The following is a 43,645-nucleotide window of genomic DNA, read 5'->3' on the forward strand; positions in this document are numbered from 1 at the left end:
TTAGGCGAACGGAATCCCAAACGCATGGCGATCTCGGCACGTGTTGGTGGCATGCCCGTTTGCGCAATATGATCGCGAATCAGGTCGTAGACCTCTTGCTGTCTGGTAGTTAATGCTTTCATTCCGCCCCCTGTTTGTTTATACAGTCTTGCTGTGAGTATATACAGGTAAGCCGGGATTGGGAACCGAAGAATAAATAAAAATCAGGGATTAGCGAAGCAGTTCGCAACATTACGCCCCTTTTCAAGGTCAACTAAAATGCTGCCACAGCACTGAACCCCAGACGAACAGCGCCAGCATAATCGTCAATGAAACCGCCGCCGAGCCCATGTCTTTTGCCCGGCCAGACAATTCATGGTAATCCGTCCCCACGCGATCGACGATGGCCTCAATCGCGCTGTTGAGGATTTCGACAATCATCACCAGCAGTACAGAGCCAATCAATAAAATGCGCGCTATCGCACCCACATCCAGCCAAATCGCCAGTATGATAGCCACGATGACCGCGACCGATTCCTGACGGAATGCGGCTTCGTTCTGCCAGGCTGCGGTTAAGCCTTTATATGAATAGCCTACCGCCTTAATGATGCGTGTCAGGCCCGTTGCTTTATTTGCCATGTTAAGAGCACCTTTCTCTAAGGTGAGTCATAATTTACCTATGTGTTTCCAGAGCCGTTAACGGCCTTGGAATTCCCAACACCACAGATCTGCTACCTGGTTTCTGGTATGCTTGCGGCGCATTGCTAACAAGAGGCTTTATGTTGTTATGTTAGGTTGGCGTAAAATATATTATAAACTATTGAATTTACCACTGAAAATGTTGGTAAAAAGTAAGGTTATCCCTTCGGATCCGGTCACGGAGTTAGGGTTAGATCCCTCACGGCCAATTCTGTATGTTTTACCTTATAATTCCAAGGCAGATTTGCTCACCTTGCGCACCCAGTGCCTGGCGTTGGATCTGCCCGACCCCCTTAACTCGCTGGAGATCGACGGCGCCGTTCTGCCGAGCCACGTGTTTATCCATGAAGGCCCGCGCGTATTCCGCTATTACACGCCAAAAGAAGAATCGGTAAAACTGTTCCACGACTATCTGGATCTGCACCGCAGCAATCCGGATCTCGACATTCAGATGCTTCCGGTATCCGTGATGTTCGGCCGCTCACCGGGGCGTGAAGGGCACGGAACACCGCATCTGCGCCTGCTGAACGGCGTACAGAAATTCTTCGCCATACTGTGGTTAGGGCGTGACAGTTTTGTCCGCTTCTCCAATACCGTTTCTCTGCGGCGCATGGCCACCGAGCACGGTACTGACAAAACCATCGCGCAGAAACTGGCGCGTGTCGCGCGCATGCACTTCTCGCGTCAGCGCTTGGCCGCCGTTGGGCCAAGCCTGCCGGCCCGTCAGGATCTGTTCAACAAGTTGCTGGCTTCTAAAGCGATTGAAAAAGCGGTCGAAGACGAAGCGCGCAGCAAAAAGATCACTCACGAAAAAGCCCAGCAAAATGCCATTGCGCTGATGGAAGAGATTGCCGCCGATTTCTCTTATGAAGCCGTACGCCTTTCCGATCGCGTGTTGAGCTGGACCTGGAACCGGCTGTATCAGGGCATCAACGTCACCAAAGCCGAGCGCGTGCGCCAACTGGCGCAAGACGGCCACGAGATTGTCTATGTGCCCTGCCATCGCAGCCACATGGATTACCTGTTGCTGTCTTACGTGCTTTACCATCAGGGGCTGGTGCCGCCGCATATCGCCGCAGGCATCAACCTGAACTTCTGGCCAGCCGGGCCGATCTTCCGCCGTTTGGGGGCGTTCTTTATCCGCCGTACCTTCAAGGGCAACAAGCTCTATTCCACCGTGTTCCGTGAATACCTTGGTGAGCTGTTCACCCGGGGCTATTCGGTAGAATATTTTGTGGAAGGTGGCCGTTCCCGTACCGGACGTTTGCTGGAACCGAAAACCGGCACCCTGTCGATGACCATCCAGGCGATGCTGCGCGGTGGGACTCGCCCAATCACATTAGTGCCGGTTTACATCGGTTATGAGCATGTGATGGAGGTAGGGACCTACGCCAAAGAGCTGCGCGGTGCGACCAAAGAGAAAGAGAGCCTGTTGCAGATGCTGCGCGGCCTGCGCAAACTGCGCAACCTCGGCCAGGGCTACGTCAACTTTGGCGAGCCTCTGTCGTTGACCTCTTACCTCAATCACCATGTGCCACAGTGGCGCGAGTCTATTGATCCGATCGAAGCCCAGCGCCCAAGCTGGCTGACGCCAGCGGTCAACGATCTGGCTGCCCGGATCATGGTGCGTATCAACAATGCGGCGGCGGCCAACGCCATGAACCTGTGTGTTACCGCATTGTTGGCATCGCGCCAGCGGGCGCTGACTCGTGAACAGTTGATTGAGCAACTGGATTGTTACCTTCAGTTGATGCGTAATGCACCTTATGCGCCTGATGCCACCGTGCCAGCACAAACGCCGGAGCAGTTGCTGGATCACGCGTTGAACATGAACAAGTTCGAGGTGGAAAAAGACAGCATCGGTGACATCATCATCCTGCCGCGCGAGCAAGCGGTGCTGATGACCTATTACCGCAACAACATTCACCATATGCTGGTATTGCCTTCGCTGATTGCCACCATCGTGATGCATCACCGTCGCGTATCACGCGATGAGTTACTGCGCCAGGTCAGCCTGATCTATCCGATGCTGAAAGCCGAACTGTTCCTGCGCTATGAAAAAGAACAGCTGCCGGAGGTTCTGCAACCGCTGATCGACGAACTGGCCCGCCAACAGTTGATTTGCCACAAAGGTGACGAGCTGGTGCTGAACCCGGCGCGTATTCGCCCGCTGCAACTGCTGGCGGCCGGTGTGCGCGAAACCTTGCAGCGTTACGCGATTACCATGTCGATCCTCAGTGCCAACCCGAGCATCAACCGTGGCGCGCTGGAGAAAGAGAGCCGCATCATGGCTCAGCGCCTGTCGGTGCTGCACGGTATCAATGCGCCGGAGTTCTTCGACAAAGCGGTGTTCTCCACCCTGGTGGCGACGCTGCGTGAAGAAGGCTATATCAACGATATCGGCGATGCGATCCGTGAGCACACCATGGAGGTTTACACCATGCTGAGCGATCTGATCACGCCGGAAATCAAGCTGACCATCGAAAGCGTCAGCACGCCGGAAGAGACTAACGAGTTGCCGGAAACGGCAGACGTGGAAAAAACTGGCGAATAGCGTCGTGTTTCAACAGACTAAGGCACCCGAATTGGGTGCCTTTTCTTTGCCTGCAATCAGGCTCAGAGATAGCTCAGCGCAATGCCGATAAACAGCACTAAGCCAACGTAGTTGTTGTTCAGGAAGGCAGTGAAGCAGGCATCGCGATCGCGGTTGGCGATCTGTTTCTGCTGATGGATAAACAGCGCTCCGGCCAGCAGCAATGACCAATAATAGGCACCGCCAAGCTGTATCATATAGCCCACCCACAGCATCAACAGCAGGGTGGCAAACTGCAATAACCCGACGATCAGCTTGTCATGGCGGCCAAACAGCACGGCGGTGGACTTAATGCCGATTTTCACATCGTCATCACGATCCACCATGGCATACAACGTATCGTAAGCCACCGTCCAGCAGATATTCGCCAGGAACAGCAACCAGCAGCTCAGAGGCAATGATTCGCTGACGGCAGCATAAGCCATCGGGATCGACCAGCCGAATGCGGCCCCCAACACCACCTGCGGCAGGTTGGTCACCCGCTTCATAAACGGATAAACCCAAGCCAGGGCCAGTGCCGCCAGCGAGAGCCAGATGGTCATGGCGTTTAACGTCAGCACCAGGGCAAAGGAAATCAGCACCAGCGCGACAAACAGAATTTTGGCTTCTTTTTCACTGACCCGACCACTCGGCAACGGGCGACCAGCGGTGCGCTTCACATGCCCGTCAAAAGCGCGATCGGCATAATCATTGACCACACAGCCTGCTGCACGCATCAGGAATACGCCCAGCACGAACACCAGCAATACGGGCAGCGACGGCACCCCCTGCCCGGCCAGCCACAATGCCCAGAGCGTCGGCCACAGCAGCAACAGCGTGCCAATCGGTTTATCGATGCGCATCAGGTGGCTATAGGCCTGCCATTTGCTTTGAGTCACGCTTCCTTCCAAGATCCTTTTCTCCCCTTATTATGCCGGAATACCGTCCTACACCGCATACAGCGGAGAAGACGGTAAAAACAGTTCAGTCAGTAACAGTGGTTTATCCGCCAGGCGTAAGCGGGAACGTCGGGCCCACAATTCTCCCTGCTGGCCAACATGAATGTAATCGCGAGTTAACGTATTGCTGCTGAACAGATAGCGGCCCAGCGGCAAGGTGCCCAGATCGACCAGCGCCTGATCCGGGCCGGTCAGCGTTTCCTGTGGGATCACCGTTCGCCCCAACAGCCAGGGCTGGCCATCCCCCAACAATACAATCTCACGCAGCCAATAACGCTCGCTGTAAGGTAAATGTTCGGCTTCTTCGCCCAACTGCTCGCAGGTCACGAAACATTCGCGCTGGGGCTCGACCTGCACCAGGCCACAATGGCGCTCAAAACGGCGAGTCATGGAACCCAACTCCATCAGCCAATCGCTAATGGCGGCGGGTATCGGGGAGTTTTCAGGCAACCACGCAATGGGCGGCAGGATGGAATCCCTATTGCCAGACATGTTCTACTCCATGGCAGAAACCACGCCAGACGGGCGGTTCCTGACCCTACAAATCGTTAACAGATTGTCATTGTAACGCAGAAACCCGAAAGCGGCAGGTTGATTCGCAGTGAAATCAGTAGAGTTTTTAACAGGAAGGGAACGGGTAAAACGGAAGAACAGCCATTGGAAAAGCCCTTGCCACACAGGAAAAAAGGTGCGCTGGAGGCGCACCAATCATCAAGCCAGCATCAGCAGCGTGGGGATTACCCCTTGCCTTTCACACTGCCAATAAACGTTTCGCGTGCGGTGGTAGAACCCAGTTTTTCGGCCTCATTCATCAGTTTCAAGGCCTTATCGATATCGCCAGCCTTAACCGCCTGTTTGATACCTTTATTGAAGTAGGCTTCGGTGTCATTGAGCATCGGTTCTGCTGGAGCAGCAGGTGCCGGGGCGGCGACAGGTGCAGCAGGTGCTGGTGCCGTTGAACCCACCACCACCGGTGCAGGTGCTGAAGAGTTTGTCAGCGGTAAGCCAATCATGACGCTGCCCATATTTTGCTCTGAGCGCACTTTCAGGTTCAGCTCACCCGTTGGGCTGTGCCGGGCAATTGGGTCTGGAATATCCGGGACCGCATTCCCTACTCCCATAGCGTAGGCTTTGGCCGGGTCAAGGAGTTGGGTGGTAGCCGCTAAATCCTGGCGGGTGGTGTACACCAATACGTAGATCTGTTTCTGCCCCAGAGCGGGCGTCAGCTTCATCGTGCCTTCCAAACGATCGCCAGACATCACGCCCGCGCGTTCATACGGGAAATAACTGCTGGGATAAAACGCGGCGGGCCGCATTTGCTCATCCAGAACCAGCACGCTCGGTGCAAAGACGCTACGATCGTTCACCAGGCTACTGAGGGTAATTTCCAGCGAACCGCGATCCGCTGGCAACGTAAATGCGGCTACCTGCCCCTGAATATCGCCTTGGCTAACCTGCGGGTTGGCCTCGGTGATCTTAAAACTTTCGCTGGCTGGTGGTACTACCGGTTTCCAAGGCAGCTTTTGCAGCGTGTCATGGGCAATCGCCGGGGCAACCGAGACATCCGCCTGCGCGTTAAACGCTGTGGCGTGCGCCATCAGCGGCAGTGCGGAACCACAAATCAGTGACAGATAAAAAGCGAGTAGATTTTTTTTCATTGTGATGGCCCTTTCGAAAAGAGGCGAGGAAGCTGACGCGCAACTGGCAAGAAGAACGCGTCAGCCAAACAGATTAACGAAAAGTTGATGCAGCCGAACTTACGTTCGGCTGCGAGATTGCTTACCACCAGGCTTCGAATTGCGCACCGAAGGTCACTTCATTGTCGCTACCACGGCCGCCGTTATTGACCGCAGCTCCATTGTTGTCATAGCCCCACTTCTCATCCCAGTTGGCATAGGTGGCGAAAACGCGCAGTGCCGGGCGTGACCAGATGCTGTCGCCAGCCTGCCACTGTTGGGCCAAGGTCAGCTTGTACTGGCTGTTACGCTCATCGGTTCTCTGCGACTTGACGTTGTCATAGCCCGCTTCAAACAGGGTGCTCATGATCGGAGTCCATTTGTACATCGGGCGGATACCCACGGTGTACCAGGTGGTGCCGTTGTTGTTGTCCAGATTGATATTCTGGTACATACCAACGTACATCATTTCCCAATCGTCGCTCAGCTTCACCGCACCATGATCCAACAAGCGCAGCATATGGCCGTCGTTATTGACGCTGGCACCCTGGCTGTGGCCTGAGTTCCATGAGGTCATAGAGTCCGTGGCGTACTGTACAACAAACTTGTTAAAGCCACCGAGCATGCTCTGAGTGTGTTCCGCAGTGGCCATTACGCCGTTTTTCGAAGCGCCAGGTTGCAGTTCAACACCATCTTTAGTGTTGGCATTGCCATAATCAACGCCTAACTCCAGCGTACCGCCTGGGTTGGTTTCCATACCTGCCAAACGCACGTCATAGACATCGTTGTAAACATCGGCTGTATTTCTGACCTGGCGTGTCTGCAATCCTGAAACCGGATCAACAAACCACTCAGTTCTGGTATCACCAAAGGCAGCAGAACCACCCGCTTCGGTATTACGAGTCACAGCAAACGACAGCTTACCAAAGCCCAGATCGACGTTTTCCAGACCTGCACCTGGGCCAGAGATATCCCAGTAGTAGAAGTCGATCATATGAACGTCATGACGTTGATAAAAACGCTTACCTGCCCACATATTGGCACCAGGCAATGCGGCAATCAGGTTTTTACCCTGGACGTTCATCTCACGGAAGGCTGGACTGGTAGCTTCCCAATCATTGGCCTGATCGACACTGTAAGCAACGTTTGAGTCCAGGTAGAAGCTTTTATCACCGTCTTTCCACAGTTCCTGACCCAGCTTTATTTCCGCATAAGTCTCACATTCGTTACCAAGGCGATATTTGCTTTGGGCACCCGTAGCCTTGAAGCACTGTTGTGCACCGCCGCTGCCGGTCCAACCAATACCAGAACGTGCGTAACCATGAAAATCCACTGCCATTGCTTGCGTAGATAAAACTCCCGCGGCGACAGCCAGTGCCAAAGGAAGTTTGCGCAGAGTAGTCATCATTATTCTCCTGTTATAGTTGCCTGTCGGCATGCGTGCTTAAACGCCCGGTTCCTGATGCAGCCTGCGGCATGCCGTACCGTCCTCACGGAACAGATGGCAGCGGTGAGGCGGCAACCCGATAGCGAATGTTGCACCTTCTTCTACCAGCACTACGTCATTCTGGCGGTACACCAGGTTCTGACGAATTTCTGGAATTTGAATATGAATCTGGGTTTCGTTACCCAGTTGCTCTACGACCTGCACTTCGCCCATCAGCGCTACCGCAGATTCGGAGCTCGGTAACAGATGTTCAGGGCGAATGCCCAACGACAGGTTGGCCCCAACCACGACGCCCTCAGACTCAACCGGTAACCACACCAGTTGGCGATTAGGCATCGGCAGTTCAACCTGCACGTTATTGTGTTCAACGGCAGTCACTTTAACCGGCAGGAAGTTCATCTTCGGCGAGCCGATAAAACCGGCGACAAAACGGTTGGCCGGGTAGTGATACAGCTCCAGCGGCTTGCCGATCTGAGCGACACGCCCGGCATCCAGCACCACGATTTTGTCTGCCAGCGTCATTGCTTCGACCTGATCGTGGGTGACGTAAATCATGGTGCGCTGCAAGCGCTTGTGCAGGCGCGAGATCTCAATGCGCATCTGCACACGCAGGGCGGCATCCAGGTTAGAAAGCGGCTCATCGAGCAGGAACACATCCGGTTCAGCAACCAGAGTACGGCCGATCGCGACCCTCTGGCGCTGGCCGCCGGACAGGGCTTTTGGCCGCCGATCGAGCAAATGCGCCAGTTGCAGCACTTCAGAAACCTGGTTGACCCGCTGGGTAATTTCCGCTTTTTTCGCCCCAGCCAGTTTCAGACCGAACGACATGTTGTCGGCCACCGACAGGTGCGGATACAACGCATAGGACTGGAACACCATGCCGATACCGCGTTCGGCAGGCGGCACTTCGTTCATGCGTTTTTCACCAATGAACAGATCGCCGGAGGTAATATCCTCAAGCCCGGCAATCATGCGCAACAGCGTCGATTTACCGCAGCCCGATGGCCCGACAAACACCACAAATTCACCGTCATCGATGGTCAGATTAACGTCCCTGGAAATCACGGCCTCACCGAAGGCCTTATAAACGCTGCGCAGTGTGACGCTAGCCATGCGTTACTCCCCTGCTTTCGCAGTTAACATTTCGTGTAAAAATGGCAGATGCAAAACCCGCCAAAACCCATTGCTGATCCTCTTGCTGCGCACCGTGCTGCCAAGCCAAAGGAATAGTTGCCTCAGACGGCACGGCCGGCTGAGTATATGGCTGCAGGTTGATTAGCGCTTCAAGGCATTGATCCTGATGGGTAATGAGTAAACGAATTACGCCATCCTGCTGGCTGACCGAACTCAGTTCACCGTGCTGAATCACCGGCAACTGGCGCAAAGCCAACAAAGCCTGGCAGTAACGTAACGTTGAGTTGTTGTCATGCTGCTGGCGGCTGATCGCCAACGCACGATGTTCGATAGCCACCTGCTGATACCAGTGGATTTCACCGGCAGTTACCTGCTCCGGGGCCTCGTGCCAGGGCATTGGCGTTTGTGCGCCGTGCGGCTCTTGTAAACCGGCTGCGTGCGGCAGGCCAAGCTCTTCCCCCTGATACAGGCAGATAGGGGCTGGCAGCAACGCCAGCAACGTCAGAAAAGCCTGGGCGGAACGCAGGTCACCCTGCCCCCAGTGGCTGACCACGCGCGGCTGATCGGCTTCACCGGTACTCCAGACGTTTTCCGCCAGCCGGTGACGGTGGGTATTAAGGACCGCCACCAGTTTCTCAACGCTGAATGGCATCACCTCCAGCGCCAGCACACCACGGGCATAGTGCTGATCGGGTGCTGCGCTGCGGCAGATACGGTTTGGCCCTTCGCTGTGCCAGAGCGCCAACCCGTGCCCCGCCACTTCCGCACCGGCCTCTGGTGGCAACGCCTGCGGCAGCAACAAGCCATCCACGGCCAGCATCTTCAGATAGGGCAACGCCGCCATCATGCCGGGTACATCACCAACACCATCGCCGTTTCCATCGCGGAAACTGACCGGATGGATCCGGTACAACGTCGGGTGAGTGGCAGTACGCATTAACGACATAAGTCAGGGTTCCTGCTGTACATGGCGAAAAAATCAATGTTGCTGATAGTGAGGTAATGACAAGAAGGGGTAATCATCCGTAACAGGATTTTTCATGGGGGAGGAGATGGGAGGATGAGGGAACTACGGTTCCCGGTCGAAGTTCCCAGCATAGGGCAAATCTGTGATCTCCTTTGCAAAAATCGCCCCCCCTTTATGTGCCTGACACCACAGAATAGGGCGCAATGTTAGCTGGATCACACTACTCAGGCATGGGGCGTAGACGGGGGGAGGATGAGAAAGTATCCGGTTGTGACCCACTATGAGCGCGAAATTGCTCTCCTTACCGCAGTGCCTACATAAAGGATGGAATTATGAATCTCAGAATGAAAAAAAGCGCACGCATGCTGGCGCTTTCGGCCTTAACCACGCTGGTGCTGTCTTCTTCTGCCTTTGCCAAAATTGAAGAAGGCAAACTGGTTATCTGGATTAACGGCGATAAAGGCTATAACGGCCTGGCCGAAGTTGGCAAAAAGTTTGAGAAAGACACCGGCATTAAGGTGACTATTGAGCATCCGGACAAACTGGAAGAGAAATTCCCGCAGGTTGCCGCGACCGGTGACGGCCCGGACATCATCTTCTGGGCACACGACCGTTTTGGCGGTTACGCACAGTCTGGCCTGCTGGCAGAAATCCATCCTTCCAAAGCCTTCCAGGAAAAAATCTATCCTTTCACCTGGGATGCAGTTCGCTTTGACGGCAAGCTGATCGGTTACCCGATCGCGGTTGAAGCCCTGTCACTGATTTATAACAAAGATCTGGTCAAAGACGCACCGAAGACCTGGGAAGAGATCCCGGCACTGGATAAAGAGCTGCGCGCCAAAGGCAAGAGCGCCATCATGTGGAACCTGCAAGAACCCTACTTCACTTGGCCAATTATCTCGGCCAACGGCGGTTATGCCTTTAAATTTGAAAACGGCAAATACAATGTTAAAGACGTGGGCGTAGCCAACGCGGGCTCACAGGCCGGTTTGCAGTTCATCGTCGATCTGGTGAAGAATAAGCACATCAACGCCGATACCGATTACTCGATTGCTGAAGGCGCATTCAATAAAGGCCAGACCGCCATGACCATCAACGGCCCGTGGGCCTGGTCAAACATCGAACAGAGTAAAATCAATTATGGCGTGACTCTGCTGCCAACCTTCCAAGGCAAGCCGTCTAAACCGTTCGTCGGTGTACTGACCGCAGGCATCAACGCCGCCAGCCCGAACAAAGAACTGGCGACCGAATTCCTGGAAAACTATCTGATCACCGATCAGGGCCTGGCTGACGTCAACAAAGACAAGCCGCTGGGTGCCGTGGCGCTGAAATCGTTCCAAGAGCATCTGGCGAAAGATCCACGCATTGCTGCCACCATGAAGAACGCGCAAAACGGCGAAATCATGCCGAACATCCCACAGATGAGCACCTTCTGGTATGCGATGCGCAGTGCCGTGATCAACGCCATTACCGGGCGCCAGACGGTGAAAGCCGCACTGGAAGATGCACACGCCCGTATCATCAAGTAATACCCGGCAACCGGTGGGCTCTGTGCCCACCTTGCCCTTAAGCTGTGTGGGATGCGGTCAGCATCCCGCTGTAATACCCCAGAAAGGAATGCCCTATGCAATTAGCTCACGCCGGTTTGCCCGCGCGAAAAAAATCGAAGTGGTGGCAAAGTGACATTCTGAAATGGCTGTTCGTCGGCCTGTTCAGCTTGGTGACTTGCTATCTGATTGTGTTGATGTATGCACAGGGAGAATACCTGTTCGCGATTCTGACGCTGGTGCTGGTCAGTGCCGGGCTGTATGTGTTCGCCAATCGCCGTGCCTATGCCTGGCGCTATGTGTACCCAGGTGTCGCCGGGATGGGGCTGTTCGTCCTGTTCCCGCTGATTTGCACCATCGCCATCGCGTTTACCAACTACAGCAGTACCAACCAGTTAACCTTTGAGCGGGCTCAGTCGGTACTGATGCAACGCCAATTCCAGACCGGTAAAACTTTTACCTTCGAGCTTTATCCGACGGCAAACCAGCAGTGGCTGATGCAGTTAACCCACCCGGACAGCGGCCAATTACTGATTTCTGAGCCGTTCAGTCTCAATAGCAGTGAACCGCAGACGCTGAAACTGAGCGCTGAAAGTGCCTCCCCTGCCGGCGAGCGCGCTACGCTGCGGGTGATTACTCAAAACCGCCAGGCGTTGAGCCTGATGGTTGCAAAATTACCGGACGGCGGTGAGCTGCGCATGAGTTCTCTGCGCCAGTTCTCAGGCACCAGCCCTCTTTATACGCTGGGCAAAGACGGCAAAATACTGACCGACAATCAGACCCAGATCCAATATCGCCCTAATCCGCAGATCGGTTTCTATCAGGCGATTAATGCCGACGGCAGTTGGGCGAAAGATACCCTCAGCCCAGGCTATACCGTCACCACCGGCTGGAAAAACTTCCTGCGCGTGCTGAACGATGAAGGCATTCAGAAGCCTTTCGTCTCGATCTTCGTCTGGACCATTATTTTCTCGGTGCTGACCGTGATTTTCACCGTCGCAGTCGGTATGGTGCTGGCCTGCGTGGTGCAGTGGGAAGCACTGAAAGGCAAAGCGATCTACCGCGTGCTGCTGATCCTGCCCTATGCCGTACCGTCGTTTATTTCGATCCTGATCTTCAAAGGCCTGTTCAACCAGAGCTTCGGGGAGATCAACCTGATGCTCAGCGCGCTGTTTGGCATCAAACCAGCCTGGTTCACCGATCCGATCACCGCTAAGAGCATGATCCTGATCGTCAATACCTGGCTGGGTTATCCGTACATGATGATCCTGTGCATGGGGCTGCTGAAAGCCATTCCTGACGACTTGTACGAAGCCTCAGCGATGGACGGTGCCACTCCGATGCAGAACTTCTTCCGCATCACGCTCCCGTTGCTGATCAAACCGCTGACGCCACTGATGATCGCCAGCTTCGCCTTTAACTTTAACAACTTTGTCCTGATCCAACTGCTGACCCGTGGCGGGCCGGACATGATTGGCACCACCACGCCAGCCGGTTATACCGATCTGTTGGTGAGCTACACCTATCGCATCGCCTTTGAAGGCGGCGGCGGGCAGGACTTTGGCTTGGCAGCGGCCATTGCTACGTTGATCTTCCTGTTGGTAGGCGCACTGGCGATCTTGAACCTGAAAGCCAGCAAGATGAATTTTGACTAAGGGAGAACGATAATGGCTATGGTCCAACCCAAATCACAGCGCGTGCGTCTGTTGATCACCCATATTCTGATGCTGAGCTTTATTGCTTTAATTATGTTCCCATTACTGATGGTTATCGCGATATCGCTGCGTTCTGGGAACTTCGCCACCGGCAGCCTGATCCCGGATCAGATCTCCTGGGATCACTGGCGGTTGGCGCTCGGTATGAGCGTGACCCATGCTGACGGCACTGTCACTCCGCCACCTTTCCCGGTGCTGTTGTGGCTGTGGAACTCGGTTAAAGTGGCGGCGATCACCGCCGTGGGTATTGTGACGCTATCTACCACCTGCGCCTACGCCTTTGCCCGCATGCGCTTTCGCGGTAAAAGCACCCTGCTGAAAAGCATGCTGATTTTCCAGATGTTCCCGGCCGTTTTGTCCTTGGTGGCGTTGTATGCCTTGTTCGATCGCTTGGGCCAATACATTCCGTTTATCGGCCTGAATACCCATGGCGGCGTGATTTTTGCCTATATGGGCGGCATAGCGCTGCACGTCTGGACGATTAAGGGCTACTTCGAAACCATCGATAACTCGTTGGAAGAAGCGGCTGCGCTGGATGGGGCGACCCCGTGGCAGGCATTCCGCCTGGTGCTGCTGCCGCTTTCAGTGCCAATTCTGGCGGTGGTGTTTATTCTGTCATTTATTGCGGCGATCACCGAAGTTCCGGTCGCTTCTCTGTTGTTGCGTGATGTAAACAGCTACACGCTGGCCGTCGGTATGCAGCAATACCTGAACCCGCAAAACTACCTGTGGGGCGACTTTGCCGCCGCCGCCGTGCTGTCAGCCATTCCGATTACCGCCGTGTTCCTGTTGGCACAGCGCTGGTTGGTGGGTGGCCTGACTTCTGGCGGCGTGAAAGGCTGATAAATTACCAGGTTCGGTGATGCCGGGCCCGGTAAGTGTTAAATCCTGTGTTTTTGTCTACTGCAATACGTTTGATGTACTTTGCTTTAATCTGATCAATACCTGTGTCTTGGGCGGCCTGCGCTAGGCCGCCATTTTTATGTCTGTGATTTCAGGCTGAAGCCAGGGGACAGCAGAAGCAAAAAGAGTGAGTAGTGTGAGCGATGGGGGAGCAGAGAGATTTTGGGGGATTAAAAATCCCCCAAATTGAGCAGTGATAAACGATTAACGGAAGCGAACATCCCGATCGGACGTCAAACCATACAGTTGATATTTGCGGCCCAGCATTTGCCCACCATCGCGGGTAAGCGGGGTCCAACCGACCTGCATACGACTGCGGGAAGGCGAAGTGGTCATCAACTCCAGCGGGATGGAAATGTAGAAACCCTTGGTAAACGAACCCTCACCATACTCTTCCCGTGTCACATCGGTAAACGTAGCGTAAACACCCGCCACAACTCCGCTGTCGAAACGTTTAGACAGATCGACCGTCGCACCTTTGTCTTTAGCCAGATACTGGCCTACGCTCAAAGCCACCAACACGCCATCAGCAAAAGGCGGTTTCCAGTAACCGGTGACATGCCCGGTAACGGCATCATAATCAGCGAAACGCATCATATCCTCCCAGTCACGCTGTTTCACCCAGTTGGCATTAACACCGACCGCCCAATCAGTGTCTAACGGACGATACAGCATTTCCGCACCGACGCCGCCGAACATGCTTTCCAGATATCCGCCATACACCTGGCCATAGATACCATCACCAAAAGATTGGAAGTAGTTGGCCTGGAGATCGTTGAGATACACATCGTTGCCAACGTATTCACGAATATGCGTACGAACACGTGGCAATTGGGAGTCTGGAGGTGGCGCTGTATAGTTAAATCTATCGTAGTTGTTCGCCAGGTTAGCAAAAACACTGCCACTGGTTAATAAATGGTCTGTCACCCACCAGTTGGCGCTGCCCAACAGGCCAATCTGATACATATAAAATGTCTCTGCACCGCCAACAGACTGGGTTAACGTCGGTGAAAGGCTGAAACCAAACCTGTCATTTTCAATGTAATAACCTTGCTCGGTATTTTCTGGCAATAACGGTTCAAGACGTTTTTGCTGCAACGTTTGTTCATGCCCCAGTGGATATCCTTCTAACTGCGCACGTAAACTGTTGACATCGGTCTTGGTCGTCACCTGCGGTAAATTATAACGAGTTTCGGTCACCGCCAGCGTATCCACACCTTCTGGAAGATGATTCATCAGAATAATGTTGGCCCGCTCGACCCCATCTTCGCTATAGCGATACCTGGACTGGGTTCCGGTCATGTACAGCGTATTATCTTTCACCTGAATCTTAGGTGCAGAGAAACCCGCTTGATCTTCAAGCGCTGAAAGCTGGTTGGCGACCACATCCTGCTGCAACCCGCTGCCCTGAGGCTCAGGCTGATAAGCTGGCTTTGATTGATCAACATGAGAAGGTGTTAATTCATTAAAGTTAGTGCGTAAGGTAAACCCTGCCATAAAGGTATTACCGCGCTCATAACTCATATTGACGTCGGCCCAATTTGTTACGCGATAAACCGCGCCGAAGTTGAATTTACTGTCTTGCTTGAGTCTACCGGCAAAATCACCTTGATAATCGTTCCCTTCATATTCCAGCTTCAGGCGCAGTGGTTGCCAAGGGGTTTGATATTCCACACCGCCGAAGATCGCCGCAGGCCCGCGGAAAGATTCACTGAGGCTGACAGTTCCGCCAGTCGTCGTATGCACATTTTCACGCGTACAAAAGCGATCGCTGGCATCACAGAATGGGTTCCTGACATTACCACTGTTACCCAGATAGCCCCATCCCATACCCAAAGTAAAATCGAGAGGCCCCCACCCTTTACTGGCCACCAGATATTCACCATCGAACAACCCAGTACCGCCGATGTCACGCACCCCTACAGCCATCTCAGGCAGCCAATACCCTTCTTCCCAAAGACGTAATTTCACATCAAAAGATTTGTCTTTATAAGTTTGGTCACCGCTGAACGAAGGGTCATTACTGTATTTTCGCGTTCGCACGTCGGTATAACGGACAGTGGTTTCCAACCATGGCATCGGTTGAACAGAAATCGAGTAAAAGCGGTATTGATCATTATCACGGTAGTTGAAACTGAACTCGCCCTCTTTTGCCATACGCGCAGTCGGGGTTTGCAGCAAACCAGCGCCGCCGAAGTCAGTCTGAGAGGGCCCCAGAGGGGCAGGATATGAGGCCGCCTGACACGCGTTGGCGACAGACAGCGCAACCAAGCTAAATAAGTAACGTTTTTTCATCAGTCTGGCATCCGGTGCGTCAATAACGAAATAATTTGCTCGTTGATGTCTTTGAAATCGTCAGGCAATGCGGAAACGGCAAACCCCAGAAATAAAAGACTCCCTGGCGTCATTTCATTATGCCGCCGGTTCCAGTAAGCGATAGGGACAGGCTGCGCCTTACCCTGGGGAGTGATAATCCAGGCGGTATCATGTTCAGCCCCCTCAAGAGGCTGGAGCCCGGTAAGGTAGTCACTGACATCTTTTCCCGGTAAGAAATCACGTTTACCATGTGGTGCCAATGCGCCCAACAACTTGACGCTTTTCGGCTCTGGTGCGACATAGAGCTGATATTCGCCCTGCAGCCGACGATCAAGCACCGGATCTAAGCGGATCATGTCAGGATCAAGCGGAACAAACAGGCGACCGATGACGTTAAGTTCAGCAAGTTGCGAATGCACCGCGTCCACCGTTGCCGCCAAAGACATATCGTCATCCTGCCGCAAAACCGCGCTTAACGCCTTCAAGCGCGCTAAGAGTTGCTGTTGCTTCTGCTGCTGGAGTTGAGTCGCACCCTGCACGGCAATCGCCGCCCCTGACCACCAGATTTTGCCTTGCAAAGCCGGGTTATCCACCACCAGGTTCTCTAACGTGGGCACATTTTTAAGCGTGACTGACGCCTTGTCCGGATAAAACACGGTTACTCGACTTTCTGCGTGGGCAGAATTCAGCGAAAGGCACAGAAGCGTACTCAAAAGCAGATTAATTTTTTTCATTATGCCTCTGCTTCAATAATGTAATTTCAATCGGGAAATAGTCCGCGCCCATGAATTGCACTGATTTAACTACCGTGCCCGTTTGCGGATCCAACCAGAAGCGGTTCACCCAGCTTTTACCCAAGTCATCGACATTAACCGTCTCTTCAATAACCTGATAATTCTGGCTCTTACCGCCAATAACGAGAGGTTTATCTTCTAATCGATGGAATACGGATTCAGAGTAACCAGAACGAGCCTGGCCTTCTTCCGTCCAGGAGATCATCGATGACCAGCGTGCTCCATTGACCAATCGCCGTGGGTCTGACAAAGGATCCTGCTCAAGATTAGACACGCTGAGCAAATTATCCTTCCACCCCAGCGTTTTGACCACGCGCCCGTTTCTTAACGTCATCAGAGTACGGTCCTGACTCACCCATTTCTCTTCGCCGTTTTCAAACGCCCCGAGCACCATCACAATCTGTAGCTGATCGTCAATACGGACATACGCACTAGGCTTGGAGAGGCTCTGGACTTCTTGGTCTGTCAGTTCAACGTCCGACGACTCAAACACCAAATGATAAATTGCATCATTTACGTTTTTCTGGGCTGAGGTACAGGCCTGGAGGGATAAGCATATGATTAACAAAGGTAGATAGCGCAATTGAGCAATCCCGGCACGTAGATAAAAAAAAGAATAACCGCGTTTATGTCTTTGGTCCATGGAGTTGCGGCAGAAGAAGTGTTGACCCGACTAAACTCATCAGGCTCTGCTCACTACCTGCAACACCAAGCACTGTAGCTATATGCGGTTACTCTTTTACTGTTTATTTCGTTCTGGTAGTCGTCGTGGTAGTAGGGGTAATTGAGATGCCATCTTCCCCACCACCTTTGTTTTCCGCAACTAAACCGCACGCGGCAGCGACGGCAACAGCACTGGTCCCTACAGCGACCGCTTTACCTTTTGCCCCGAGAGCAACGAAAGGAGCTCCCCAGGAATTGGAAGCGCCGAACAAAGCAAGCGCGACTAATACCGGACACAATACCTTTTTCATACACAACCCTCTTAATAGTAGTAAATCAAGTGTTTAAAGAACACTTTCTTAAACTTATAGTACACCCTTCGAACTTGTAGCCGTAACGATCCCACCGAGGCTATGCCACCGATAGGTCGATTACAACTAACACCCTACAGCTTTAAAGGAAAAGGGTATAGTCAGTAAACTTAATTTTTATAACATAATAAATAATAAAAACAAACTTCGTACGAAATTTAGGAAAAAGCTCACCATTATAATAAATCTTATATTTCTAATGAAATAGGCTTATTAGGCATTAAATATATAAATCAACTATAGTCGGAGTATTTGATATCGCAACTACATGCTAACTGAACGAGCCCTCTATATCCGTCATCGTCAAGTTACATGGGCATTGACTTTGTCACTCAGGTTATCTGTAGCCTCGCTACGTCATCACCTTGCTACAGCTCGAATTGTTCAGAATATAGAATCCAGTCAAACTAGCGTTCAGAGTATCCCATTTGCCATAAATAAATTGTGCACTCTGCCAATTTACTTATGTTGGAAAGGATGAACCTCATTAGAGAGGCTCATCCTTTAGGCTAACGCACCAGCGCTTGCAGGCGGATTTCAAGCCACAGGCTTAACGCCACGCTTTGAAACGATTGATCAGGCCGTTGGTTGAACTGTCGTGGCTCGCCACGGCCTCTTTACCCGCCAGTTCTGGCAGAATGCGGTTTGCCAGTTGTTTACCTAACTCCACGCCCCATTGGTCGAAGGTGAAGATATTAAGGATGACACCTTGGGTAAAGATCTTGTGTTCATACAGGGCAATCAGGCTACCCAGGCTGAACGGCGTGATCTCTCGCAGCAGGATAGAGTTGGTCGGGCGGTTGCCTTCAAACACCTTGAATGGCGCGACGTGCTTGACCTCTTCCGGCGTTTTACCCTGTACCGCAAACTCTTCTTCTACCGCTGCCAGTGATTTGCCAAACGCCAGCGCTTCCGTTTGAGCAAAGAAGTTCGACAGCAACTTGGCGTGGTGATCGCTTAACGGATTATGGCTGATGGCCGGGGCGATAAAATCGCAAGGAACCAGTTTAGTCCCCTGATGAATCAACTGATAGAACGCATGCTGGCCGTTGGTACCTGGCTCGCCCCAGATGATTGGGCCAGTCTGGTAATCCACCGGATTGCCGTTGCGATCGACATATTTACCGTTGGATTCCATGTTGCCCTGCTGGAAATAAGCAGCAAAACGGTGCATGTATTGATCGTACGGCAGAATCGCTTCGGTTTCTGCGCCGAAGAAGTTGTTGTACCAGATGCCGATCAGCGCCAGCAGCACCGGCAGGTTGTTCTCAGCAGGCGTCTGCGCAAAATGCTTATCCATCTCGTGCGCACCGCTCAGCAGTTGCTCGAAGTTATCAAAGCCCAGCGACAGCGCAATCGACAGGCCGATAGCCGACCACAGGGAGTAACGGCCACCCACCCAGTCCCAGAACTCGAACATATTGTCGGTGTCGATACCAAACTCGGCCACCGCTTTACCATTAGTGGACAACGCAGCAAAGTGCTTCGCCACGTGTTTCTGATCACCGGCGGTTTTCAGGAACCAATCGCGCGCGCTGTGGGCGTTGGTCATGGTTTCCTGGGTAGTGAAGGTTTTAGAGGCGACCAGGAACAGCGTGGTGGCAGGATCCAGCGGCTTGAGCGTTTCAGCCATGTGGGTGCCATCCACGTTGGAAACGAAGTGCATATTCAGATGGTTTTTATACGGACGCAGCGCTTCGGTCGCCATATAAGGGCCGAGGTCAGAGCCACCGATCCCGATATTCACCACGTCGGTAATCGGCTTGCCGGTGTAGCCTTTCCAGTCACCGCCAATCACGCGGTCACAGAACTGTTTCATTTTTGCCAGCACCGCATTCACTTCCGGCATCACGTCTTTGCCGTCAACGAGGATTGGCGTGTTGCTGCGGTTGCGCAGCGCCACATGCAGTACGGCGCGATCTTCAGTGCGGTTGATCTTCTCACCGGCGAACATCGATTTGATTGCGCTCTGCAAGTCGGTCTCTTTGGCCAGCGCCTGAAGTTTTTCCAGGGTTTCTGCGGTGATGCGGTTTTTGGAGTAATCCACCAGCATCTGATCGTTAAACGTGGCAGAGAACTTGGAGAAACGCTCGCTATCCTGAGCAAACAAATCACCGATCTGTACGTCTTTCATCTGTTCAAAATGTTGCTGCAGGGCTTGCCAAGCAGTGGTTTGACTAGGATTGATATTTTTCATAGCAACGCTCTTATGCTTGAGAATGAAGGGAGGTGATTGGCCGATTGTAGCCTGTTCACCTGTGATTACGATCTCTTTTCTTGCGATAGGGATTAACTGTCAAACCGGAACGCTCTCTTTTTACCTTTACACAACAAACCCTCTGTCTTTCAGGTAACAACCCGTTATCACCGTGATAAAAACGGTGCCAAACCCTTGGGTTTTACCATCGTTCAACGCGCAAGAGGCACCGTACGCTGACAAGATGAAGCTCCCTCAACGTTTGCTCGTTGACAGTAGCCCGTAAACCCGTTATTTCTAACATCCTACTTGCGCACCCGGTGCGCAAGCCAGAAGAGGCGCGTCGCCCAGGTAGAATGTCAGAGGAGCCGTTATCCGATGACGACATTTGAGGGGGAGCGACGCCGAGGCGCGGTGAATGCGGCAATCATCACGTCGGCTACAGGGGCTGAATCCCCTGAGTTGTCACCATGGAACACCCTGCAAAGGGGTTCAGCAAGGTGGGGCGCTTCTGGGTGTACCGTAGTCTTAACCTCTACGCTTGCTCCCTGTTTACCGCTCTTCCCTTGTGCCAAGGCTATGGAAATCAATTGCCATCATGATATGGCATCCCTGACACGAGGTTTTACATGATTCAAGCAGCATTCCTGAACAATACCGTAGTGGCAAAATTCGGCGGTACCAGCGTGGCAGATTTCGACGCGATGAACCGCAGTGCCGATGTCGTGCTGTCCAATCCTAACGTGCGCCTGGTGGTCCTTTCCGCCTCTGCTGGCATCACCAACCTGCTGGTGGCCTTGGCTGAAGGTTGCAACACCGAAAAACGCACTTACCAGCTCGATGAAATTCGCCGTATTCAATATGCCATCCTCGAACGCCTCGATAATCCGGCGGTGATCCGTGATGAAATCGACCGCATGCTGGAAAATATCGCCATGCTGTCAGAAGCCGCTGCATTGGCCACCTCCCCTGCATTGACAGATGAACTGGTCAGCCATGGCGAACTGATGTCCACCCTGCTGTTTGTTGAGATCCTGCGCCAGCGCCGCGTACAGGCGGAGTGGTTCGACGTGCGTAAAGTGATGCGTACTGACGATCATTTCGGCCGTGCGGTACCAGACAATGCGGCATTAACGGAACTGGCCCAAACGCTGTTGAAACCGCGCCTGCAGGAAGCCCTGATCATTACTCAAGGCTTTATCGGCAGCGAAGCGAAAGGCCGCACTACCACGCTGGGCCGCGGCGGCAGCGACTACACTGCCGCCCTGCTGGGGGAAGCGCTGAACGTCAGCCGCGTGGATATCTGGACCGACGTACCGGGCATCTACACCACCGATCCGCGCGTGGTGCCTGCCGCCAAGCGCATCGATAAAATCGCCTTCGAAGAAGCGGCAGAAATGGCCACCTTTGGTGCGAAAGTGCTGCATCCGGCCACGCTGCTGCCCGCCGTGCGCAGTGATATCCCGGTGTTTGTCGGATCGAGCAAAGATCCCGCCGCAGGTGGCACGCTGGTGTGCAACACCACCGAAAACCCACCGCTGTTCCGTGCGCTGGCACTGCGCCGCAAGCAAACGCTGCTGACGTTGCACAGCCTGAACATGCTGCACGCACGCGGTTTCTTGGCGGAAGTGTTTAACATTCTGGCGCGCCACAATATTTCCGTCGATCTGATCACCACTTCCGAAGTCAGCATTGCGCTGACCATGGATACCACCGGCCCTACCTCAACCGGCGGCAGTCTGCTGACCACTTCCCTGCTCACCGATCTATCTTCGCTGTGCCGGGTTGAGGTGGAAGAGAATCTGGCGTTGGTTGCCTTAATCGGTAACAAGCTTTCGCAGGCTTGCGGCGTGGGCAAAGAGGTGTTCGGCGTGCTGGATCCGTTCAATATCCGCATGATCTGCTACGGGGCCAGCAGCTATAATCTGTGCTTCCTGGTACCGGGTGACGATGCAGAGCAAGTGGTACGAACGCTGCACCGCAACCTGTTTGAATAACGCTAAATGCCTTGTGAAGGGAAACACTATCAATGCTGGCAAAAATAACCCGTTTGTTCCCGCTGTGGGCCGTGCTGCTTTCCGTCGCGGCTTACTATACCCCTGCCACCTTCACAGGCATCAGCCCCTATATCAGCCCGCTGCTGATGCTGGTTATGTTTGCCATGGGCGTGACGCTGCGTCTGGGTGATTTCAAACGCGTGCTGTCGCGCCCCGGCCCGGTAGCCGCCGGGATCTTCCTGCATTACCTGATCATGCCGCTAGCGGCGTGGATCCTGGCGATACTGTTCCGCATGCCGCCAGATCTCTCTGCTGGTATGGTGCTGGTGGGCAGCGTCGCCAGCGGCACGGCTTCCAACGTGATCATCTATCTGGCGAAAGGCGATGTGGCCTTGTCGGTGACCATTTCGGCGATTTCTACGCTGGTTGGCGTGTTTGCCACTCCGTTGCTGACGCGCCTGTACGTCGATGCCAAAATCAGCGTCGATATTATGGGGATGTTATTGAGTATCCTGCAGATCGTGGTGATCCCAATCGGTCTTGGCCTGATCATCCACCATACCTTTACCAAAACGGTGAAGCGCATCGAACCTTTCCTGCCTGCGCTGTCGATGATCTGTATCGTGACCATCATCAGCGCGGTAGTGGCGGGCAGCCAGAGCCATATCGCTTCGGTCGGGCTGGTGGTGATTATCGCGGTGATCCTGCACAACGGCATCGGGTTACTGAGTGGTTACTGGGGCGGCAAACTGTTCGGCTTCGATGAATCCACCTGCCGCACGTTGGCGATTGAAGTCGGCATGCAGAACTCTGGGCTGGCGGCCACGCTGGGCAAGATTTATTTCTCACCGCTGGCGGCATTGCCCGGCGCACTATTCTCGGTGTGGCATAACCTTTCCGGCTCCCTGCTGGCCGGTTACTGGTCTGGCCGCCCCACCAAGAAGGAGTAACTCTCGCCAAGGGGCCGTCTCCGGCCCTTTTCACCTTGTCTTGGGCGTCTCTTCCCAATCGCGATCGTCGTCTTTTTCATCTTGCTCAAGCACGTTATAGGCTACCGAGCAAAACAGCGAGTTAAGCCGTTTCATATCTCCCAGCAGGCCCAGATGTAGCGCACTGTTGGCTATGCTTTGTACGTTTTGCTGATGCAGACGTTCAACATGAGCATGCGCGTAGCGACGATCCAGAATACGGAAACGGTGTTTGGAGCGACGCAAGCGCTTGGCGCTGGTGATGTCCCCGGCGAGAAACACCGACATGCTCAGCCGCAGGTTGCCGGTCAACCTTTCGTGTAACGTATCCAACTCTGCCAGGCCTTCTGCGGAGAACGAATTTCGTGAACCGTGAGATTTATCCGCCACATCATTGGCCATACGCTCGATAATATCGCCCGCCTGTTCCAGGTTGAGCGCCATTTCGATAATCTCCGCCCAACGGCGCGAATCCGCCTCGCCCAAATCCTCTTTCTGAATCTGTGCCAGATAGAGTTTTATCGCGGTGTACAACACGTGCACATCATCATCCAGGCGGCGAACTTCCTTATTCTGGCCAAGCTTACCGTGCAGCACCTCGCCATGCAGAATCATCATATGCTCGATCACATCCCCCATGCGCAGGGTTTCCCGCGCCGCATTAACCAGCGCCAGAGAGGGAGTATCCAGCGCACTGGCGTCGAGATGGCGTGGCCGCAAGCGGGGGTCCACCTCGGGCACATCAGCAATCAACAGCTCACACAGACGCGCCATCGGCCCTGATAGCGGCACCTGCAACAGGCAGCGAATCAGGTTGTAGAACATGTGGAAATAGATCACCAATTCTTCCGCAGCGCCCGGCAGTCCTTCGATCCCCTTTGCCAGAACAGAGACAAACGGCAGTACCAATGCGCAGCCCAGCAGCTTGAACAACAGGCTGCCGAGTGCCACTCGGCGCGCAGCGGCATTTTGCCCACCGGTGTTGAGGGTGACCAACAGGCCACTGCCCAGGTTGGCCCCAATCACCAGGCAGAGCGCAACCTGTAGGGAAATCACGCCGGACGCGGTCAGAGTAGCAGTCAGCAGTACCGCCGCCAGGCTGGAATAACTGACGACGGCAAACAGAGCGCCAATCAGCGCATCGAGCATCACATCACCGGTCAGCGATGAGAACAGCACCTTCACGCCATGGCCTTGGGTAATCGGCGTAGCAGCGGCCACAATCAGCTCCAGTGCCAGCACGATCAGGCCAAGACCGATGGCCACACGCCCCATCTGCCCAGCACGGGTCTGCTTGCGGCTGAGAAAGACAATTACGCCGACAAAAATCAGCAACGGCGAAAGCCAGGAAAGATTGAACGTCAGCACACGCGCCATGATTGCGGTACCAACATCGGCACCGAGCATGATCACCAGCGCAGGCCCCAGGCCTACCAGCCCTTGGGCGACAAAAGAGGTGACCAGCAACGCTGTGGCATTGCTGCTCTGCACTAGCGCGGTGACACCGATCCCGGCCACAAAAGCCAGCGGCTTTTTCTCTACGCTGTGGCCCAGCACCTGACGCAGGTTAGCGCCATAAACCCGCATAATCCCGGTACGTACGATGTGGGTACCCCACACCAGCATGGCGATGGCGGAAAGCAGGTGAAGAAGGGTTAACACAGATGGAGTACTCCATTAACGCCCGGCAAGTCACAGGCCTAAATTCATTGTTGTTGTAGCAGTGATTTCCCACCGATAGGCGCGACGATAGAATGCAGTTCGCCGAAAAGAAGCATCACGCTGCGATGGGTTATCATCCTGTTTTTATCGTTGAAGATCGCGACAAAATCATGCAACTTCGCGTAATGTTACAGTTTCTAATTGTAACCCAATTTCACTGCCATTGGCGCGCAAATCGGCAACGGAACGATTGAGCACGTCCACCCACAGCTCAACGCCGTGGGCCTGAACGCGATAACGCACCACATTGCCCAACAGGCTGTGGTGGAGAACGACGGCGGCAATCCCTTGCCCAGCGGGCAATAACTGGATCGATTCCGGGCGGATCGCCACTTGCCCACGGTAGGTTCGCCCGGTCAGAGCCTGCGCCTGTTCAGCACTCAACAGGTTGTAACTGCCAATAAACCCGGCGGCAAAGGCATTGGCCGGTTGGGTATACAGCGTTTCTGCGTTGCCGCTTTGCACAATCTCCCCTTTGTTCATCAACACGATACGATCGGAAAGCGTTAACGCTTCTTCCTGATCGTGGGTGACGAAAATCGCCGTCAGGTTCAGTTCCCGCTGGATCCGGCGGATTTGCTCACGCAGATGTTTACGAATGCGGGCGTCCAATGCCGATAGCGGCTCATCCAGCAACAACAGGCGTGGCCGCGTTACCAGCGAGCGCGCCAGCGCCACGCGTTGGCACTGGCCACCAGAGAGCTGATGCGGATAACGCTTAACCAGTTCGGTTAACTCCACCAGTGCCAGCACCTCCTGTACCCGCTGGCGGATCTGCTCGGCGGGCAGCTTCTGCATCTTCAGACCAAAGGCCACGTTACCTTCCACGGTCATATTGGGGAACAGCGCATAGCTCTGGAATACCATGCCGATACCGCGCTTTTGCGGCGGCAAAGGCACCAGATCCTGTCCTTGCAGCAGGATCTGCCCACTGTCCACCGGGGTCAGCCCTGCCAGGCAACGTAACAATGTTGATTTGCCGCAGCCGCTTGGCCCCAGCAGGGTGACAAACTCACCCTCTTCGGCGCTAAAATCGATATCGTGAAATACCTGGGTCTGGCCATAGTGTTTGTTAAGGCGAGTGACGTTGAGATAAGCCATATGATTAACCCCTGGTTTTATTCAGCAGATTTGCCAGCCAGGTGACGAGCAGCACCACGGCAAAATAAGAGATGACCAACGCGCTGGTGAAGTGGCCGCTGCCATTACGCATATTGAACAGGTAAACCTGCAGCGTTTCATACTGGCTGCCGACCAGCAGGTTAGCGAATACAAACTCACCAATCAGAAATGAGAACGACAGCAACACCGCGATCATCCCACCTTTGCGCAAGTTTGGCAGCACCACCAGCAACGCCGCCTGCCAGGTACTGGCCCCCAATAGATGGGCTGCATCCATCAGATCGCGCAGATTGATCGCCTGCATATTGTTGCTGATGGCGCGGTAGATAAACGGCAGAGCGATAGTGAAATAGCAGCCAATCAGGATCCAGGGTGTGCCCAGCAGCGGCAGCGGATCGGCAGCGAACAGTTGCATCAGGCCCACAGAGGACACTACCGGCGGCACGGCAAACGGCAGCAGGATCAGTACGTTCATCACCGCATCAAGCTTAGGAAAATAGTAAGCAATCACAAACATCAGCGGCAGGATCACCACCACCGCCAGCACCAGCGTGCCGAAACAGATCAGCAATGAGTGCCACAGCGCCTGTAGAAAGCGCGGATCGCTCCATAGCGCCACCAGCCACTTCAGGGTAAAACCTTGCGGCAAAATGGTCGCGCCCCACTGCGTCGCTAAGGCATACACCAGCGTCGCCACCAAGGGCAGCAGCAGGATCAGAAATAACAGGGTCACCACCACCCGGTGATAAACCGTTTCAAAACGCCGCATAGACATCCCCTGCTAACTCACGAGCGTGCATTAAGGTAACTCCTGCGCAGGAGCCATTGATGCACCACCGTGATCAATCCCATCATCACCACCAGCATCATGGCCAGCGCGCTGGCCAGGTTCGGATCGAGAGAAATATCCCCGGCCACCAGCGCTGAAATACGGATCGGGATCACGTTGAAATTACCGGTGGTCAACGCATACACCGTGGCGTAAGCCCCCAGCGCGTTAGCCAGCAGAATGACAAAAGTGCCCATCAGCGCCGGAGCCAATACCGGCAGGCCGATATAGCGCCAAAAGTGCCATGGCCCTGCCCCCAGCAACGCCGCAGACTCGCGCCAGTCCTCACGCAGCGCATCAAACGCCGGGTACAGCAGCAACACGCCGAGCGGGATCTGGAAGTAGGTGTAAAGCACAATCAGCCCGCTTTTCGAATAGAGGTTAAAACTGTCCATCAGGCCGCACTTGTGCAGCAATAGGGTCAGGCAACCATTCAGCCCCAGCAGAATGACAAACGCGAACGCCAGCGGCACTCCGGCAAAGTTGCTGGTCATATTGGCAAATGACATCACAAAATCATGCAGCCGGGTTGGGCCAAGCTGGCGAAGTGAGTAACTGCCTACTAACGCAATCAGCAAACCGTAAACGCTTGACCACCATGAGATCTCCAGCGAGAACTGGAATGCCTGTAGGTAAAACGGCGAGGTCAGCACATCAACATAGTTACCCCAGCCCCAGCCGCTGCTTTCACTGAAAAAGCTGCTGACCGCAATCCATATCAGCGGGGCAATCTGAAACGCGCCAAACAGCGCGATAAACGGCAGCAGGCACAGCGCAGCAATCCATTTGGCTTTCATCTCTTCACCTTCATGCCAGCAACGCCCGGCAGCGAGGCTTGTCGTGTACCACCTGCAACAGTTCACACAGGGTGCCACACAGCTCGGTCTGTTGCGGATTGGCATCGTTCTGGCTGAATGCCTCACCAAACACAAACAGCGGTACCTGCCGCTCTTCCGGCAATACCCCGCCGTGGCTATGATCGTCATTCATGCCGTGATCGGCGGTGATCATCACCTGATAACCCGCAGCCAGCCAATCCGCCAGATAGCGTGCCAACAAGCCGTCGGCATTGCGGGCCGCATTGCGATATTGTGGGGAAGACAGCCCATAGCGATGCCCGGCATCATCAATATTCATCGGATGGATCAACAGAAAATCAGGATGGTAACGACGGCGCAGATTTTCCGCATCGTCAAACAGATGTGAATCCGGGTAGCGGTCGTCGTAATAGAAATGACCATGCTGGATCGGCAATGCCGGATCATCGGTATGGCGATCGCGGGCGGCATCGAATGGCGTGCGGTTATACAGTTCGCTGAACCAGTGATAGGCCGCTGCCGCAGTGGTCAACCCGGCGGCACGCGCATAGTGAAATACGCTTTTCTCCCGCGACAGCCGCGATACCTGATTGTGTACCACTCCGCTTTCCACCGGCGTTACGCCGGTGAGAATGCATTCATACAACGGCCGGGAGAGCGAGGGCAACTCGCTCTCCATCAGATACAACCGCCCACGCCCTGCCACACATTCCGCCTGCAAGTAGCCCATAGCATCATGGGCTACCTGATAGTTGAGGCCGTCCAGTAGGACGAGGATCGTTTTCATCGTGCGTTAACTCACTGCTGCATCAGCATAATGACGTTTTCCTGCCACAGGCGTGGCAGCTGTTTGGCGCTCTTTTCCCAAGCGGCCGGATCGGCAATCGGGTGGGCGTTTTTATACTGTTCCGCCGGTAGCAGCTTGGCCTTTACGTCGTCCGGCAGCGTAATATGTTCAGCACGGATCGGGCGGGCATAGCCGCGCGCCAGGTTGATCTGGCCTGCATCAGAGAAGATGTATTCGCGCGCCAATTTGGCGGCATTCGGGTGTTTAGCGTATTTATTGATAACGGTGGTATAGCCGGAGGTGATGGAGCCGTCAGACGGGATCAGCACTTCGAAACGGGTTTTATCGATCTGATCGCGGTAGTTCAGGCCGTTAAAGTCCCACACCACGCCCACCTGCACTTCACCTTTTTCCAATGACGCAATCACCGGGTTGGTCATGCTCAGCCGCCCGGCTTTAGCCAGCTTGCCGAAGAACTCCAGCCCCGGCTTGAGGTTTTTCTCATCGCCACCCATGGCATAGGTTGCCGCCAAGACGCCGCTGGCGGCCTGCGATGCAGTACCCACATCGCCGATAGTGACCTGGTAGTTACCTTTCAACAGATCGGCCCAGCTGCGCGGAATATCCGGCACCTGCTGTTTGTTGACGATAAAGGCGATAGTGCCGGTATAGGCCAACGCCCAATGACCATCTTGGTCTTTCGCCCAATCAGGTACCTGTTCCCAAGTGGTGGGTTTATACGGCTGGGTTACGCCTTTTTGCACCGCGATCGGGCCGAAAGCCGCCCCCACATCGCCAATATCCGCCGTAGCATTGCCTTTTTCGGCATCAAACTTGGCGATCTCCTGCGCCGAACTCATATCGGTATCCATATGCTTCAGGCCATACTGGCTCTGCAGATCGGCCCAGGTTCCTTTCCAGTTAGCCCAACTGTCCGGCATGCCAACGCTATTCACTTCCCCTTCCTTCTTGGCCGCCTGAATCAGCGCGGCCAGATCGCTGTCAGCGGCCCAGCTCATCTGGCTGGTCAGTGCAATGGCACTGGTTAACACGCAAGCGCACAAACGTTTCATAACTGATGCTCCAGGTGGTGTGATGGTGTGAGATGAACTGGATGATTCCAGCAAGAACCTATACCCCAAGCTGCAACTGCGGGTAAGAAGGGTATAGCGGACAATTGTGATAATTATATGTCAGTATAAAAAAACAGCGGCTTTATTACATTTCAGCTCTGACAATGAACACAGCTCTGCTTTACCTTTAGAAACGATCGCCAACCCACCGGCCTCAATCGCGCAGAAACTGTGCAGAATCAATAAAGTCATGGCGGCAGGTGTTATTCTGACGAGCTTATTCGCTAAATTCGGGAGCAAGCGACGTCGGTGTCATCAGGAGAGGCAAATTTAGAAGTCATTTTCGTCGGCGGTGGTTTCCTCCGCGCACCGTATTGGCCTGAGACAATGGCTGAAAGATACTGTCAATGGAATGCGTAGTTTATGAATAAACCCGATCAGGGTCACAATCACTATCGGGTGGATAATACCCGACCGCATATTATTCTGGCTGGTGCACACGATCGTAAAATGCTGATGCGTTTGGTGATTGCCTGCCCGGCCGGGCTGTTCCAGCTTCAACCGGATGGCAACCTGTTCTTCGATGTGCAGGGTTGCCTGGAATGTGGCACCTGCCGCCTGCTGTGCGGGGAAGAGACCATTGCCCGCTGGTGCTATCCCGATGTGGGCTACGGCATTGAGTTCCGCTTTGGCTGAAGAACGTTGGCCAATTCATTCATCACCACTGGCAGGATACGCTGCCCGCCGCTGAGGCCTATCACAACATGTGATGATGCATGCCGGTCAGTTAATGACAACCCCCTTTCCCAAAGGAAAAGGGGCTTTTGCCTTAAGCGATCTGAGCCCTGTTAATCCGCGTCGTATCCTAGGTTAGGAGCCAGCCAGCGCTCAACTTCGCTGACTTTCATCCCTTTACGCGCCGCGTAATCTTCTACCTGATCGCGCTGGATTTGCGCCACGGCAAAATATTTGCTCTGCGGATGGCTGAAATACCAACCGGAAACCGCCGCTCCCGGCCACATGGCGAAGGATTCGGTCAGTTGCATACCGGTATGGCGGTTAACGTCCAGCAACTGCCAAATCTCGGCCTTCTCAGTATGCTCTGGGCAGGCCGGATAGCCGGGCGCCGGGCGAATGCCTTGATAATTTTCCCGGATCAGCTCTTCGTTGCTCAGGTTTTCATCCGTCGCAAAGCCCCAATGCAGCTTACGCACCTGCTCATGCAGGTATTCGGCAAAGGCTTCCGCCAAGCGATCCGACAACGCTTTTACCATGATCTTGTTGTAATCATCATGTTTAGCGTCGTAGGCAGCCGCCAGCGTATCCTCTTCCAGCCCGCCAGTGACAGCGAACGCACCAAAGTAATCGGCCTTGCCGCTGCTTTTCGGTGCTACGAAATCCGCCAGACAGTAGTTCGGAAAATCGGTTTTTTCGGTCTGCTGGCGCAGGTGACGGCTCACCACCAGCACCTCGTCGCGGTTTTCATCGCGGTAAACTTCCACGTCATCGCCCACACTGTTGGCCGGGAACAGGCCATAAACACCGCGTGGATTGAGGCTACCGCTTTCCGCCAACATATCCAGCATCTGGTTAGCATCCTGGAGCAGGCGTTTGGCTTCTTCACCCACCACTTCATCTTCCAGAATGCGTGGGTATTTACCCGCCAGCGACCAGGTCATAAAGAACGGCGTCCAGTCGATATAGTGGCGCAACTGGTTAATGCTCGCCGTCACCGGGAATACGCCCAGCTTGTTTGGCACCGGCGGTTGGTAGTTCTCCCAATCCAGCACCATGGCGTTATCCCGCGCCTGCTGCAAACTAACCGGTGGAGTACGCGGTTTTTTGCGCCCATGCTGAATACGCACGGTTTCATACTCTTTGCGCGTGCGGGCGACAAACTCGTCACGCTGGGTATCTGACAGCAGCGCCGACACCACGCCGACGGTGCGCGAGGCGTTTTGCACATAGGTGGTCGAGCCGCTGTAGTTCTGCTCGATTTTCACCGCAGTATGCGCTTTCGAGGTGGTCGCACCGCCGATCAACAGCGGCAAGGTAAAGCCCTGGCGCTCCATCTCTTTCGCCACGTTGACCATCTCATCCAGCGACGGGGTGATCAGGCCCGACAGGCCGATAATATCCACTTTCTGCTCGCGCGCAGTCTTGAGGATTTTGTCCGTCGGCACCATCACGCCCAGATCGATAATTTCGTAGTTATTGCATTGCAGCACCACGCCGACGATATTCTTGCCGATGTCATGCACGTCGCCCTTCACCGTCGCCAGCAGGATCTTACCTGCGGTGGTGCCTTTCTGCTTGCTGGCCTCAATGTAGGGTTCAAGGTAAGCCACCGCCTGCTTCATCACGCGGGCAGACTTCACCACCTGCGGCAGGAACATTTTCCCTTCACCAAACAGATCGCCTACTACGTTCATCCCAGACATCAGCGGGCCTTCGATCACTTCGATCGGGCGATCCGCTTGCTGACGCGCCTCTTCGGTGTCGAGCTCAATAAATTCGGTGATACCCTTAACCAGGGAATATTCCAGGCGTTTGGCCACTGGCCAGCCGCGCCATTCCGCCTGCTGCACCGCCACTTCGTTATCTTTGCTGCCCCGGTATTTTTCCGCCAGATCCAGCAAGCGCTCGGTGCCATCCGGGCGGCGGTTGAGCACCACGTCTTCTACGGCTTCACGCAGTTCGGTACTCAGATCGTCGTAGATCGCCAGTTGCCCGGCGTTGACGATCCCCATATCCATACCGTTACGGATGGCGTGATACAGGAACACCGCGTGGATCGCCTCACGCACCGGATCGTTACCACGGAACGAGAATGATACGTTGGAGACACCACCGGAGATCATCGCGTGTGGCAGATGAGTTTTGATGTCGCCGCAGGCTTCGATAAAGTCGACAGCATAGTTGTTATGCTCTTCTATCCCGGTCGCGACGGCAAAAATGTTCGGGTCAAAAATGATATCTTCTGGCGGGAAGCCAACGCGTTCGGTAAGGATCTTATAGGCTCGGCGGCAAATCTCGAACTTGCGCTCGCGGGTATCGGCCTGGCCGACTTCGTCAAACGCCATCACCACTACCGCCGCACCATAGCGGCGCACCAGTTTGGCATGATGGATAAAGGCTTCTTCGCCCTCTTTCATCGAGATCGAGTTCACGATGCCTTTGCCCTGAATGCATTTCAGGCCTTTTTCGATCACGCTCCATTTGGAGGAGTCGATCATGATCGGCACGCGGGCAATATCCGGTTCACCGGCAATCAGGCTGAGAAAGCGCACCATCGCCGCTTCGGCGTCGAGCATGCCCTCATCCATGTTGATGTCGATGATTTGGGCACCGCTTTCCACCTGCTGGCGCGCCACCGCCAGCGCTTCACTGTATTTCTCTTCTTTGATCAAGCGTTTGAAACGTGCCGAACCGGTAACGTTGGTACGCTCACCCACGTTGACGAATAGCGATTTGGCATCAATATTCAGCGGTTCCAGGCCGGACAACCGGCAGGCCACCGGCAGTTCTGGCAGCTTGCGCGGCGGCACGCCGGCTACCGCTTTCGCCATCGCGGCGATATGGGCCGGGGTGGTACCACAGCAACCGCCGATGATATTCAGGAAACCGGCTTGCGCCCATTCGCCAACCTGTTTGGCCATCTCTTCGGCATCCAGATCGTATTCACCAAAGGCGTTGGGCAAACCGGCGTTGGGGTGCGCGGTCACGTAGCTTTCAGAAATGCGCGCAAGTTCCGCCACGTATTGGCGCAGCTCATCCGGGCCGAGCGCACAGTTCAGGCCAAAGGTCAGCGGTTTAACGTGGCGCAGCGAGTTGTAGAAGGCTTCGGTGGTCTGGCCCGACAGGGTACGGCCAGAAGCATCGGTAATGGTGCCAGAAATCATGATCGGCAACGCCACACCCAAGGCTTCAAATTCGGTTTCTACCGCAAAGGCCGCGGCTTTGGCATTCAAGGTATCGAAGATGGTTTCGATCATGATCAGATCGACGCCGCCCGCCACCAGCGCACGGGTCGATTCACGGTAGGCGTCCACCAACTGATCGAAAGAGACATTACGGAATGCCGGATCGTTTACATCGGGTGAGATCGAAGCGGTACGGTTGGTCGGGCCCAGCACCCCGGCGACGTAACGCGGTTGTTCCGGAGTACGTGCGGTCCATTCATCGGCACAGGCGCGGGCCAGCAACGCGGCCTGATAGTTAATCTCGGCAGACAGCGACTCCATATGGTAGTCGGCCATGGCAATCGGCGTGGAGTTGAAGGTGTTGGTTTCCAGAATGTCGGCACCGGCCTCCAGATAGCCGTTGTGGATCGCCGTGATCACCTCCGGTTTGGTCAGCACCAGCAGATCGTTGTTGCCCTTCAGATCGCTTTGCCAGTCCGCAAAGCGTTCACCGCGGTAATCCTGCTCCTCCAGCCGATAGCTCTGGATCATGGTGCCCATACCGCCGTCCAACACTAAAATACGCTGCGCTAACTGCTGACGCAGTTGTTCTACTCGATTCGTCACTGTCACCCCTTATACCCGCCGACGTTCAAATTGCTTTCAACATCTACCGGATATAGATAATCGCCATCGCCCAAATGCCATATAAACAAACGAGTCATCCTAGCACAGGTTATGTCGGCAAAGGTGTGGGCACTCATTGAGAGTTTTTCATGCTCGTCATAATTCAAGTTGCATGTGCGTTGGCTGCGCTTACTCGCCCCAGTCACATAGTTATCTATGCTCCTGGGGACTCACAAGCTTGCCGCCTTCCTGCAACTCGAATTATTTAGAGCACAGGTTGATTAGCCAACAGATCCGATGAGCAAAGATGCGCCTTGCAATTCATACTCAAAAAACGAAAATGAATTCCACCATACGGAAAATAGAAGGTGAATCATGGCCACACCCGTACCCGCCAAGCGAGGCAAGAAGCCGCGCACCGCAGCACCCGCCGCCAGTGCCGCCACCGGCCAGGTCCAGTCACTGACCCGTGGCCTGAAATTACTGGAATATATTGCTGAAGCGCACGGTAATGTGGCGCTGACCGACCTGGCCCAGCAAGCCGGGCTGCCTAATTCCACCACCCACCGCCTGCTCACCACCATGCAACAGCAAGGTTTTGTCCGCCAGGTGGGCGATCTTGGCCTGTGGACCATGGGTGCACATGCGTTTGTGGTTGGCAGCAGCTTCCTACAGAGCCGCAATCTGCTGGCGATGGTGCACCCGACGCTGCGCCGCCTGATGGAGGAATCGGGCGAAACGGTTAACCTGGCGGTACTGGATACCAGCGAATATCAGGCGGTGATTATCGATCAGGTGCAGTGCACCGCGCTGATGCGCATGTCGGCCCCGATTGGCGGCAAGCTGCCGATGCACGCTTCTGGCGCAGGCAAAGCGTTTCTAGCCACGCTTTCAGACGCTCAGGTCACCAAGCTGCTGCATAAAAAAGGCATGCACACCTATACTGCGCGCACCCTGACACCGCATAACCTGAAAGAAGGGCTGGCGCTGATCCGCAAACAGGGCTTCTCGTTTGACGACGAAGAACATGCGCTCGGCCTGCGCTGCGTGGCGGCCTGTATCTTCGATGAACACCGCGAGGCTTTTGCCGCGATCTCCATCTCCGGCCCGGTTTCACGCATCACCGACGATCGCGTAACGGAACTCGGGGCGCTGGTGATACACGCCGCCAAAGAGATCAGCCTCGAATATGGTGGCGTGCGTTAACGTTCTCCCCTGCCTGCCATCTTGGTCAACCGGCTGAGGTGGGGGCAAGTCTCCTCTGTTGTATTTCTGTGACTGCCTGTAGAGATCTTGTTTCCCTGCTCGCTAGAAGCATGAAGCCGATCACAGTTAGCGATCCTGCCTGCTGAAGCCGATTGCCACTGAGAACATTTCCCTCGATATTGTTACCGATAACATGTTACCGGTAACTTTAATTAGCAGTAACAACATAACCGGCCCTCAGCAATTGCGTAGCAGGGCTGCCATGTGAGGACGGAATGATTAACCACAGCCTATCGCGCGTAACACAGCGCATCATCGAACGTTCAAAACAGAGCCGCTCTGCCTATCTGGCGCGCATCGCCGAGGCCCGATCGCAGACCGTACACCGCTCGCAGTTAGCCTGCGGTAATCTGGCGCACGGCTTTGCCGCCTGTCAGCCCAGCGATAAAGCCGCGCTGAAAAATATGGTGCGTAGCGATATCGCCATCATCACTGCCTATAACGATATGCTTTCCGCCCATCAGCCTTACGAAAATTACCCGCAGCGGCTGAAACAGGCGCTGCACAGCGTGGGGGCGGTCGGCCAGGTGGCGGGTGGCGTACCCGCAATGTGCGATGGCGTGACTCAGGGGCAGGATGGCATGGAGCTTTCGCTGATGAGCCGTGATGTGATCGCCATGTCCGCCGCCATCGGGCTGGCGCACAACATGTTCGATGGCGCGCTGTTCCTGGGGATCTGCGACAAGATCGTGCCGGGGCTGGTGATGTCAGCGCTGTCGTTCGGCCATCTGCCCGCGGTGTTTGTGCCTGCCGGGCCGATGAGCAGTGGCCTGCCGAACAAAGAGAAAGTGCGGGTGCGCCAGCTCTATGCCGAAGGCAAGGCCGACCGTCACGCGCTGTTGGAAGCCGAAGCGGCGTCTTATCACGGAATCGGCACCTGCACCTTCTACGGCACTGCCAACACCAACCAGATGGTGATGGAGGTGATGGGCCTGCATCTGCCGGGCGCCTCCTTTGTGCATCCAGACACGCCGCTGCGCGATGCGCTGACCGACGCCGCGGCACGCCAGGTGACCCGGCTGACCGAAACCAGCGGCCATTATTTACCGATCGGCCAGTTGGTCGATGAGAAAGTGGTGGTTAACGGGATTGTTGCGTTACTGGCCACCGGCGGCTCTACCAACCTGACCATGCATATGGTCGCCATGGCGCGGGCTGCGGGCATCATCATCAACTGGGATGATTTCTCTGAACTTTCTGACGCCGTTCCGCTGCTATGCCGTATCTATCCCAATGGCCCGGCCGATATCAACCAGTTCCAGGCCGCCGGGGGCGTGCAACTGGTGATCCGTGAACTGCTGAAAAATGGCCTGCTGCATCAGGATGTTCACACCGTTGCCGGTTTCGGTTTGGAACGTTACACCCAAGAACCCTGGCTGGATCATGGCCAACTGGCCTGGCGCGCTGGGGTGCAGAGCTCGCTGGATAACAGCGTGATTGCCAGCATCGCCGCACCGTTCGAGCACCACGGCGGCACCAAAGTGCTTTCCGGCAATCTGGGGCGTGCGGTGATGAAAACCTCGGCGGTGCCTGCCGATAACCAGATTATCGAAGCACCGGCGATAGTGTTTGAAAGCCAGCACGATATCGTGCCCGCATTTGAAACCGGCAAGCTGAACCAGGACTGTGTGGTGGTGGTGCGCTTTCAGGGGCCACAGGCCAACGGTATGCCAGAGTTGCATAAACTGATGCCACCGCTCGGCGTACTGATGGATCGCGGCTTTAAGGTGGCGCTGGTGACCGATGGCCGCCTGTCGGGGGCCTCCGGTAAAGTACCTTCGGCGATCCACGTCACGCCGGAAGCCTATACCGGCGGGATGTTGGCAAAAGTACAAAACGGCGACCTGATCCGCGTTAACGGTCAAACTGGCGAATTGCAGCTGCTGGTTGATGCCGCCGAACTGGCTCAACGCACCGCTTACCAGCCGGATTTGAACGCCGGGCGTATTGGCTGTGGCCGTGAGCTGTTCAGTGCGTTACGCAGCCAGCTTTCCGGCGCGGAACAAGGAGCCTGCTGCATCCCGTTTTAAGAGGCAAACCTCAGCCAGCCCGCTCAATGACTTCAGCCTGTGGAAGCCCCGCATAGCCTGAAGCCAACCGCTGGCTGAAACGGCGCTTTTTGCGATAGGCAAACACGTCTTCTACGTGCCCATCCTTAATCCGCTGTTGCAAACCGCGCCAGTAATCCGCTTCGAACAGATCGCTGTGCATCTCCTCAAAGACTTGCCGGATGCGCCGATCGCCACAGAGGAAATGGCGGAACTCCTCCGGAAAGACATCGTTCGGTGAAACGCTGTACCAGGGTTCACTGGCCATTTCGTCTTCCGGGTAGCGCGGCGGCGGAATATCGCGAAAGTTTACCTCGGTCATATAGCAAATTTCGTCATAGTCGTAGAACACCACGCGCCCGTGGCGAGTCACGCCGAAGTTTTTAAACAGCATGTCGCCAGGGAAGATATTGGCCGCCGCCAACTGCTTGATCGCATTGCCGTATTCTTCTATCGCATCATGCAGTTGCTGGTCGTTGGCCTGCTCCAGATACAGGTTCAGCGGCGTCATCTTACGTTCCATGTACAGATGCTTAATGACCACGCGATCGCCGAGATCTTCCAGCTTTTCCGGCACTTCCAGCTGTAACTCTGCCCACAACTCCGGGCTGAGGCGCGCCTTATCCACCACGAAGTTCTCATACTCCTGCGTATCCGCCATGCGGCCAACGCGATCGTGCTCTTTAACCAATTGATAGCAGGCCATCACCTGAGCTTGCGTAACCTCTTTCTGCGGGGCGAACTGGTCTTTGATCACTTTGAACACCCGATCGAAAGACGGCAAGGTAAACACCAGCATCACCATACCTTTCACGCCCGGAGCAATAATGAACTGCTCCTGAGACTGCGCCATAAAGGTCAGGTATTCGCGATAGCATTCGGTTTTGCCGTGCTTCTGGCAGCCAATCGCCATATACAGCTCGGCGGTGGTTTTGCCCGGCAGGATCTCACGCAGCCATTCCACCAGTGCCGCCGGTAATGGTGCATAAACCATAAAGTAAGAACGGGCAAAGCCAAACACGATGCTGGCTTCGGCTTTGCTGGTCAGGCAGGTGTCAATAAACAAAGCGCCGGAATCGCTGCGGTGGATCGGCAACAGGAACGGATAAACGCCGTCTGCCAGCCGCAGTTTGCCCACCAACCAGGCGGCTTTATTACGGTAAAACAACTCATTGGCCACCTGGAGCGTCGCTCCGGCCAGTTGCTCGAGGTTAAAGTCCCGCTGCAATACCTGAGTGATATAACCGATATCACGCGGCAGATCTTCCCACGGTAACCGCAGCGGCAGATCGGTCAGCAGGCTGTGCAGCATCGCCGCCATATCGCCATTAGGCAGGAAATTACGCGACAGCGGCCGTGGAATATCACGAAAACGCCGTTCGGGCTGCGAGCTGAAAACAAACAGTTTGTCCGGGGTTAAATCACGGTGTTTAAACAAACGGCAGTAAACCGAATTGAAAAAACTCTCGGCAATTTCAAAGCGTGGATAATCTGGCAGTAATTCGGTGTACACCGCCTTTACCCGGCTGGGGAAATCCGCATCGTAATAGCGCTGCCCAGTGATGCATTTCAACTGCTCTACCACCAAGCCAACATGGTGATCGTAAAGATGGATACGCTTTTTCATCGCCTGCTGTACGGCGGGCCAGTCGGCCTGCTCAAAACGCTGCTGCGCCCCGGCGGTGACCTCCAGAAAGCGACCATATTGTGCATCAAATCCCTGCAAGATCGTCTGTGCGATCAACAACTCCCGTTTTGCCGCCATCTTTACCCCTCCCTGCCCACGAGGCAGAGCCTGCAAATGCAGGCCCTGAATTACGCATTGTTACGGTGGTGAGACTAGAACTGCTGTTCTTCGGTCGAACCGGTCAGCGCAGTGACGGAAGAGGCCCCACCCTGAATGACGGTGGTGACTTTGTCGAAGTAGCCAGTACCCACTTCCTGCTGATGCGAGGCAAAGGTATACCCGCGTTCGACGGCCGCAAACTCCGGCTGCTGCACTTTTTCAACATAGTGCTTCATGCCTTCGCCGCGAGCATAGGCGTGTGCCAGGTCGAACATGTTGAACCACATGCTGTGAATACCGGCCAGGGTGATGAACTGGTATTTGTACCCCATGGCAGACAGCTCATCCTGGAAGCGGGCGATGGTCTGATCGTCCAGGTTCTTCTGCCAGTTAAAGGACGGTGAACAGTTGTAGGCTAACAGCTTGCCAGGGAATTTGGCATGAATGGCGTCGGCAAAACGCTTCGCTGCGGCCAGATCTGGGGTTGAGGTTTCGCACCACACCAGATCGGCGTAGGGAGCATAGGCCAAGCCACGGCTAATCGCTTGTTCAATACCAGCATGGGTACGGAAGAAACCTTCTGCCGTGCGCTCACCCGACACAAAGGCGCTGTCGTACGGATCGCAATCGGAAGTCAGCAGATCTGCCGCATCAGCATCAGTACGCGCAATCAACAGGGTCGGCACACCGAGCACGTCGGCAGCCAGACGCGCAGCGACCAGTTTCTGGATCGCTTCCTGGGTCGGCACCAGAACTTTGCCGCCCATATGGCCGCATTTTTTCACTGCCGCCAGTTGGTCTTCAAAGTGTACCCCTGCGGCACCGGCTTCGATCATCGCCTTCATCAGTTCGAACGCGTTCAGCACGCCACCGAAACCGGCTTCTGCATCGGCAACGATCGGCAGGAAATAGTCGGTATAACCTTTGCTGCCCGGTTCAATCTGGTTCGCCCATTGGATCTGATCGGCGCGGCGGAAGGTATTATTGATACGCTCGACCACCGCTGGAACAGAATCTACTGGGTACAATGACTGGTCCGGGTACATCGCAGAGGCGGTATTCGCATCCGCAGCCACCTGCCAGCCGGACAGATAAATCGCTTCTACGCCCGCTTTCGCCTGCTGCAACGCCTGGCCGCCGGTCAGCGCCCCCAGGCTGTTAACGTACCCTTTGCGGGATTTACCGTGCAGCAACTCCCACAGTTTGGCCGCACCGTTTTGCGCCAGCGTGCAGACCGGATTGACCGAACCGCGCAGGTTGATCACGTCTGCGGCACTGTATGGGCGGGTGATGCCTTCCCAACGTGCTGATTTCCATTCCTGTTCCAGCTGTTGGATCTGTTGGGTACGAGAGGTTGTCATATATTTATCCTTTGTCATTAATGTAGGGTTAATAGTCAGGAACGGTTTATCAGGCCAGTAATTCGTAGCCGGGTAAGGTCAGGAAATCGATCAGCTCATCTTGCGTAGTGATACGCTCCATCAGACGCGTCGCTTCTTCAAACCGGCCAGCGTTGTAGCGCGCCTCACCCAATTCTTCACGTACTACCAGCATTTCTTCTTTCAGCATTTGGCGGAACAGCGCGTTGGTCACCAGTTGGCCGTTACTGAGGCTCTTTTCATGGTGGATCCACTGCCAGATGGAGGTACGGGAAATCTCAGCGGTGGCGGCATCTTCCATCAGGCCATAAATCGGCACGCAACCATTGCCGGAGATCCAGGCCTCAATGTATTGCACCGCGACACGGATATTGGCGCGCATTCCCGCTTCGGTACGCTCACCGTCACAAGGTTCCAGCAACTGGGTTGCGGTGATCGGTGCGTCCTGCTCACGCAGCACTTCTAACTGGTTGCGGCGATCGCCCAGAATGCGGTTAAACACTTCCATCACCGTATCGGCCAACCCCGGATGCGCCACCCAGGTGCCGTCGTGGCCGTTAGTCGCTTCCAGCTCTTTGTCTGCGCGCACCTTACCGAGCACGATGGCATTCTGTTCTGCATCTTTGCTCGGGATAAATGCTGCCATGCCGCCCATCGCAAAAGCACCGCGCTTGTGGCAGGTCTTGATCAGCAAGCGTGAATAAGCGCTGAGGAAAGGTTGGGTCATGGTGACGGATTGGCGATCCGGCAACACGCGTTCGCCGTGATTCTTCAACGTCTTGATATAACTGAAAATGTAATCCCAACGGCCGCAGTTCAACCCGACGATATGATCGCGCAGGTGATACAGGATTTCGTCCATCTGGAATACGGCGGGCAAGGTTTCGATCAGTACGGTCGCTTTGATCGTCCCGCGCGGCAGTTCGAAGCGATCTTCGGTAAAGCTGAATACTTCACTCCACCAGGCCGCCTCCTGCCAGGATTGCATTTTTGGCAGATAGAAATACGGGCCGCTGCCTTTTGCCAGCAACTGACGGTAGTTATGGAAGAAGTAGAGGGCAAAATCGAACAGCCCGCCGGGAATGGCCTCGCCTTGCCACTGCACATGTTTCTCTGGCAGATGCAGGCCGCGAACGCGGGCGATCAATACCGCCGGGTTCGGTTTGAGCTGGTAAATCTTGCCCGCTTCGTTGGTATAGGAAATAGTGCCGTTCACCGCGTCGTGCAGGTTGATTTGCCCTTCGATCACTTTGTCCCAGCTTGGGGCCAGCGAATCTTCGAAGTCGGCCATGAATACTTTGACGTTGGCGTTCAACGCATTGATCACCATCTTGCGTTCAACAGGGCCGGTAATCTCGACCCGACGATCGCGTAAATCGTCAGGAATACCACGAATTTTCCAGCTACCATTACGAATGGAATCGGTTTCCGAAATAAATCCCGGCAAACCGCCGCGATCGATATTTTCCTGCCAGCAGACGCGTGCAGCCAATAGCTTGTTGCGTTGCGGAGTAAACTTCACCACCAGTTCCGCCAGGAATTCGACGGCATCATCCGTTAACACCTGCCGCTCAGTTGCGCTGAAACCCCGCGTAAACGTTAACTCCGTGCCTGCTATCTGTTGCATCATTGTCTTGCTCCTTCCCATCATCCCGCTCCGCCATTGCTGGCTGAGTGAAGTATTATTGTCGGATACCACGGCATTTCAGGGTGAAAACACAACCGCTAATTGGTTAGATATCAGCCCTTTTGACTCTAGAATAACCAACAAAAATTAAAAATCAAAAACGATTTCCATTTTTTTATTAAATATTTTATTAACCTTTTATTATCAATAAATTACAGAATTTATCATTGATAACAAACTAGGAATCCAATTCCGATAAAGTAGGGGGAGTGATGTAGTAAATTGTTTTAAAAGGAATTATTGGTAACAAGGCGTCGAAAAAGAGGGAGGAAAACCGCAGAACAGTGCATGGTGGCCTCGATTCAGCCACCATGTCAGGAGGAAATGTTACTCGAGAGTGGGATTCATATGACGCAGATCGAACGGGGTGATCTGGTAGACGTAGTAATTCAACCAGTTGGCAAACAGTAAGTGACCATGGCTGCGCCATGAAGCTTTGGGGGGAAGTTCAGGGTTGTCGTTAGGGAAATAATTTAGCGGAACGCTAGGGTTAAGACCTGCATCGTTGTCACGACAATACTCACCCGCCAACGTCAGGGTATCGTATTCAGGATGCCCGGTAACAAATGCCAGGCGCTTGTCACGGCTGGCGAACAGATAGGCACCAGCCTGCTCCGACTCGGCCAGAATATCCAGATCCGTATACTGACGGATAACGTCGGCAGGGAAATCGGCGTAGCGCGAATGCGGAGCCAGGAAGGTTTCATCAAAACCACGGGTCAGCAAGGCATGCTGTTGCAGCGTCTGATGTTGATACACACCCGAGAGTTTCACTTCTCGAGTCATCTTTGGAATGCCATACAAGATGTTTAACGCCGCCTGGACCGCCCAGCAGACAAACAGCGTGGAAGTCACATGGTTCTTAGCCCAATCGATCACACGTTCGATCTGCGGCCAATAGGCAACATCGCAGAAATCAACCAAGCCCAACGGCGCGCCGGTGACGATCAGGCCGTCGAAATTCTCATCCTGAATATCTTCAAAGTCGCAGTAGAAATTGTTCAGGTGCTCGGCAGGCGTGTTCTTCGATTCGCGGCTGTCGATACGCAGCAGTTGGATATCGATCTGCAACGGAGAATTGGAGAGCAAGCGCAGGAACTGGTTCTCAGTCTCGATCTTTTTTGGCATCAGGTTGAGGATCAGCACTTTTAACGGCCTGATTTCCTGTGTTTTTGCTCGTGAAGATGTCATCACAAAGACATTCTCATTGCGCAAGAAACTCACCGCAGGTAACTCATCAGGAACACGAATCGGCATCGCCTAACCCTCACATATCCATTTATACGTTTAGACTTCTAGATGCCTGAAGATAACGTTTTTTTACCACCATGTCGAGTCTTCAACAGGAAGGTGAAAATGTTTCATTGCCAGAGAGGAAAAGGAGGATTTGGTAGACTAGAAAAGCAAAAAGGCCATCCTTGCGGATGGCCTCTCGGCTTAATTGATGCTTGGCAGTGTCCTACTCTCGCATGGGGAGACCCCACACTACCATCGGCGCTACGGCGTTTCACTTCTGAGTTCGGCATGGGGTCAGGTGGGACCACCGCGCTATTGCCGCCAAGCAAATTCTTTAATTCTTTTTCTGCCGAACTTCTAAACCACTTTAATAAAGTGGTGCTGATACCCAGAGTCGAACTGGGGACCTCACCCTTACCAAGGGTGCGCTCTACCAACTGAGCCATATCAGCACACAAA

At 54.5% G+C, this 43,645-nt stretch carries 34 protein-coding genes, 1 tRNA gene, 1 rRNA gene and 1 riboswitch (1 of these 37 running past the window's edge); of the genes, 10 read left to right on the forward strand and 26 right to left on the reverse strand.

Annotated features, from left to right (window positions below; translation table 11 throughout):
• On the reverse strand, positions 1-122 hold the 5' end (the start) of the coding sequence (gene lexA / locus AC2A1E_RS16235; protein WP_484384602.1) for a transcriptional repressor LexA. Its footprint begins 487 nt before the window's first position; only the first 122 of its 609 coding nucleotides appear in the window; its start codon is at positions 120-122; its stop codon lies beyond the left edge, outside the window.
• Positions 123-249: 127 nt separating this feature from the next.
• The gene (locus tag AC2A1E_RS16240) at positions 250-618 is read right to left on the reverse strand and encodes a diacylglycerol kinase (protein WP_484384603.1); all 369 of its coding nucleotides are present in this window, start codon (positions 616-618) and stop codon (positions 250-252) included.
• A 148-nt stretch (positions 619-766) separates the two neighbouring features.
• Here AC2A1E_RS16240 and plsB point away from each other — a divergent pair, with 148 nt between their 5' ends.
• Positions 767-3,232, forward strand: a complete 2,466-nt coding sequence (plsB, locus tag AC2A1E_RS16245; protein WP_484384604.1) for a glycerol-3-phosphate 1-O-acyltransferase PlsB — start codon at positions 767-769, stop codon at positions 3,230-3,232.
• A gap of 62 nt (positions 3,233-3,294) precedes the next feature.
• Here the strand turns inward: plsB and ubiA are convergent, their stop codons facing one another.
• Positions 3,295-4,161: a 4-hydroxybenzoate octaprenyltransferase gene (gene ubiA, locus AC2A1E_RS16250; protein WP_484384605.1), complete on the reverse strand. Its 867-nt coding sequence runs from the start codon at positions 4,159-4,161 to the stop codon at positions 3,295-3,297.
• Positions 4,162-4,197: 36 nt separating this feature from the next.
• Positions 4,198-4,659 (reverse strand): chorismate lyase, encoded by a 462-nt coding sequence (gene ubiC, locus AC2A1E_RS16255; RefSeq protein WP_484384630.1) that lies wholly within the window; start codon positions 4,657-4,659, stop codon positions 4,198-4,200.
• On the opposite strand from ubiC, the gene AC2A1E_RS16260 reads away from it, so the two are divergent.
• Complete coding sequence (locus AC2A1E_RS16260) at positions 4,598-4,777, forward strand: hypothetical protein (protein WP_484384631.1); 180 nt, start codon at positions 4,598-4,600, stop codon at positions 4,775-4,777. The two genes, ubiC and AC2A1E_RS16260, sit on opposite strands and share 62 nt — an antisense overlap.
• Positions 4,778-4,946: 169 nt before the next feature.
• On the opposite strand, the gene malM is transcribed toward AC2A1E_RS16260, so the two are convergent.
• The 4 genes from malM to AC2A1E_RS16280 form a co-directional block, all read right to left on the reverse strand.
• Complete coding sequence (malM, locus tag AC2A1E_RS16265; protein WP_484384606.1) at positions 4,947-5,867, reverse strand: maltose operon protein MalM; 921 nt, start codon at positions 5,865-5,867, stop codon at positions 4,947-4,949.
• A 121-nt stretch (positions 5,868-5,988) separates the two neighbouring features.
• A complete protein-coding gene (locus tag AC2A1E_RS16270) occupies positions 5,989-7,293 on the reverse strand; it encodes a maltoporin (RefSeq protein ID WP_484384607.1) in 1,305 nt (434 codons plus the stop codon).
• Between the two features lie 36 nt (positions 7,294-7,329).
• Entirely contained in the window at positions 7,330-8,445 is a 1,116-nt protein-coding gene (malK, locus tag AC2A1E_RS16275) for a maltose/maltodextrin ABC transporter ATP-binding protein MalK (RefSeq protein ID WP_473189617.1), read from the reverse strand.
• Entirely contained in the window at positions 8,438-9,412 is a 975-nt protein-coding gene (locus AC2A1E_RS16280; protein ID WP_459400281.1) for an alpha-amylase family glycosyl hydrolase, read from the reverse strand. The genes malK and AC2A1E_RS16280 overlap by 8 nt, the downstream gene beginning before the upstream one ends.
• 353 nt (positions 9,413-9,765) lie before the next feature.
• On the opposite strand from AC2A1E_RS16280, the gene malE reads away from it, so the two are divergent.
• The 3 genes from malE to malG all read left to right on the forward strand — a co-directional run bounded on the left by malE (position 9,766) and on the right by malG (position 13,538).
• Complete coding sequence (gene malE / locus AC2A1E_RS16285) at positions 9,766-10,962, forward strand: maltose/maltodextrin ABC transporter substrate-binding protein MalE (protein WP_484384608.1); 1,197 nt, start codon at positions 9,766-9,768, stop codon at positions 10,960-10,962.
• Between the two features lie 95 nt (positions 10,963-11,057).
• Complete coding sequence (gene malF, locus AC2A1E_RS16290) at positions 11,058-12,635, forward strand: maltose ABC transporter permease MalF (RefSeq protein ID WP_484384609.1); 1,578 nt, start codon at positions 11,058-11,060, stop codon at positions 12,633-12,635.
• Positions 12,636-12,647: 12 nt separating this feature from the next.
• Positions 12,648-13,538 (forward strand): maltose ABC transporter permease MalG, encoded by an 891-nt coding sequence (malG, locus tag AC2A1E_RS16295; RefSeq protein WP_459400284.1) that lies wholly within the window; start codon positions 12,648-12,650, stop codon positions 13,536-13,538.
• A gap of 264 nt (positions 13,539-13,802) precedes the next feature.
• Here malG and AC2A1E_RS16300 read toward each other — a convergent pair whose 3' ends face one another.
• The 5 genes from AC2A1E_RS16300 to pgi form a co-directional block, all read right to left on the reverse strand.
• Positions 13,803-15,893, reverse strand: coding sequence for a YjbH domain-containing protein (locus tag AC2A1E_RS16300; protein WP_484384610.1), 2,091 nt, complete (start codon positions 15,891-15,893; stop codon positions 13,803-13,805).
• Entirely contained in the window at positions 15,893-16,648 is a 756-nt protein-coding gene (locus tag AC2A1E_RS16305; protein WP_484384611.1) for a capsule biosynthesis GfcC D2 domain-containing protein, read from the reverse strand. The genes AC2A1E_RS16300 and AC2A1E_RS16305 overlap by 1 nt, the downstream gene beginning before the upstream one ends.
• Complete coding sequence (locus AC2A1E_RS16310) at positions 16,635-17,351, reverse strand: YjbF family lipoprotein (protein WP_484384612.1); 717 nt, start codon at positions 17,349-17,351, stop codon at positions 16,635-16,637. The genes AC2A1E_RS16305 and AC2A1E_RS16310 overlap by 14 nt, the downstream gene beginning before the upstream one ends.
• A gap of 103 nt (positions 17,352-17,454) precedes the next feature.
• Positions 17,455-17,682, reverse strand: coding sequence for an exopolysaccharide production protein YjbE (locus AC2A1E_RS16315; protein ID WP_484384613.1), 228 nt, complete (start codon positions 17,680-17,682; stop codon positions 17,455-17,457).
• Between the two features lie 610 nt (positions 17,683-18,292).
• Entirely contained in the window at positions 18,293-19,939 is a 1,647-nt protein-coding gene (pgi, locus tag AC2A1E_RS16320) for a glucose-6-phosphate isomerase (RefSeq protein WP_484384614.1), read from the reverse strand.
• Between the two features lie 325 nt (positions 19,940-20,264).
• Positions 20,265-20,458: riboswitch (Lysine riboswitch) on the forward strand.
• 110 nt (positions 20,459-20,568) lie between these two features.
• Here pgi and lysC point away from each other — a divergent pair.
• Positions 20,569-21,936, forward strand: a complete 1,368-nt coding sequence (gene lysC, locus AC2A1E_RS16325; protein ID WP_484384615.1) for a lysine-sensitive aspartokinase 3 — start codon at positions 20,569-20,571, stop codon at positions 21,934-21,936.
• A 32-nt stretch (positions 21,937-21,968) separates the two neighbouring features.
• Positions 21,969-22,886, forward strand: coding sequence for a ketopantoate/pantoate/pantothenate transporter PanS (panS, locus tag AC2A1E_RS16330; protein ID WP_484384616.1), 918 nt, complete (start codon positions 21,969-21,971; stop codon positions 22,884-22,886).
• Positions 22,887-22,916: 30 nt separating this feature from the next.
• Here panS and AC2A1E_RS16335 read toward each other — a convergent pair whose 3' ends face one another.
• From AC2A1E_RS16335 to AC2A1E_RS16360, 6 genes are all read right to left on the reverse strand, one after another.
• Positions 22,917-24,566, reverse strand: coding sequence for a Na/Pi cotransporter family protein (locus tag AC2A1E_RS16335; protein ID WP_484384617.1), 1,650 nt, complete (start codon positions 24,564-24,566; stop codon positions 22,917-22,919).
• Between the two features lie 168 nt (positions 24,567-24,734).
• On the reverse strand, positions 24,735-25,727 hold the full coding sequence (locus AC2A1E_RS16340) for an ABC transporter ATP-binding protein (protein ID WP_484384618.1): 993 nt from the start codon (positions 25,725-25,727) through the stop codon (positions 24,735-24,737).
• A gap of 4 nt (positions 25,728-25,731) precedes the next feature.
• Entirely contained in the window at positions 25,732-26,517 is a 786-nt protein-coding gene (locus tag AC2A1E_RS16345) for an ABC transporter permease (protein ID WP_484384619.1), read from the reverse strand.
• A 17-nt stretch (positions 26,518-26,534) separates the two neighbouring features.
• Positions 26,535-27,374: an ABC transporter permease gene (locus AC2A1E_RS16350; RefSeq protein WP_484384620.1), complete on the reverse strand. Its 840-nt coding sequence runs from the start codon at positions 27,372-27,374 to the stop codon at positions 26,535-26,537.
• Between the two features lie 10 nt (positions 27,375-27,384).
• Positions 27,385-28,182: an alkaline phosphatase family protein gene (locus AC2A1E_RS16355; protein WP_484384621.1), complete on the reverse strand. Its 798-nt coding sequence runs from the start codon at positions 28,180-28,182 to the stop codon at positions 27,385-27,387.
• A gap of 11 nt (positions 28,183-28,193) precedes the next feature.
• Positions 28,194-29,255, reverse strand: coding sequence for an ABC transporter substrate-binding protein (locus tag AC2A1E_RS16360; RefSeq protein WP_484384622.1), 1,062 nt, complete (start codon positions 29,253-29,255; stop codon positions 28,194-28,196).
• Between the two features lie 423 nt (positions 29,256-29,678).
• Between AC2A1E_RS16360 and AC2A1E_RS16365 the strand changes: the two genes are divergently transcribed.
• Positions 29,679-29,951, forward strand: a complete 273-nt coding sequence (locus tag AC2A1E_RS16365; protein ID WP_484384623.1) for a ferredoxin family protein — start codon at positions 29,679-29,681, stop codon at positions 29,949-29,951.
• Positions 29,952-30,103: 152 nt separating this feature from the next.
• Here AC2A1E_RS16365 and metH read toward each other — a convergent pair whose 3' ends face one another.
• Complete coding sequence (gene metH, locus AC2A1E_RS16370) at positions 30,104-33,784, reverse strand: methionine synthase (protein ID WP_484384624.1); 3,681 nt, start codon at positions 33,782-33,784, stop codon at positions 30,104-30,106.
• 375 nt (positions 33,785-34,159) lie between these two features.
• On the opposite strand from metH, the gene iclR reads away from it, so the two are divergent.
• Both iclR and edd read left to right on the forward strand, forming a co-directional pair.
• Positions 34,160-34,990: a glyoxylate bypass operon transcriptional repressor IclR gene (gene iclR, locus AC2A1E_RS16375; protein ID WP_459400300.1), complete on the forward strand. Its 831-nt coding sequence runs from the start codon at positions 34,160-34,162 to the stop codon at positions 34,988-34,990.
• Positions 34,991-35,265: 275 nt separating this feature from the next.
• Positions 35,266-37,080 carry a phosphogluconate dehydratase gene (gene edd / locus AC2A1E_RS16380; protein ID WP_484384625.1) on the forward strand — a complete coding sequence of 605 codons (1,815 nt, stop codon included), beginning with the start codon at positions 35,266-35,268 and terminating at the stop codon, positions 37,078-37,080.
• A gap of 10 nt (positions 37,081-37,090) precedes the next feature.
• Here edd and aceK read toward each other — a convergent pair whose 3' ends face one another.
• The 6 genes from aceK to AC2A1E_RS16410 all read right to left on the reverse strand — a co-directional run bounded on the left by aceK (position 37,091) and on the right by AC2A1E_RS16410 (position 43,638).
• Positions 37,091-38,863, reverse strand: a complete 1,773-nt coding sequence (aceK, locus tag AC2A1E_RS16385) for a bifunctional isocitrate dehydrogenase kinase/phosphatase (RefSeq protein WP_484384626.1) — start codon at positions 38,861-38,863, stop codon at positions 37,091-37,093.
• 74 nt (positions 38,864-38,937) lie between these two features.
• Positions 38,938-40,245 carry an isocitrate lyase gene (gene aceA, locus AC2A1E_RS16390; protein ID WP_459400303.1) on the reverse strand — a complete coding sequence of 436 codons (1,308 nt, stop codon included), beginning with the start codon at positions 40,243-40,245 and terminating at the stop codon, positions 38,938-38,940.
• Positions 40,246-40,294: 49 nt separating this feature from the next.
• Positions 40,295-41,893: a malate synthase A gene (aceB, locus tag AC2A1E_RS16395; RefSeq protein ID WP_484384627.1), complete on the reverse strand. Its 1,599-nt coding sequence runs from the start codon at positions 41,891-41,893 to the stop codon at positions 40,295-40,297.
• Between the two features lie 384 nt (positions 41,894-42,277).
• Positions 42,278-43,207 (reverse strand): homoserine O-succinyltransferase MetA, encoded by a 930-nt coding sequence (gene metA, locus AC2A1E_RS16400; protein ID WP_484384628.1) that lies wholly within the window; start codon positions 43,205-43,207, stop codon positions 42,278-42,280.
• A gap of 189 nt (positions 43,208-43,396) precedes the next feature.
• Positions 43,397-43,512, reverse strand: a 5S ribosomal RNA gene (gene rrf, locus AC2A1E_RS16405).
• A gap of 50 nt (positions 43,513-43,562) precedes the next feature.
• Positions 43,563-43,638 (reverse strand) — tRNA-Thr (locus tag AC2A1E_RS16410).
• Positions 43,639-43,645 lie beyond the last annotated feature (7 nt).

The organism is Serratia sp. HNCC26DJ206 (assembly GCF_057180605.1).

What these genes read in the sequence shown, in the direction of transcription:
- AC2A1E_RS16240 (WP_484384603.1), bottom strand. Translation starts at nt 618, where the DNA reads ATGGCAAATAAAGCAACGGGCCTGACACGCATCATTAAGGCGGTAGGC.
- plsB (WP_484384604.1), top strand. Translation starts at nt 767, where the DNA reads ATGTTAGGTTGGCGTAAAATATATTATAAACTATTGAATTTACCACTG.
- AC2A1E_RS16260 (WP_484384631.1), top strand. Translation starts at nt 4,598, where the DNA reads ATGGAACCCAACTCCATCAGCCAATCGCTAATGGCGGCGGGTATCGGG.
- malM (WP_484384606.1), bottom strand. Translation starts at nt 5,867, where the DNA reads ATGAAAAAAAATCTACTCGCTTTTTATCTGTCACTGATTTGTGGTTCC.
- AC2A1E_RS16270 (WP_484384607.1), bottom strand. Translation starts at nt 7,293, where the DNA reads ATGATGACTACTCTGCGCAAACTTCCTTTGGCACTGGCTGTCGCCGCG.
- malK (WP_473189617.1), bottom strand. Translation starts at nt 8,445, where the DNA reads ATGGCTAGCGTCACACTGCGCAGCGTTTATAAGGCCTTCGGTGAGGCC.
- AC2A1E_RS16280 (WP_459400281.1), bottom strand. Translation starts at nt 9,412, where the DNA reads ATGTCGTTAATGCGTACTGCCACTCACCCGACGTTGTACCGGATCCAT.
- malE (WP_484384608.1), top strand. Translation starts at nt 9,766, where the DNA reads ATGAATCTCAGAATGAAAAAAAGCGCACGCATGCTGGCGCTTTCGGCC.
- malF (WP_484384609.1), top strand. Translation starts at nt 11,058, where the DNA reads ATGCAATTAGCTCACGCCGGTTTGCCCGCGCGAAAAAAATCGAAGTGG.
- malG (WP_459400284.1), top strand. Translation starts at nt 12,648, where the DNA reads ATGGCTATGGTCCAACCCAAATCACAGCGCGTGCGTCTGTTGATCACC.
- AC2A1E_RS16300 (WP_484384610.1), bottom strand. Translation starts at nt 15,893, where the DNA reads ATGAAAAAACGTTACTTATTTAGCTTGGTTGCGCTGTCTGTCGCCAAC.
- AC2A1E_RS16305 (WP_484384611.1), bottom strand. Translation starts at nt 16,648, where the DNA reads ATGAAAAAAATTAATCTGCTTTTGAGTACGCTTCTGTGCCTTTCGCTG.
- AC2A1E_RS16310 (WP_484384612.1), bottom strand. Translation starts at nt 17,351, where the DNA reads ATGGACCAAAGACATAAACGCGGTTATTCTTTTTTTTATCTACGTGCC.
- AC2A1E_RS16315 (WP_484384613.1), bottom strand. Translation starts at nt 17,682, where the DNA reads ATGAAAAAGGTATTGTGTCCGGTATTAGTCGCGCTTGCTTTGTTCGGC.
- pgi (WP_484384614.1), bottom strand. Translation starts at nt 19,939, where the DNA reads ATGAAAAATATCAATCCTAGTCAAACCACTGCTTGGCAAGCCCTGCAG.
- lysC (WP_484384615.1), top strand. Translation starts at nt 20,569, where the DNA reads ATGATTCAAGCAGCATTCCTGAACAATACCGTAGTGGCAAAATTCGGC.
- panS (WP_484384616.1), top strand. Translation starts at nt 21,969, where the DNA reads ATGCTGGCAAAAATAACCCGTTTGTTCCCGCTGTGGGCCGTGCTGCTT.
- AC2A1E_RS16340 (WP_484384618.1), bottom strand. Translation starts at nt 25,727, where the DNA reads ATGGCTTATCTCAACGTCACTCGCCTTAACAAACACTATGGCCAGACC.
- AC2A1E_RS16345 (WP_484384619.1), bottom strand. Translation starts at nt 26,517, where the DNA reads ATGCGGCGTTTTGAAACGGTTTATCACCGGGTGGTGGTGACCCTGTTA.
- AC2A1E_RS16350 (WP_484384620.1), bottom strand. Translation starts at nt 27,374, where the DNA reads ATGAAAGCCAAATGGATTGCTGCGCTGTGCCTGCTGCCGTTTATCGCG.
- AC2A1E_RS16355 (WP_484384621.1), bottom strand. Translation starts at nt 28,182, where the DNA reads ATGAAAACGATCCTCGTCCTACTGGACGGCCTCAACTATCAGGTAGCC.
- AC2A1E_RS16360 (WP_484384622.1), bottom strand. Translation starts at nt 29,255, where the DNA reads ATGAAACGTTTGTGCGCTTGCGTGTTAACCAGTGCCATTGCACTGACC.
- AC2A1E_RS16365 (WP_484384623.1), top strand. Translation starts at nt 29,679, where the DNA reads ATGAATAAACCCGATCAGGGTCACAATCACTATCGGGTGGATAATACC.
- iclR (WP_459400300.1), top strand. Translation starts at nt 34,160, where the DNA reads ATGGCCACACCCGTACCCGCCAAGCGAGGCAAGAAGCCGCGCACCGCA.
- edd (WP_484384625.1), top strand. Translation starts at nt 35,266, where the DNA reads ATGATTAACCACAGCCTATCGCGCGTAACACAGCGCATCATCGAACGT.
- aceK (WP_484384626.1), bottom strand. Translation starts at nt 38,863, where the DNA reads ATGGCGGCAAAACGGGAGTTGTTGATCGCACAGACGATCTTGCAGGGA.
- aceA (WP_459400303.1), bottom strand. Translation starts at nt 40,245, where the DNA reads ATGACAACCTCTCGTACCCAACAGATCCAACAGCTGGAACAGGAATGG.
- aceB (WP_484384627.1), bottom strand. Translation starts at nt 41,893, where the DNA reads ATGATGCAACAGATAGCAGGCACGGAGTTAACGTTTACGCGGGGTTTC.
- metA (WP_484384628.1), bottom strand. Translation starts at nt 43,207, where the DNA reads ATGCCGATTCGTGTTCCTGATGAGTTACCTGCGGTGAGTTTCTTGCGC.